Origin of the sequence: Actinoplanes sp. NBRC 103695, from assembly GCF_030269485.1 — a bacterium.
GTDB lineage: Bacteria > Actinomycetota > Actinomycetes > Mycobacteriales > Micromonosporaceae > Actinoplanes.
In genome coordinates, this window is sequence record NZ_BSTL01000003.1 from 287,226 (window position 1) to 344,896 (window position 57,671).

Here is a 57,671-nt window from a genome sequence, read left to right on the forward strand (position 1 = left end):
CCGCGGGACAGCACGACCACCACCGAGGCCATCGGCGCCGTGGTCATGCAGGCGGTCACCCCGGCGTCCAGGCCGAACGGCACGACGAACGCCGTCCTGAGCAACTTCAACGACAAGTGCATCGACGTACCCGGCTCCAACTACAGCGACGGCCAACGGCTCACCACTTGGACCTGCAACAACGGTGGGAACCAGACATGGGAGTTCGCCGGAGGCACGCTTCGGACAGGCAACAACAAGTGCATGGACGTGGCCGGCGGCTCCACGCAGGACGGGGCGGTCATCCAGATCGCGACGTGTTCGGGAAACCAGGCGCAGCAGTTCACACTCACCGCGACGGGCGCCCTGGTCAACCCGGCAGCGAACAAGTGCGTGGACATCAAGAGCTGGAACGGCGCCGACGGTGCGGAACTCCAGCTGTGGGGCTGCAACGGCGGCACCAACCAGAAGTGGCATCGTGGCTGAAGCCGTCCACCCGGCGGTCAGCTCCTCCCGTTCCGCTCCGCGTGCTTTCCGCTGCGGTAGACCCAGAGCGCAACCTCCACCCGGGTGCGGACCTCCAGCTTCGCGCGGATGTTCATCAGGTGGCTGTCCACGGTGCGGGTGCTGATGGAGAGGTCTTTCGCGATCTGAGCGTTCGTCAGGCCGTCGGCGACCCGCAGCGCCACCGCGAGCTCCCGGCGGGTCAGGACGCCGGTGAGGTCCTCGTCGATCGGAGTGCCCCCGCTGACCGCCAGATCGGTGAGCTGCGCAACCGTCATCGATGAGCCCTTGGCCGACGCCGCCACGGCCGCCGCGGGGTCGATGGCGTGTTGCGCCGCGCTCTTCGCCGCTTCGAGCTGCCGAGTCCAGAAATCCTGCACCGGGCGGCCTCTGGTGGTCGTTCCGGCCAGCAGGGTGAGGGCGAGCATGTGCTGCTTGCGCCGTACCGCGAGGATGGCCGCGCATTCGATGGCGCTCAGGACGGTATCGCGGTCAGGCACCGACATGGTGAGGACGGCGGTGACGTACTCGGCGGCGGCCGCGTCGTCCCGTTGCAGAGTGGCCGTCACGGCGGCGGTGTGCAGCAGGCTCATCCCGGAGTGGTTGGCGAAGCGGGCGGTGATCGGCAAGCTCCGATCGGACCGCGACTCGTAGATCCGGATGGACTCCGTGATCGCCTCGCGCGCCGCGACCAGGTCGCCGCTGGTGACGAACAGCCATGCCTGCTTGTTGAGGACCCAGCCGGCCAGGCCCGTCCGATCCACTCGCATCAGCAGCTCGACCAGTTCGTTTCCGACCTGGATACCGCCGGGGAGGTCGCCGGTGGAGGCGCGCGTGAACATCACGCTGGTGAGGGCGATCGCCAGTGTGTCCACGTCGTCCAGCCCACGGGCCAGCTCGAGAGCCTCGTTCGAGTGGCGGACCGCGGCATCGAGATCGCCTTGGCGGGTGTCGTTCTTCGCGAGCCAGGTCAGGGCGTTCGAGCGGTGGAGCGGCGATGTCGAAGGATCGTTCAGCACGTCGGCGAGGAGTCTTCCGACCTCGTCCAGATCGGCGGCATTGGCGAGAAAGCGCGAGAGCAGAATGGCCAACGTCGGGTGCGAAGGATGACTGATGGCGGCGGCGACGTCCACCCCGTAGCGGAGGTTGTCCAGCTCGAGGACGATCCGGTGCTCGGTCGCTGTCAGCTCGTCGCCCCCCGGATGCTTGAGGAGCTGCTGCTCGAAGCCGGCCAGCCAGTCCAGCAGCAGGATCTGCGTGGGTACGAGTTCGCCGGCGTCGGCCAGCACCTCCTGGCCGAACGCCCGCAGCGATTCGAGCATCCGGAACCGGCCCGGCTGCTGCGCGTCGACGACGATCAGTGACTTGCGAGCCAAGTCGGTCAGCAGCGCCGACAACTGCTTGCGCGGCAGACTCAGGCCGGCTGTCGTGGCGTCCGCGGTCTGCTCGTCGAACCCACCGGGCAGGACCGAGAGCCGGGCGAACACCCCTTGTTCCGTCTGGTCCAGCAGGTCGTAGCTCCATTGAATCGCGTCGCGAAGGCCTCGCCGGCGGCCGTTCGTCCCGCGCTGGGCGTTGACGAGCAGATCGAGCCGCTCCGCCAGCTTCGGCAGCAACGACTCCGGAGTCAGCACGTCCATCTGGCCCGCGGCGAGTTCGATGGCGAGCGGCAAGCCGTCGAGCCGGTCGCAGATCTCTGTGATGAGGTCCGCCCAGGCGCCGGCCTCGAAGCCCGGTCGTGACTCCGACGCCCGCGTGCCGAACAGACGTGCCGCGTCCGCCCGCAGCGGTTCGAGCACCGTGACGGTCTCGCCCTGGGCGCGTAGCGCCTCGCGGCTCGTGGTCAGAACATGCGTTTCCGGGGCTGTGGCACGCAGCTTCGAGACAACGTCGACCACGCCGTCGATCACGTGTTCGCAGTTGTCGAGCACGAGCAGCGCGGCTCCGGACTCGCCGGGCTCGCCCGCCGTACCGACGGCCGACGCCACCTGCCACGGCTTGGTCACGGGTGCCAGCGAGACCCATCTGACCCCACCGGGATAGGACGGTTCGACGCGCCGGGCCAGTTCCCCGGCAAGCCTGGTCTTCCCGACGCCCACCGGGCCGATGACGCTGAGCAGCCGCGTCCGGCCCAGCAGGTCGGACAGTTCGGCGAGTTCACGCTCGCGGCCGACGAAGGTGTCGAACCAGGGCGGCACCCGGCCCGCCGTCGAAGGCGCCTCGGGCAGGTCCGGCGGGGATTCGCGGGCGGTCAGGATGGCGGCGCCGCTGCGGTACTGGCGGTGCAGCGTCGAGGCCGGGATGTCGAGCAGCTCGGCGAGCTGCCGCCAGCTGAGCCCCCGCTCGAGCCCGAGCTCCACGGCCGAGCGGAGTCCCCAGGCGGCCACGCGCTGAGCCTCGGCGAGCGCCGACGCGATGGCCGCGGTCCCCGACGCGTTGTTCGCGGACTCGGCCACGGCGGCGAGCTGTCGCAGGTAGGCCTCGACGTCACTGCCCGGCCCGCCCTCTTCGCGGTGTACCAATGCGCCTCCGTGAACTCATGACAGGCCGCCGTCATCACCCCAGGTCCGTGCCCTGCGCCGGAGCCATCATGACCAACAATTCCAACGTTACAGCTCGTGACAACCTGGGGCCGTTTGTACCACCTTCAACTCCTGCCGCACCTTGGGCTTGGGATGCGCATGTCAGCGGTGCCGCGCCGGCCGCGGATGCCGGCGACGAGCGCGACGCCGACTGCGGCGAGGCCGATCTGCAGATAGGACGGTTGCGTTACTGCAGGTCAGAGGCAGTTGCAGCGTTGTCGCGGGGATGGCCGCCCGCCTATCGTCAAGGTATGACCGACCATGACCACGAGCACGGATGGTTGCACGGGCTGCGGCATGCCGTGACGCCGCACTCGCATGACTCCGCCGACAAGGTGGACTCCGCGCTCGAGTCGTCTCGTGATGGCTTGCGGGCGTTGTGGATCTCTCTGGTGGTGCTGGGGGTCACCGCGGTGCTGCAGGCGGTGATCGTGGTGTTCTCGGGGTCGGTCGCGTTGCTGGGGGACACGCTGCACAACGTGGCGGACGCGTTGACGGCGGTGCCGTTGGGGATCGCGTTCCTGCTGGGGCGGCGCGCTGCGACCCGTGCGTACACCTATGGGTTTGGTCGTGCTGAGGACCTGGCCGGCGTCGTGATCGTCCTGGTGATCGTCGGCTCGGCCGTGCTGGCCGGGTGGACGGCGGTGGAGCGGCTGCTCGACCCGGAGCCGATGACCCACATCCCGTGGGTGCTGGCCGCCGGGGGCGCGTGGCTGGGCTGGTCGTGGGCGGACCCGGTCGTCGGCCTGGCCATCACCGTCGCGATCCTGGTCATCCTCAAGGACGCCGCGCGCGAGGTCTATCATCGGCTGATGGACCGCGTCGATCCGGAGATCGTCGACCGGATCGAGCGGGAGTTGCGCGGCCTGGAAGAGGTCCGCGATGTGTCGGGGCTGAAGCTGCGCTGGATCGGGCACCGCATGCACGCCGAGGCGTCCATCGTGGTCGACTCGGGCCTGAGCCTGCTGTCGGCGCACCGGATCGCCGCCGATGCCGAACATCAGCTGACCCACCGGGTGCCGCGGCTGAGCGGGGTGACCGTGCATGTCGACCCGGACATTCACGCCGGACACGAGCACCATGTGGGGCTGTCGCACGAGCACCGGCAGCACGTCGCCGGCCGCTGATGCCGCCGTTCGGTGGAGCGGCGGGCCCGTGACGCCACCTTGATCGGTTCCGCGCCCGACCTGTGCGTGGTCCGCGAGGCCGGCAACGGAGAGGAGGTGCTCGGTCTCGTCCGCGCGACGCCGGTGGACGTCGTGCTGATGGACATCCGGATGCCCGGGATGGACGGCCTCGAGACCACCCGCCGGATCACCGCGGACCCCGGCCTCGCGGCCGTGCGCGTGCTGGTGCTGACCACGTTCGAGATCGACGAGTACGTCTTCGCCGCGCTCCGTGGCGGCGCCAGCGGCTTCCTCGGCAAGAGCGCCGACCCCGCCGACCTGCTCGACGCCGTCCGGATCGTGCACCGCGGCGAAGCCCTGCTCACCCCGGCCGCGACGCGCAGCCTGATCCCTCGTTGCCATTCCTCAGGCCGGGCCGCGACCGGCCGATCAAGCTACTGATGGGGTAACAGGTGTGTTGAAGACCAGGAGGGTCCGACGTGCGGTGGACCGTGGGACGGCGCTTGGCGGTCGTCGGTGCTTTGGCGATCACCGGGTCGGCGGTCGTGGGAAGCATCGGCTTCGCCCAGGCGCAGAGCTCCGCCGGTCGATCGGACAACGCGTTCCAGGTCGCCGAGGCCTTCGCCACGACGATCGACTCCCAGCACACGGGCTCCGTCGTCCTGGCCGACGCCGCGATCCTCACCCAGAACCTCAGCCCGGAGCGGCGCGGCCAGGTCATCGACCAGCTGACCGAACACGCGGCCGAGCTCGAGGAGCAAAAGGGCGTTTTGCAGCAGGCTCAGGTGACCGGCCGGATCCGCGCGGCCATCACGGCGTACCTCCCCGCCATCGATCCCGTCCTGGCTGATGCGGCCAGCCTCGCCCAGACGACCGGCGTTCTCTCGCAGAGCGAGTTCGATGTAGCGCAGCAGCGCTGGGACGCCCTCGACGAGGGCAGCGACGCCGCCAAGACCTTGCTCGGCGAGGCCACCGCCGCCGATGTGGCCGACGCGCGAGCGGGCGACACCCGCACGAAGCAGGTCATCGTCCTGGCCACGGTGCTGGCGGCACTGCTGGTCGGCGCGGCCGTCTGGTACGTCGCCCGGATCGTCTCCGCGCCGATCGCGGCCACCAAGGCTCTGCTCGAGCAGGTCGCCGGCGGCGACTTCCGCAACCGGATGACCGTCCGCTCCTCCGATGACCTCGGCGAGATGGGTGAGGCGCTCAACCAGACCGTCGACCGCGTCGGACAGGCCATCGCCGAGACCTCTCGCAACGCCGACAAGCTCGCCAGTTCCGCGCAGGAGCTGACCGGCGTCAGCCGGCAGGTGTCGGCCGGCGCCGAGCGCACCGCCGGCGAGGCCGCCGCAGCCTCCGAGGGCGCCACCCAGGTCAGCGACGACGTCCAGGCCATCGCCGCCGGAACCGACCAGATGCGTACCTCGATCGCCGAGATCGCCCGCAGCGCCACCACCGCGACCGGCATCGTCGCCGAAGCGGTGACCGCGGCCGACGCCGCCAACCGCACCGTGACCAAGCTGGCCGGCTCGAGCGAGCAGATCGGCACCGTCGCCAAGGTCATCGCCACCATCGCGGAGCAGACCAACCTGCTGGCCCTGAACGCGACCATCGAGGCGGCCCGCGCCGGCGAGCTCGGCAAGGGCTTCGCCGTGGTCGCCGGGGAGGTCAAGGACCTGGCCAGCGAGACCGCCAAGGCGACCGAGGACATCGCCCGGCAGATCGCCGCCCTGCAGGCCGACAGCACCGACGCCGCAGCCGCCATCGAGGGGATCACGACGACCATCAACGAGGTCGCCGGCATCCAGCAGAGCATCGCCGCCGCCGTGGAGGAACAGTCCGCGTCCACTCAGGAGATCGGCACCAGGGTGGCCGGCGCGGCCGGCCGCACCAGCGACATCGCCGCCCGAGTCGGCGCCGTCACCACTACCTCGCAGGAGGCCACCACGGCGGCCTCGCGAACGCAGCAGGCAGCCCAGGACCTCGCCGCCACCGCGGACGACCTGCGTACGGTGATCAGCCAGTTCCAGCTGTCCCACTGAGGCGGCCGGTGGCCCGGGCGGTCTCCTCACGGTCGCGGATGCCCGCCCATTCGATGAGCGCGTTTCGGTTGCCGGCGGGGATCAGCCTGCTGGCCGCGACGTCGGCATAGGCGTCCCAGCCGGTCTGCAGGTCGTCGACGAGCTGGCGATCCGCCGGCGGCCCGCTGTCCCGGTAGGCGGCCATCGCGGTCGTGAAAGAGCGCGAAGGCACGCAGGAGAAGTGGGGCCGGCTGAGAACTAGCTGAGCGGCGCGCCCGGGCAAAAGCCAGATATGCCTAGCGTGACGGAATGATGGATACCGGCCGGCACGGGGGCGAGGGCCGGCGGAGTTGACCGCCGCCTGGACGAAGATGGCGGCTGTCGTACTGGTCCTCGGCCCGCTTTGCTGGTTTGTGGGTTTGCTGTTGCGGACGCTCGCCGTTTCTTCCGCGGGATTCACCCCCGCCGAAGTCGCGCAATTCGGCGCAGAGCCTTTCGCTGTGCGGGAGCAGTTGGCCGCCTATGTCGCGAACCCGGCGCTGACCGTCGCGGGCTACGCGACGTTTCTTGCCGGGGCAGTCCTCCTGATCCCAGCGACGGCGGGACTGACCTGGCTGGTCGCTCGGCGATCACCTGTGCTTGCGGCTTCCGGCGGGGCGTTGGCGATCCTCGGCCTCGTGGCCCGGGTCTATTTCGCCGGCGTCGATCACACGGCGTTCCAGCTCGTGGACTCACGGGGTCTTGATGCGGCGGCAACGATGGTGCTCGACACTACGTAGCTATTTCCTACGGACCCTGGCGGATTCCGGTGGTGGCGGCCTTCGGGCAGTACATCGGAGCACTACTCCTGGCTGTTGGGCTGTACCGGGCGAGGATGTTCGGCATCGTCCGCACCTTGGTGCTGCTGTGGCCGGCGACGATGTGGACGGGTGTCCTCAAATCCGCCGGCTGGTGGGATGTCGTCGCGAGTGGGGTGTTGCTTGTTGTGCTGGCCATCCTCGCCGTTCAGTGGTATCGCACCGGGGAGCCACGACCGGGCCGGGATCGTCGTCTACGGATCTGGTGAGGGCACCGTCGCATTCTCATCGGCCAGATCAGCGCGCGAGAGCTTCGTCGCACCTGGTCGCCAGGTTCGTCGTCGTGACCACGAGAAAGTGGTGGCCGCCCCGTCAAGGGCTCCCGGGTGCCGGGAGCGGTGTGTGCTGTTGAGGCCGCGTCCGTCCACCGCCGGGCCGGGCGTCCCGCCGCCCAGTTCCGCGAGCATGGGTCGAAGGTCCTACCGCATTCCGATCGCCAAGGTCCGGTCGATGAGAACGATGACGTTCCTGGCCTGGCCGACCAGGTAGAAGTGGTCGCCGGGGAAGGTTTTCAGGTCGAACGAGCCCTCGGTGTGCTCCGCCCACGCCCGGGCCTCGTCGCCCGACACCCGCGGGTCGCTGTCGCCGACGATGGCGGTGATCGGGCAGTCGAGTCTGCGGCCGGGGTCGTGGCGGTAGCGTTCGATGGCGGTGTAGTCGCTGCGGACCGCGGGCAGGATCAGCTCCAGCATCTCGGGGTCGGCCAGCAGCGCCGGGTTGGGGCCACCGAGGCGCTTGAGCTCGGCGACGACCTGGGCGTCCGTACCCTCGTGGATTCGTTCGGCCCGGTACCGGGACGGTGCGCGCCGGCCGGAAGCGAACAACCGCACCGGCGCCGGTCGGCCGGCCTGCTGCATGCGGAGGGCGATCTCGTACGCGAGGATTGCTCCCATGCTGTGCCCGAAGAGTGCCAGCGGCTTGTCGTCGAGCTCGGCGAGCACGGCGAAGATCTGGTCGGCGTACTCCGGGATGTTGTCGATGCCAGGTTCGCGGAGCCGTTCCTGCCGGGCCGGATACTGCACGGCCAGCACTTCCACCCGCGGTGCGAGCGCCCGGGACACCGGGAAGAAGAAGCTCGCCGATCCGCCGGCGTGCGGCAGGCACACCAACCGGACCGCGCTCTGCGGCGACGGGGTGGCGATGGTCACCCACTTGTCGAAAGCGGCCGTACGCGGGGGAGCAGTCATCCCTTGACCTTCCATTTCTCGGACAGCTTGGCCAGCAGGTCGGAGATGGCCCGGTGTTCCGCCTCGGTCATGGCGACGGCCTCTTCGTCCAGCTCGTCGACCTCCTCGAGGAGGTCGAGGACCCCGGCCGCGTCCACGTCCGAGGCGAGCAGCACGTCCAGCTCGGTGGCGAGCGCGGCCGGCGTGACGTGGTCGAACAGCAGAGTCGGCGGCAGGGTGAGCCCGGTGATCTGCGCGAGGCGGTTGCGCAGGCGTACGCCGCTGAGCGAGTCGAAGCCCAGATCGAGGAAGGACGAGTCGTCCAGGACGGCATCGGGGTCGGTGATGCCCAGGACCGCGGCCACCTCCAGGTGGACCAGTTCCAGCGTCGTACGCGGCTCGTCCGTCAGGGGAGGCTCTTCGTCGGCGACCGTCGCCACCGCGGGCTCCGGCGCCGCCGAGACGAGCCAGTAGGACTGGTGCTGGAACGGATAGACCGGCAGATCCACCGGCCGGCCGCCGGCCAGAACCGTGGCCCAGTCGACGGCCGTCCCGCCCGCGTGCAGCTCGGCGAGGGCGGTCAGCACACCGACGTCCTCCGCCGACCGGGGACGCAGCAGGGCGTGGAACGAGGCGTCACCGTCGAGGCATTCCATCCCGGCCGACGCCAGCGTCCCCGACGGGCCGACCTCCACGAAGGTGCCCACTCCCTGCCCGGCCAGCTCCTGGACGGCGTCCTGGAAGCGCACGGGCTGCCGGACCTGGTCCAGCCAGTACTCCGGCGTGCCCATCTCGGCCGGATCGATCAGGCGTCCGGTCACCGTCGACACCACCGGCAGGAGAGGGGTGCGGAAGGACAGGGATTCCAGCGCCGTACGGAAATCGTCCAGCACTCCCTCCACGTGGCGGGAGTGGAAGGCCCGCCGGACCTTCAGCCGCCGGGCTTCGCGCCCCGACGCCGTCCACGCCGAGGCGAAGTCCGTCACCGCGTCCGGCGCACCCGACACGACGACCGCCGCCGGACCGTTGACCGCGGCCAGGTCGAGCGCTGCGCCCGTACCGTCGAGGAAGTCTCGTACCTCCTGTTCACCGGCCCGGAGAGCGAGCATGGCCCCGGGGGGCGCCGACCGCAGCGCCGCTCCGCGGGCCACGATCAGGGTGGTGACGTCCGTCAGCGAGAGCATTCCGGCGGTGTACGCGGCCGCGGCCTCACCGATCGAGTGCCCGGTGACGACGTCCGGGCGTACACCCCATTCCGCCAGCAGCTCGACCAGCGCGACCTCGACGGCGAAGATGCCCGCCTGTGCGTACAGCGGATCATCCACGAGATCGGCCGTCGCCGCGCCGCCTCCGCTTCCGTCGAAGTAGACGTCCGCCAGCGGATGGTCCAGGTGCTTGCCGAACTCGGCGCTCACCGCGTCCCAGGCACGCGCGAAGGCCGGGAAACTCTCGTACAACCCCTGGCCCATGGTCAGCCGCTGCGTGCCCTGCCCGTCGAACAGGAAGGCGACGCGCCGGGTTTTCGCGGTCCCGGTCATCAGGCCGGGCCAGCCGGCACCGTCGGCCAGCTTCCCCAGCGTACGAAGGAAATCCTCGCGGCCGGCGCCCACCACGACCGCGCGGTGGGCGAAGTCGGAGCGCGTGGTCGCCAGTGAGTAGGCGACGTCGAGCGGATGCCACGTCGAGTCCCCGGCGAGGGCCGTGGCCAGCTGACCGGCCCGCTGCCGCAACGCCTTCGGGCTCTGCGCCGACAGTACCCACGGCAGCGGCCCGCTCGCCTTCGTCGTGACCGGTGCGTCCGGCGCCTCGTACTGCTCCAGCACGACGTGCGCGTTGGTCCCGCTCAGCCCGAACGACGACACGCCGGCCCGGCGCGGACGCACGCCGCCCGGCCACGGCTGGTTCTCGGTCAGCAGCGCGACCTCGCCGGCCGCCCAGTCCACGTGCGGCGACGGCTCGTCCACGTGCAGCGTCCGGGGGAGTACGCCGTGCCGCATCGCCTCGACCATCTTGATGACGCCGAGTACGCCCGAGGCCGCCATGGTGTGCCCGATGTTCGACTTCAGAGAGCCGAGCCAGACCGGTGTCGAGCGGTCCTTCCCGTACGTGGCCAGGATCGCCTCGGCTTCGATCGGGTCGCCGAGCGTCGTACCCGTCCCGTGCGCCTCCACCGCGTCCACGTCCGCCGTTCGGAGGCCGGCGTTGGCCAACGCCTGCCGGATCACCCTCTGTTGCGCCGTGCCGTTGGGGGCGGTCAGCCCGTTCGACGCACCGTCGGAGTTCACCGCGGTGCCGCGTACGGCCGCAAGGACCTGGTGCCCCAGCCGGCGAGCCTCGGAGAGCCGTTCCAGCACCAGCACACCCACCCCCTCGGACCAACTCGTGCCGTCCGCCGAGGCGGCGAACGACTTGCACCGGCCGTCGGACGCCAGGCCACGCTGCCGGGAGAACTCCACGAACACGTCCGGGGTGGGCATCACCGACACCCCGCTCACCAGCGCCAGCGAACACTCGCCCTGCCGCAGCGCCTGCGCCGCCAGGTGCAGCGCGACCAGGGACGACGAGCACGCGGTGTCCACGGTCAGCCCCGGCCCCTCCAGCCCGAGCGCATAGGACAGGCGCCCGGACAGCAGGCTGATCGAGCCCCCGGTGATCAGGTTGTCCCGATGCGCCTCCGCGGCCCCCAGCCCGTAGCCCTGAGCCGCCCCACCCACGTAGACGCCCACATCGCGGCCGCGTAGCGATCTCGGGTCGATCCGCGCCCGCTCGACAGCCTCCCACGCCGTCTCCAGCAGCAGCCGTTGCTGCGGATCCATGCCCAGCGCCTCCCGCGGGCTGATGCCGAAGAAGGAGGCGTCGAACGCGGCCGCGCCGTCCAGAAAACCACCTTGCACGCTGTACGACTTGCCGGGCGCGTCCGGGTCCGGCGAGTACAGGTTCGCGACGTCCCAGCCACGGTCGCCGGGGAACGCGGAGATCGCATCGGTTCCCGACTCCACCAGGCGCCACAGGCCCTCGGGCGACGTGACGCCACCCGGTACCCGGCAGGCCATCGACACGATGGCGATCGGCTCGTTCACCGGCGCCCTGTCCGCCACCGGTTCGGCGGGGCGCGGTGACGCGGCCGGCAGACCGAGCTTCCCCAGCAGATGCGCGGCCAGGGCATCCGCGGTCGGATGGTCGAACACGATCGTCGCCGGCAGCCGCAGCTCGGTCGCCTTGGCCAGGCTGTTGCGCAGTTCGACCGAGGTCAGGGAGTCCATGCCGAGGTCTTTGAAGGGTTTGTCGGCCGCGATGGCGTCGGCCGAGCCGTGACCGAGCACGGAGGCCACGTTCCCGAGCACGAAGGCGAGCATGAGCCGGTGCTGCTCGGCGGTCGTACGGCCGATGAGGCGCGCCTTGAGGGTGTGGACGCCCCTGTCGGCCGCCCTGGCCGGGTTCTGCGGGCGTCTGGCCGTGGCGAGTCCGCGCAGCAGGGCGGGGACTTCCGTGTCGAAGCCGGGTCTGGTCGGTGCGGCGATCAGGAGCGGGTGGCCGTGGTGTGTGGCGGTGTCGTAGAGGCGCATCCCGTGTTCGGCGGTGATCATCTGTTGGCCGCTGCGTCGGATGCGTTCGTGGTCGGCGTCGGTCAGCTTGGCGGTCAGGCCGCTGGCCTCCTCCCACAACCCCCAGGCGAGGGAGAGGGCGGGTAGGCCTTGGGTGTGGCGTTGTTCGGCGAGGGTGTCGAGGAAGGCGTTGGCGGCGGCGTAGTTGCTTTGGCCGGCGGCGCCGAGGACGCCGGCGGCGGAGGAGTAGAGGATGAATGCGGCGAGGTCATTGTTCTTGGTGAGTTGGTGCAGGTGCCAGGCGGCGTCGGCTTTGGGTTTGAGGACGGTGTCGAGGCGTTCGGGTGTTTGTGTTTCGATGACGCCGTCGTCGAGTGTTCCGGCGGTGTGGATGACCGCGGTGAGGGGGTGCTGTGGTGACACTTGGGTCAGTGCTTGTTGCAGCGCCGTGTGGTCGGATACGTCGCATGTGATGGTGTCGACGTGAGCGCCGAGTTGGGCAAGGTCGTCGAGCAAACCTTTTTCTGGGGTACGCCGTGACAACAGCAGCAGACGCGTTACGCCGCGCTCGGTCACCAGGTGGCGGGCGAGGATGCCGGCCAGGACTCCCGAGGCGCCGGTGATCAGTACGGTGCCGTGCGGGTCGAGTTGTTGGGGGATGGTGAGGACGTTCTTGCCGGTGTGGCGGGCGCGGCTCATCCAGCTGAACGCTTCGCGGGCTTGGCGGATGTCCCACGCTTTGACGGGTAGCGGCTGCAGCACACCGCGTTCGAACAGGTCGAGCAGCTCGGTGATGATGTCCCGCAGCCGGTCGGGTCCGGCGTCCATGAGGTCGAAGGCGCGGTAGAAGGCGTCCAGGCCGGTGCGGATGTCGGTCTTGCCCATCTCGATGAACCGGCCGCCCGGTGCCAGCACGTCGAGGGAAGCGTCGATGAACTCGCCGCTGAGCGAGTTCAGGACAACGTCGATGCCGTTGAAGGTGCTGCGGAAGGCGGTGGTGCGTGTGTCGGCGATCCGCGTTTCGTCTATTCCTGCCGCTCGCAGGAGGTGTTGTTTGCCGGTGCTGGCGGTGGCGTAGATGTCGGCGCCGAGGTGCTGGGCGATCTGGGTGGCGGCCATGCCGACGCCGCCGGTGGCGGCGTGGATCAGTACCGATTCACCCTGGCTGAGGCCGGCGAGGTCGACCAGTCCGTAGTAGGCGGTGGCGAAGGCAACCGGGATGGACGCCGCTGTGGTGTACGACCAGTGCTCCGGGATGGCGGCCAGCAGCCGGCGCTGGGTGACGGCGGTCGGGCCGAAACCGCCCTCGACCAAGCCGAAGACGCGGTCACCGGGGGACAGGTCGTCCACCCCGGGGCCGGTTTCCAGGACGATGCCGGCGGCTTCACCACCAGCCAGCCGGTTGTCGTCGACCATCCCGAGGGCCACGACGACGTCGCGGAAGTTGAGGCCGGCGGCGCGGACGGCGATGCGGACTTCGCCGGTTTGCAGGGACCGCTGTGCGACCTCGATGAGGGCGAGGTCTTGCAGCGTGCCGCTTCGGGGTAGTTGCAGCTGCCAGGTCTCGGCGTCGGGGATGGCCAGCGGGCCGGGGTGTGCGCGGGTGAGGCGTGGTGCTTCCCACCGGCCGTCGGTGACCCGTAGTCGCGGCTCGTCCAGTCCGATGGCTGCATTGAGCTGCGCCGGGTCCAGGGGGTCGTCGCTTTCCACCAGGACGAACCGGCCCGGATGCTCGGACTGCGCCGACCGGACCAGACCCGATACCGCCGCCGAGGCCGGCCCGGTCCCGGTGTGCACGACCACAGTGCTGTCCGAGGCGAGCCCGTCTTGAATGGTCTGCAGGGTTCGGCTGGTCAGGGCACGAGCTTCGGTCAGCGGGTCGTCACCGTAGGGGTGCGCGGTGAGCACCACCACGTCGGACGCCGGCGCGCTCTCCGGGGTCGGGATCTCGTTCCAGGTCAGGGCGAACAGATCGTTGGACTCCGTGGCGACCGGTCGGGTGGTCAGTGACTCGATGGTGGCGACAGGCCGGCCCGTGTCGTCGGCCAGCCGGATGGTGAAGCCGTTTTGCTCGGGGGTAACCGCGGCGCGCAGCATGGTCGGGCCGGTGGCCTGGATCCGCACCTGATTCCAGGAGAACGGCAGCCGCAATTCCCGCTGTGTCTCCGGGGTGTGGAGCATGCAGGCGTGCAGGGCGGCGTCGAGCAGGGCGGGGTGCACGGCGTAGTGGGCGGCGTCCTGGGCCTGGGCTTCGGCGAGGCTGATGTCGGCGTAGATGGTGTCGCCGTGACGCCATGCGGTTCGCAGGCCTTGGAAGGCGGGTCCGTAGTGGTAGCCGTCGGTGGTCAGCCGGGGGTAGAAGTCGGTGACGTCGATCGGCTGGGCCTCGGCCGGCGGCCAGACGACGGAATCGGGTGGGACCGCTGTGGGCGGGGAGGTGCTGATGGTGGCGGTGGCGTGCCGGGTCCAGTCGCTGCTGTCGTCCGCCTTCGAGTGGACGGTGACTGTGTCGCCGCTGACCGAAACGGAGAGCTGCACGCTTGCGGTGGCCGGCAGTACGAGTGGTGTCTCGATGATGAGTTCGTCGATGACATCGCGGCCGACCTCGGCGGCGGTGCGAGTGACGAGTTCGACGAAGGCGGTGCCGGGCAGCAGGATGTCGCCGCGGACTTGGTGGTCGGCCAGCCACGGGTGGGTGGACAGCGACACCCGTCCGGTGAGCGCGACGCCGTCGGTGCCGGGGAGCTCGACGAGGGTGTGGAGCAGGGGATGCTGCAGTCCGCCGGGGGAGATGGTCGCCGCGCTGATCCAGTAGCGGTGGTGTTGGAAGGCGTAGGTCGGAAGGTCGAGGGTCCGCCGGCCGGTGTCGCCGATGACGGTTGGCCAGTCGACGTTCACACCCAGGACGTGGGCTTCGGCGAGTGCGGTGTGCATCCGGGTGATGCTTCCCTCGTCGCGGCGCAGGGTGGCGACGGTGACCGTGTCGTCCATCGCCGGCAGCAGCACCGGGCTGGCACTGACCTCAACGAACACCGTCTCACCCAGCGCCTGCAAAGCCTCCACAGCGCGATGGAAACCGACCGGCTGACGCAGGTTGCGGTACCAGTAGTCCCGGTCGAGTGGCGCGTCGATCCAGGTCCCGTCGACGGTGGAGAACCACGGGACGGTGGGCGTCTGGGAGCCGACATCAGCGGTGATGTCGAGCAGCTCGGCCCGGATCCGCTCGACGTGCGGGGTGTGAGAGGCGTAATCCACCGTGATCCGCCGGACCCGGTCGCCCATCATCTGTTCCACCGCGTCCGGACTACCGGCGACGACAGTGGAGGCGGGACCGTTGTGCGCGGCGATCCACGCGCCGTCGGTCAGGGTGATCTGGTCGGCGGGCAGGGCGATGGAAGCCATGGCCCCCTTACCGGAGAGGCCGCGGCTGATCACCTGGCTGCGCAGTGCCACGACTCGAGCCGCATCTTGCAGCGAGATCGCACCGGCGACACATGCGGCGGCGATTTCGCCTTGTGAGTGGCCGACGACCGCGTCGGGGTGGACGCCGGCGGCCTGCCACACCGCGGCCAGCGACACCATCACCGCCCAGCAGACTGGTTGCACCACATCGACCCGATCCACCACCGCCGGGTCATCGAGCGCAGCGAATAGATCCCAGTCGACGAACTCGCTCAACGCCGCCGCACACTCGGCCATGCGTTCGGCGAACACCACCGACGACTCCCGCAGCGCCGCGCCCATACCGAGCCACTGCCAGCCCTGACCGGGGAACACGAACACCACCCGCGGATCCGCAATTGCGGTGCCGGTAACCGTGTCGTCGCCCAACAGGACAGCGCGGTGCTCGAACAGCGACCGTGTCACCGCCAGCGTGGCGGCCGCTGCCGGCACATCGATCCCTGGGGTGGTCAGGTAGGCGCGTAGCCGGTCCTCATAGTCGGCCAGCGCCGCCGGTGTCTTGGCGGAGATGGCCAGCGGTGTGGGTTCGTGTGCCGGCTCCTGAGGGGTGGCTGGGGGCTGGGTGGGTGGGCTTTCGAGGATGACGTGGGCGTTGGTGCCGCTGACGCCGAAGGAGGAGACACCGGCTCGCCGGGGCCGGCCGGTCTCTGGCCATGACTGGTTCTCGGTGACCAATTGCACGGCGCCGGCGGTCCAGTCGACGTGCCGTGACGGCTCATCCACATGCAGCGTTCGCGGCACCACCCCGTGCTGCAGCGCCATCACCATTTTGATGACACCGGAAACCCCGGCGGCGGCTTGAGTGTGGCCGACGTTCGACTTCAGCGATCCGAGCAACAGGGGCTGGTCTCGGTTCTGGCCGTAGGTGGCGATGACCGCTTGAGCCTCGATGGGGTCGCCCAGGGTGGTGCCGGTGCCGTGGGCCTCGACCACGTCCACGTCTGCCGGGGTCAGGTGGGCGTTGTGGAGTGCAGTTTGGATGACGCGTTGCTGGGACGGGCCGTTGGGTGCGGTCAGGCCGTTGGACGCGCCGTCTTGGTTGACCGCCGAACTACGTACGACCGCCAGGACCCGGTGGCCTTTCGCTTGGGCGTCGGACAGCCGCTCGACGAGGAGTACGCCGACGCCTTCGGACCAGCCCGTACCGTCGGCCGCGTCGGCGAAGGCCTTGCACCGGCCGTCGGCGGCCAGACCGCGCTGGCGGGAGAACTCGACGAAGATGTCAGGGGTGGCCATCACGGTGACGCCGCCGACCAGGGCCATCGAGCATTCGCCCTGGCGCAGGGAGTAGCCGGCCTGGTGCAGGGCGACCAGGGACGAGGAGCATGCGGTGTCGACGGTGATCGCGGGGCCTTCGAGGCCGAAGAAGTAGGCCACCCGGCCGGACAGCACACTCGTGGCGCCGGAGGTGGCACCGAAGCCGGCCAGATCGGCGCCGATGCCGTACCCGCCGGAGTAGGCGCCCATGAACACGCCGGTGTCGCTGCCGCGGGCGTCGGCCGGGTCGATGCCCGCTCGTTCGAAGGCTTCCCACGATGCTTCGAGGACCAGCCGCTGCTGCGGGTCCATGGCGAGGGCTTCGCGGGGGCTGATGCCGAAGAACGCGGCGTCGAAGTCGGCTGCGGTGTGCAGGAACCCGCCGTGCTGGGAGTGCGATGTGTCGGTGACGTCCGGCCAGCCCCGGTCGGTCGGGAAAGGCGCGATCGCATCGGTGCCTGATTCGACCAGCCGCCACAGGTCTTCCGGTGAGGAAACCCCTCCGGGCAGCCGGCAGGCCATGCCGACGATGGCGAGGGGTTCGTTGTGGGCCACGGTCGTCGTGGGTCGGCGGGCCGGGGCTGACGCTGTGCCGGTGAGTAGCTCGCCCAGTCGGGCGGCGAGGGTGGCGGGGGTGGGGTAGTCGAAGACCAGGGTGGCGGGTAGCCGTAGGCCGGTGGTTTTGGCGAGGCTGTTGCGCAGTTCGACTGCGGTCAGTGAGTCGATGCCGAGGTCTTTGAATGAGCCGGTGGCGGGGATGGCGTCGGGGTAGCCCAGTACCACGGCGGCGCTGTCGCGGACGGCTTTGAGTAGGGCTTGTTCGCGTTCGGCGGGTGTCAGTCCGGGGTCGACAGCGGGTGCGCGGCGGGCGGTGGGGCGGTGTATCGATCGCAGCAACGCGGGGACTTCGGCGTCGATCACCGGGTTCATGGGTGCGGCGACCAGGAGCGGTTCGGTACGGCCGGATGCGAGGTCGAACAGGCGCATGCCGTGTTCGGCGGTGATGGCCTTGAGTCCGCTGCGGCGCAGCCGCTCGCGCCACGTGTCGGTGAGCTGGGCGGTCAGGCCGTTGGTGTCTTCCCACGTGCCCCAGGCCAGTGACAGTCCGGGCAGGCCTTCCGTACGACGGTGTTGGGCCAGGGCGTCGAGGAAGGCGTTGGCGGCCGCGTAGTTGCTTTGGCCTGGGGAGCCGAGCACTGCGGCGGCGGAGGAGTACATGATGAATGCGGCGAGGTTGCTGTCTTGGGTGAGTTCGTGCAGGTGCCAGGCGGCGTCGGCTTTGGGTCGCAGGACGGTGTCGAGGCGTTGCGGGGTTTGTGATTCGATGACCCCGTCGTCGACGACTCCGGCGGTGTGGATCACCGCGGTGAGTGGGTGTTGCGGTGGCACCTGTGCGAGGGCTTGCGCGAGGGCGGTCCGGTCGGAGACGTCGCAGGAGATGGTGTCGACGTGGGCGTCCAGTTCCTCGATACCGGTGGGGGTGGTGCGAGAGAGCAGCAGGAGTCGGCGCACGCCGCGTTCGGTGATCAGGTGGTGGGCGAGGATGCCGGCGAGTCCGCCGGAGGCGCCGGTGATCAGCACGGTGCCGTCGGGATCCCAGGCGGCTGTCTGGGAAGGTCCGGCGGTGACCCGGGTGAGCCGGGGTGCTTCCCACCGGCCGTTGAGGTGCCGCAGTCGTGGTTCGTCCAGGCCGGCCGCCGCGGTCAGGCGTTGCGGGTTGAGCGAGTCGTCGCTTTCCACCAGGACGAATCGGCCGGGGTGTTCTGACTGGGCGGAGCGGACCAGGCCTGATACTGCTGCGGAGGCCAGTCCGGTTCCGGTGTGCACGATCAGGGTGTGGTCGGTGGTCAGCGCGTTGTGGATGGCTTGCAGCGTCTGGGTGGTCAGGTGGCGGGTCTGGGCCAGCGGGTCATCGTCACCGTCAGGGAGGGCGGTGAAGACCACCGCGTCGGCTGCCGGCACACCTTCGGGGGCCGGCACCTCGGTCCAGGTCACGGCGAACAGGTCGTCGTCGGCGGTCGCAGTAGGTGCGAATGGAGGGATGGCGCCCGGCGTGACGGTCGAGGCGGACAGGACGGTCTGGCCGGTGCCGTCGGTGGCGCCGATGGTCAGGGTGCCGTCGCCGTTCGAGGTGAGCCTGACCCGTAGCTCGGTGGCGTTGCTCGCTTGTAGGCTCAGGTTTCGCCAGAGGGAGAAGGCATCGTCGCCGGCGAGGCTGAGGGCGGCGGTCAGCAGCGCCGGGTGCAAGGCGTATCGGGCGGTGTCCTCGCTGTCGTCCAGGGCGACATCGGCGAAGAGGTCGATGCCGCGACGCCACGCCGACCGCACCGCTGGTCCGGCTGTCTCTACCGGTGTCGCTGCGGCAGGAGGCCAGTCGTCTTCGCGGTGTCCGGCGGCGGGCGTGGCGTCGGTCAGGTGGGCGGTGGCCAGCCGGGTCCAGGGTTGGTTGTCGGCGTAGCGGGCGTGAATGGTGAGCCGGCCGTCGCTGATCCAGGTCTGCATCCGCAGGACGCGGTCGTCGAGGAGCGCGGGCAGCAGCTCTACGGTGAGTTCCTCGACCTGGGTGTGTCCGGTCTCGTCGGCGGCGGCCAGGGCCATCTCGGCGAAGGCGGCCGGGGGCAGGGTGGTCTGGTCCTGCAGCCACGGCTCGTTGCGGCGCGACACTGTGGAGTTGAACAGCACCCCATTCATCTCGGCCAGCTCTATCGGCGTTCCCAGCAGTGGATGGCCCCCGCCGGAGGGCCCGGCGGCGCTGTCGATCCAGTACCGCTGACGCTGGAACGCATACGTCGGCAGGTCCAGCACCCGCCGTCCGGACGTGACCGGCCAGTCGACGTCCACCCCGCGCACGTGCAGTTCGGCCAAAGCGGTGAGCGCGCCGCGTGGTTCGTCGTCACGGTCGAGCGTCGCGATGCCGTCGATCAGCCGGGCAAGGCTGCGATCGGGCCCGAGCTCAACAAAAACTGCGCCGTTATGGATGGCGACCTGGTCGCCGAACCGCACTGTCTCGCGGACCTGCCGCACCCAATATTCAGGACCGTCCCCAACAACCATCGGAATCTGCGGTGTCTGGTAGGTGAGCTGCTCGGCGATCGCCTGGAACTCGTCGAGCATGGGTTCCATCCGCGCCGAGTGGAACGCGTGGCTGGTCGCCAGGCGCTTCGATCGGCCGCCCAACGCGGCTGCCGCTTGCAACACGGCGTCTTCGTCGCCGGAGAGCACCACCGAGGACGGGCCGTTGACCGCGGCGATCTCCACTCCATCGGTCAGCACCGCCCGGGCCTGCTGCTCGGACACCGGGACAGCGACCATGGCTCCACCCGATGGCAGCGCCTGCATCAACCGGGCCCGCGCTGACACCAACGTGCAGGCATCCTCCAACGACCAAATCCCAGACACATAGCCAGCCGCGAGCTCGCCGATGCTGTGCCCGATCAACGCGTCCGGCCGTACCCCCCAAGATTTGAGAAGACCGAACAACGCAACCTGCAGCGCGAACAAGGCGGGCTGCGCATGACCAGTGTCATTCACATCCAGATCTGGGATGTCGAGCAGGTCCCACACCTGCCGGCGGATCTTCGCGAAGACCGGGAACGCAGCCGCCAACTCGTCGCCCATACCCTTGCGCTGGGAGCCTTGGCCGGAGAACACGAACACCACGCGAGGGCTCGGCTGCGCCGTACCCGTGACGGTGTCCTCACCCAGCAGAACCGCGCGGTGATCGAACAACGACCTCGTTTCGGCCAACGTCGACGCGACGGCTGCCAGGTTGGTCTCTGGTTCAGCGGTCAGGTAGGCGCGCAGCCGGTCCTCGAGCTGGGTCAGGGCGGCCGGCGTCTTGGCCGAGATGGCCAGCGGCGCCAGCGGCAAGGGCTCCTCGGGCTGTGCCGGTTGCCCGGGTACGCCTTCGAGGATGATGTGGGCGTTGGTGCCGCTCACCCCGAACGACGAGACCCCGGCCCGGCGCGGCCGTCCCGTGTCCGGCCAGGGCTGGTTCTCGGTGGCCAGTCGCACGGCGCCGGCGGTCCAGTCGACGTGCTGGGTCGGCTCGTCCACGTGCAGGGTGCGCGGCACCACGCCGTGCCGCAGGGCCATGACCATCTTGATGACACCGGAGACGCCGGCGGCGGCCTGGGTGTGGCCGACGTTGGACTTGATCGAGCCGAGCAGCAGCGGTCGCTCCCGGTCCCGGCCGTAGGTGGCGATCACGGCCTGGGCCTCGATCGGGTCGCCGAGCCGGGTACCGGTGCCGTGGGCCTCGACCACGTCGATCTCGTGCGGCGCCAGCTCGGCGTTGGCCAGGGCGGCCTGGATCACCCGCTGCTGCGACGGGCCGTTGGGTGCGGTCAGGCCGTTGGAGGCGCCGTCCTGGTTGACCGCGGATCCTCGTACGACGGCAAGCACCTGGTGGCCTCTGGCGCGGGCGTCGGAGAGGCGCTCGACAACCAGGATGCCGACGCCTTCGGACCAGCTCGTACCGTCGGCGGTGTCCGCGAACGCCTTGCACCGGCCGTCGGCGGCCAGTCCGCGTTGCCGCGAGAACTCCACGAAGCCGAACGGGGTGGCCATCACGGTCACGCCGCCGACCAGCGCCAGGGAGCACTCGCGCCGCCGCAGCGCGTGACCGGCCTGGTGCAGGGCGACCAGGGACGACGAGCACGCGGTGTCGACGGTGACCGCGGGACCTTCCAGGCCGAAGAAGTACGAGACCCGGCCGGACACCACGCTGACCGCGCCGGCGGTGACGCCGAGTCCGGGGATGTCGGCGCCGATGCCGTAGCCGCCGGAGTAGGCGCCCATGAACACGCCGGTGTCGCTGCCGCGCACCGATCCGGGCTCGATGCCGGCGCGTTCGAAGGCTTCCCAGCACGCTTCCAGCACCAGCCGCTGCTGCGGATCCATGGCGAGGGCCTCACGCGGGCTGATTCCGAAGAACGCGGCGTCGAAATCGGCCACCGCGTCGAGGAATCCGCCTTCCACCGAGTACGACTTGCCCGGCGCGTCGGGGTCCGGGTCGAACAGTCCCTCGACGTCCCAGCCGCGGTCGTCGGGGAACCGGGAGATCGCGTCCGTGCCCGACTCGACCAGCCGCCACAGATCCTCCGGAGAGGTGACCCCGCCGGGCAGCCGGCACGCCATGCCCACGATGGCCAGCGGCTCGGTCCCGGCCGCCGTGACCGCCTGCAGCTTTGCGCGGGTCGTGTGCAGCTCGGCCGTCGTCCAGCGTAGATATTCGACTACTTTGTCCTGGTCGGGCATGGCCCTAGCTCCTCGCGTGGCGGATTGCTGCGGATGCCTCGGATACGCGTATCGAGGGGGTGCTGGAGACCACGCGCAGAGCGGACTCCACCGCGGCGAGCAGACCCCGGATCGTGGCCGGATCGAACAGGGATCCGTCGAAGGCGACGGTGCCGTGCAGGGCGCTGTCGTCGTCGAAGAGCCAGATCGCGATCTCGCCCTCCGGGAGCGCGAGGTTGGCGTCGACCGTCCAGAAACGTTCGCTGGCGACGCCGGGGAGGACGAGGTCGGCGGCCAGCGAGCTGATCAGCTGGAACTGCACCAGCGGCGGCGGAAGGCCGGGCGTGGTGGCCTGCATCGCGGCGTACGGGAGGTCCTGGTGGGCGTGGGCGCCCAGCATCGCCGCCTGGACGCGTCGCAGGACGTCGCGGATCGTCGGATCGTCGGAGAGGCCGACCCGTAGCGCGGCGATCTTCGCGAAGAAGCCGATCAGGTTGTCGGTCTCGGGCCGGCCGCGGTTGGCGAACGGCGTGGTCACCAGGATGTCGTCCCGGCCGGAGAGGCCCGCCGCGGCAATCATGAACGCGCCCAGCATGGTCTCGTACAACGTGACGCCTTCGGCCCGCGCGATCCGGCGTGCCGCCGAGGTCATCTCGGCTGAGATCGTCCAGGCGAGCGAGCCGCCGGTCGCCGCCGCGGCCTTCCGGGGCCGGTCGGTGGGCAGTTCCAGGGCGGCCGCGCCGGCGAGGTGCTCACGCCAGTGTTTCTCGTGGTCCGCGCGCACGGATCCGGACAGCAGATCGTGTTCCCACTGGGCGAAGTCCGTGTATGTCGTGGGCACGTCCGGCAGCGCGGCCGGGGGACCACCGGCGAGTTCGGTGTAGAGGGCCGAGAATTCGCGGACGAGGACGTCGAAGGACCAGCCGTCGCCGGCGACGTGGTGCAGAACCAGCAGGAGGATGTGGTCGTCCTCGGCCAGCCGCACCAGCACGGCCCGGAGCAGAACGCCGTCGACCAGATCGAAGGGGCGCTCGAGGTGGTCGCGGACGAGGCCGGCGGCGGTGGTCTCACGCGTGGCCGCGTCGCTGCCGGTGAGGTCGATACGGTGCGCCGTCACCGGTGCGGGTTCCCGGACGACCTGCTGGAGTCCCTGGCCGTCGTCTCGGAAGCCGGTTCGCAGTGGTTCGTGCCGCGCGACGATGCGGGTCAGCGCCGCATCGACGGCGGCGTGGTCGACGGGGCCGCGCAGCCGGAATCCGTACGGGCAGACGGGAAAGACCCGCTGATCGAGCAGCGAATCGCGGCTGGTGAGCATCTGCTGCTGGGCCAGCGAGATCGGGGCCGGCGTGGTGCGCGAACGCGGCACGATCGGGGGCACGTCACCGGCCGGCAGGGAACCGAGCGCCTCGGCGATCCGGGCCGGCGTCCGCGCGTCGAACAGGGTACGCAACGGCAGTTCGCGGCCGAGGACGCCGCGGATGCGCGACACGACGCGGGAGGCGAGCAGGGAATGGCCGCCGAGAGCGAAGAAGTCGTCGTGTACGCCCACGTCCCGCACGCCGAGCACGTCCGCGTAGATCCCGCAGACGGTGGCCTCCGTCTCGTCGCGCGGGGCGACCGGGGTGGACGAGGCCGTCGACCACGTCTCCGGGGCGGGTAGCGCCCGCCGATCGGTCTTTCCGCTGGTCGTCAGCGGCAGCTCGGCCAGGACCAGGAACGCGGACGGCACCATGTAGGAGGGCAGCAACGCCTCGACGTGCTCGCGCAGCTCGACGGCGAGCGTCCCGGGGTTTCCCGCGCTCACCACGTAGGCGACCAGCCGCTTCTCACCCCGGTCGTCGTCCCGGACGGCGACCGCGGCCTGGGTGACGGCGGCGTGGCCGGCCAGCACCGCCTCGATCTCGCCGAGCTCGATGCGGATGCCGCGGATCTTGACCTGGTTGTCGATCCGGCCGAGGAAGTCGAGGTTCCCGTCGGGCAGCCGCCGGGCGAGGTCGCCGGAGAGATACATCCGCCGTTCGGCGCCGGTTCCCTCGGTGATGAACCGCTGCTCGGTCAGTTCCGGCCGGGCCAGGTAGCCGCGGGCGAGGCCGATTCCGGAGATGCAGATCTGCCCGGGTACGCCGTCGGGAACCGGACGCAGCGCGTCGTCGAGCAGGTGGATGCGCGTGTTGTCGATCGGCTTCCCGATCGGGGCGGTGGCCGGCCAGCTCGCGACGTCCTCGGGCAGCGTGTAGCCGGTCACCAGCTGGGTCTCCGCCGGGCCGTAGTGGTTGTGCACGCGCAGCCGGGGGCGGTGCCGGCACACCTCGCGCAGCCTGCCGTCCAGGACGAGCGGCTCGCCGCCCTGGCAGAGGTGGCGCAGCGTCGACAGGCCACTACCGTACGGGTCGACGTGCTCGAGCACCGCGCGCAGCACCGTGGTCGGCGCGTAGACGCGGGTTATCCGGCTGTCGTCGATCCACCGGGCCAGCCGGGCGGGGTCGAGCCGGACGTCGTCGGGGGGAATGACCAGCGTGCCGCCGAGCAGCGCGGAGAAGATCTCCTGAACGGAGTAGTCGAAGGTCGCGGTGATGAACTGGGCGGTGCGGCTGTTCTCCTCGCGGCCCATCGTGTGTTCCTGCCACAGCAGCAGATTGACGACGCAGATGCCCGGCATGAGGACGGCCTTGGGGCGGCCCGTGGACCCGGAGGTGTAGATCGCGTACGCCAGGCTGTCCCGGTCCAGCACCACGTCGGGCGCGCTGTCGGGCTGGTCGTCGAGGCCGGGATCGTCCGGGTGGACGACGTCGCGGACCTCGGAGAACCGGGATCGGTAGCCGCGCTGGGTGACGACCGCACCGATGCCGGCGTCGTCGAGGACGAAACGGGTGCGTTCGAGGGGGTGTTCGGGATCGAGGGGTACGTAGGCCGCGCCCGCCTTGAGGATGGCGAGGATGCCCACGATCAGGTCGGCGCCACGGTCGACGCACAGACCGACGAGGGCCCCGGGCCGTACGCCTCGGGCGCACAACAGGTGCGCGAGCCGGTTGGCCCGCCGACCGAGCTCGGCATAGGTCAGCGACTCCCGATCGTCGACGACGGCGATCGCCTCCGGCGTCCGGGCCGCCGCCGATTCCAGCAATTCCGGCAACGAATGAACCGGCAGAACACGATCCGTTTCATTCGATTCCACCCGGGTCAGTCCGGTGCCGGAACCGGGCAGGAGAGAAATCGTGGAAATCGGATCGTCCGGATGGTCGACCGCGCCCCGGAGAACCGCCGTCACCTGATTCAGCAAATGTTTCATGCTGCTTTCGTCGAACAGTTCCCGGCGGTACCAGACATGACCGGTCAGAATGTCGGCGGCGGCGTCCTCGAAGACATGGAACTCCAGGTCCATCCGGGTGAAGAACTGATTCGTGTCGAACGGTTCCGCCGTGACGCCCGGAAGCGTGACCGGGTTCGGCAACTGCGGCAGCAACTGGAAGAGCACCTGCACGACCGGGTTGATCGACAGGTCCCGCCGCGGTGCGATCCGCTCGACGAGCAGGTCGAACGGCAGATCGGCGTGCGCCAGCGACGCCGTGGTGTTCGCCCGGGTGCGCAGGAGCAGCTCACGGAAGCTGGGATCGCCCGACAGGTCGCCGCGCAGCACCACGGTGTTGACGAACATGCCGACCAGCCCCTCCACCTCCGCGCGGTTGCGGTTGGCGATCGGGGTGCCGACCAGGACGTCGTCGCTGCGCGTGTGGCGCGACAGCACCACCTGGAAGGCCGCCAGCAGCGTCATGAACAGCGTGGCGCCCGTCGACCGGCTCAGGGCCCTGGCCGCGGCCACCAGCTCCGTCGGCGGGGTCCAGGGCGCCATGCCGGCATCCGAACCGCCGGTGGCCGGTCGCGGCCGGTCGGTCGGCAGCGCGAGCACCGTCGGGGCGTCCCGGAGGTTCTCCTGCCAGTAGGACAGCCGCTTCTCCAGTTCGGCGCCGGACAGTTCGCGCCGCTCCCACTGGGCGAAGTCGGCGTACTGCACGGCGAGTTCGGGCAGATCGGCCGGCGTGCCGTGCAGCAGGGCGGCGTACCGGGCCGACAACTCGATCTGCAGGATGGCCAGGGACCAGCCGTCGCCGGCCACATGATGCACCGTGAGAGCCAGCACGTGATCGTCGTCCGCGAGCCGGACCAGCAGTGCTCTCAGCACCGGACCGGCGTGCAGGTCGAAGGGTTCCGCCGTCTCGCGCCGGACCAGCTCCGCGGCGTGGTTCTCGTCCCTGGCGTCGCACCGGCGCAGGCGCACCGTCCCGGTGGGCCGGATCCGCTGGCGCGGCTCGCCGTCCTCCGCGTCGAAGACGGTCCGCAGCGCCTCGTGCCGGCCGGCGACCAGGCCGAGCGCCCGTTCCAGGACCGTGCTGTCGAGGGCGCCCCGGAGCCGGTGTACCAGCGGCAGGTTGTAGGCGTTGCTGTCGGGCGCGAGCTGCTGCATGAGCCACAGACGTTGCTGCGCGAAGGACGCCGGTAGCGGTCCGGTCCGATCCGCGGGCGGGATGCTGTTCCGCGCGGGCCGGCGGCGCTGCCGCTCCGCCCGCGAAACCGCGAATCTCGATTTATCTGGCCTGGGGTGGGGACTATTAGAAGCCATTCACCTCTCCGGATTTCTGCATCCCGAATGTCAGCAGACACCGGGGTCGCATCCGACGCAACCCCCTAGGTTCCCGGCCTGCTCAGCCGGGCCTAGGGGGGTGATCAACCTAGGGGGTCGCACGGTATGGCGAACGCCGAAGCGCGCCTGCTATCGTCCGAATCGGATCGTGGATAGCGCATTTCGCCGAAAGGTGTTTCCATGTCACGCGCGGAATTGTTAAAGCCCCTTCATGATTTGCTTCGCGCGAATGCGGAACGTTACGGCGACAAGATCGCGTACGTCGATGCGCGGCGTCAGGTGACGCATGCCGAGCTGCGGACGCGGACCGGACGGCTCGCCGGGCACCTGGCGGATATCGGCGCCGCCCGGGGCGATCGGGTCGCCATTCTGCTGGGCAACCGCGTCGAGACGATCGAGAGCTATCTGGCGATCGCCCGGGCCGCCGCGATCGCCGTACCGCTCAACCCGGAGGCGGCCGAGGCCGAGATCGCGCATTTCCTCTCCGACAGCGGCGCCGTGGTCGTCATCACCGACGCCGCCCATCTGGACAACGTGCGCCGGGTCGCCCCCGCGGTGGCCGTCGTCCTGGTCGGCGCCGAGCCACCGTCCCCCGACATCCGGTCCTTCGCCGACCTGGCCGCCGCCGAACCGGGCACCCCGGCCCGCGACGACCTGGGGCTCGACGAGGCCGCCTGGATGCTCTACACCTCCGGCACCACCGGCACCCCGAAAGGTGTCGTGTCCACCCAGGGCAGCGGGCTGTGGTCGGCGGCCCGGTGCGACGTGCCCGCGTGGGAGCTGACCGAGAACGACGTGCTGCTCTGGCCCGCGCCGCTGTTCCACAGCCTCGCCCTGCACCTGTGTCTCCTGGCCGCCACCGCCGTCGGGGCGACCGCGCGGATCCTGAGCACGTTCGTCGCCGAGGAGGTGCTCGACGAACTCGAGAAACATCCGTGCACCGTGCTGGTCGGCGTACCCACCATGTTCCGTTACCTGCTCGGAGCCGCCGGCGGATCCGGACGCCGCACCCCCGCCCTGCGCATGGGCCTGGTGGCCGGTTCCGTCGCGCAGGCCTCGCTCATCGAGGGCTTCGCAGAGGTCTTCGGGGTGCCGCTGCTCGACACCTACGGCTGCACCGAGACCACCGGCTCGCTCACCGTGAACGCGCTCAGCGGGCCGCGGGTTCCCGGCTCGTGCGGCGTCGCCGTCCCCGGTCTCACGCTGCGCTTCGTCGACCCGGTCACCGGCGCCGACGTGGCCGACGGCGACGAGGGCGAGCTGTGGGCGCGAGGACCCAGCCTGATGATCGGCTACCACGGGCAGCCGGAAGCCACCCGCGAGGTGCTCACGGACGGCTGGTACCGCACCGGCGACCTGGCCCGGCGCAGCGCAACCGGGCACGTCACCATCACCGGGCGGATCAAGGAACTGATCATCCGCGGTGGCGAGAACATCCACCCGCACGAGATCGAGAGCGTGGCGCTCGAGGTGCCCGGGGTGAAGGACGCGGCGGCCGCCGGCCGGATCCACCCCGTACTGGGTGAGGTCCCGGTCCTGTACATCGTGCCGGACGGCGACCTGGACACCGACGAGGTGTTCGCGGCATGCCGTGAGCGGCTGTCGTACTTCAAGGTCCCGGAGGAGCTCTACCGGGTCGACGCTGTGCCGCGCACCGCGTCCGGCAAGGTGCGGCGGACCCTCCTCACCGAGGCGCCGGCCGAGTTGCTGGCCGCGGCCAGCGGCACCGACGCCCTGCACCGGCTGGAGTGGACACCCCTCGACGCGCCGCGACCGGCCACCTTGGACGGTCAGGTGGTCGTCCGGGCCGCCTCCCTGCCGGCCGGCGGAACCGATCTGGCCGGCGCGGTCCACGACCTCGCACAGTCGTGGCTGACCAACAGGCGGCGTACCCGATCGGCGCTCGTCCTGGTGACCCGCATGGCCGTCGGCATCGGGCCGGCCGACCTCCCGGATCCGGCGCACGCGGCGGCCTGGGACGCGATCCGCCGGATGCAGGCCGAGCACCCCGGCGCCTTCGTCCTCATCGATCTCGACGGTACAGACCCGGGCGACGCCCCGCTGTCGGCTCTCGCCGAGCTCGGCGAGCCGTTGGTCGCGCTCCGCGACGGCAAGCCGCTCGTCCCCCGGCTGGCCCGGCCTGCCGCTCCCGGAGACGGCGCGCTCACCCTTCCCGGGGACGGCCCGTGGACGCTCGAACAGTCCCGTAGCGGCACCTTGCGAGACCTCGCCCTGGTGAGCTCCGACGTCGCCACCCGTGCTCTGGACCCCCATGAGGTACGGGTGGACGTCCGCGCCGCGGGCCTGAACTTCCGCGACGTCCTGATCGCGCTGGGAACGTACCCCGGCGGTGGCGTGATGGGCGGAGAAGCCGCCGGCGTGGTGCTCGAGGTCGGCTCCGGTGTGCCGGACCTGGCCCCCGGCGACCGGGTGTTCGGACTCGTCGCGGGCGCGTTCGGGCCGGTCGCCATCACCGATCACCGGCTGCTGGGCCCGATGCCCGGCGACTGGTCGTTCGCCACCGCGGCGTCCGTGCCGATCGTTTTCGCCACCGCGTACTACGGCCTGGTGGACCTCGCCGGACTCGGCCGGGGCGAATCGGTGCTGATCCACGCCGCCGCGGGCGGGGTGGGCATGGCGGCCACCCAGATCGCGCGGCACCTCGGCGCCGAGATCTACGCCACCGCGAGCATCGGCAAGCAGCATGTCCTGCGGCAGGCCGGTCTGCCCGACACCAGGATTGCCGACTCGCGCACCACCGCCTTCCGCGACGCCTTCACCGGAGAAGGCGGCATCGACGTCGTCCTCAACTCGCTCAGCGGCGACTTCGTCGATGCCTCGCTCGACGTGCTGGCCGACGGCGGCCGGTTTCTGGAGATGGGCAAGACCGACATCCGCAGCGACCTCGACGTCTCCTACCGCGCGTTCGATCTGCTGGACGCCGGCCCCGACCGGTTGCGGGAGATCCTGGCCGAACTGCTCGCGCTGTTCCGACGGGGCGACCTGCGGCCGCTGCCGCTGCTCGCCTGGGACATCCGGCAGGCACGCGAGGCGTTCAGCTGGATGAGCCGGGCCCGCCACATCGGCAAGATGGTCCTCACCGTTCCCCAGCGGATCGACCCCGGCGGGACCGTGCTGATCACGGGCGGTTCCGCCGCGGAGAAGCGGGTCGTGACCCGGCACCTGGCCGGCGACCTCGGCGTACGCCGGCTCCTGCTGTTGTCGCCCGGCACTCCCGACGAGACCTTGACCAGCGACCTGGCCGAGCAAGGCGCCGGGGCCGACACGGCGGTCTGCGACCTGACGGACCCGGCCGCGCTGGCGCGGGTGCTGGCCGAGGTGCCGCCGGAACGCCCGCTGACCGCGGTGCTCCACCTCGGCGGCCCGGCCGTCGCCGCCGAGAGCCGGCAGCTGCACCTGCTCACCGGACACCTCGACCTCGCCGCGTTCGTCGTCTTCGGCCAGAACGCACCCGCCTCCGCCGAGGCCCTCGCCCGGGGCCGCCGCGCCCAAGGCCTCCCCGCCACCACCATCGCCTGGGGACTGCCCGAAGCCGATCCGGTGACCGTCACCGGACACCTGCTGATCAGCGCGATGGCCGCCGCCGGCTCAGCGCACACCGTCACGCGGGTGAACACTGTCGGTCTGCGCGCCCTGGCGGCGGCCGGCGCGCTTCCGCCCATCCTCCGGAACCTGACCGGCGCGCCCGCCGAGGAACAACCGGACCGGGCCGGCCGGTCCGCGGCGATGCTCGACACGATCCGCGACGGCGTCACGGACGTGCTGGGACTGTCCAGCGCCGACCGCTTCGTCCCCGGCCGGACCTTCCGCGAGATGGGCGTCGATTCGCTCACCGCGGTGGAGTTGCGCAACAGCCTGGCCAAGGCGACCGGACTGCGACTGCCCGCCACCATGGTGTTCGACTATCCGACACCCGCCGCCCTGGCTGCCCGGCTGGATGAACTGCGCACCGGTCAGCTGCCGGCGCCGGCCCGCGGTCCGGCATCGGTGGTGGGTCAGGACGAGCCGCTGGCGATCGTGGGCATGGCGTGCCGGTTGCCGGGTGGGGTTTCCTCGCCGGAGGATCTGTGGCGGCTGGTCGAGTCGGGTACCGACGCGATCGCGCCGTTTCCCACCGATCGGGGCTGGGACGTCGAGGGTCTGTTCGATCCGGATCCGGATGCGGCTGGTAAGTCGTATTGCGTGCGGGGCGGTTTCCTCGACGGGGTGGCCGATTTCGACGCGTCGTTCTTCGGGATCAGCCCGCGCGAGGCCCTCGCGATGGATCCGCAGCAACGACTGATCCTGGAAGCGTCGTGGGAGGTGTTCGAACGGGCCGGCATCGAGCCGGGGTCCGTGCGCGGCAGCGACACCGGCGTGTTCATGGGTGCCTTCTCCGGCGGGTACGGCGCCGACGTGGAGGGGTTCGGCGCGACCGCGGGGGCCGGGAGCGTGCTGTCCGGCCGGGTGTCCTACTTCTTCGGCCTCGAAGGCCCCGCGATCACCGTCGACACCGCATGTTCGTCGTCCCTGGTCGCCCTGCACCAGGCCGGTTACTCCCTGCGCCAGGGCGAATGTTCGCTGGCTCTGGTGGGCGGGGTCACCGTGATGGCGAAACCACAGAGCTTCGTGGAGTTCTCGCGCCAGCGCGGTCTGGCCGCCGACGGCCGGTGCAAGGCCTTCGGCGACAACGCGGACGGTACGGGTTGGTCCGAAGGCCTCGGTGTGCTGCTCGTGGAGCGGCTCTCCGACGCCGAGCGCAACGGGCATCGGGTGCTGGCGGTCGTGCGTAGTTCGGCGGTCAACCAGGACGGGGCGTCCAACGGTCTGTCGGCGCCGAACGGTCCGTCCCAGCAGCGGGTGATCCGCCAGGCACTGGCCAACGCGCGATTGACGGCCGCCGACGTGGACGTGGTCGAGGCCCACGGCACCGGCACCACCCTGGGCGACCCGATCGAAGCCCAGGCGGTCATCGCCACCTACGGCCAGAACCGAGACCAGCCCCTGTTGCTCGGATCGCTGAAGTCGAACGTCGGCCACACCCAAGCCGCCGCCGGTGTCTCCGGTGTCATCAAAATGGTCATGGCGCTACAGCACGGGGTAGTGCCGCGAACCCTGCACGTCGATGAACCCTCACGGCACGTCGACTGGACGGCCGGCGCCGTACAACTGGTCACCGAGAACCAACCCTGGCCGGACACCGGCCGGGCCCGGCGAGCCGGTGTCTCCTCCTTCGGGGTCAGTGGCACCAACGCTCACGTCATCCTCGAAAGCTCGTCCACCCAGCCCCCAGCCACCCTCCCGGAGCCGGCACACGAACCCGCACCGCTGGTCATCTCCGCCAAAACACCAGCGGCGCTGGCCGACTATGAGGACCGGCTGCGCGCCTACCTGACCGCCCCCGGGATCGATGTGCCGGCGGTGGCCTTGACGTTGGCGGTGACACGGTCGCTGTTCGAGCACCGCGCCGTGCTGTTGGGCGATGACACGGTTACCGGCACCGCAATTGCGGATCCGCGGGTGGTGTTCGTGTTCCCCGGTCAGGGCTGGCAGTGGCTTGGTATGGGCGCGGCGTTGCGGGAGTCGTCGGTGGTGTTCGCCGAACGGATGACCGAGTGTGCGGCGGCGTTGAGCGAGTTCGTTGACTGGGACTTGTTTACTGTGCTGGACGATCCGGCGGTAGTGGATCGGGTTGATGTGGTGCAGCCGGCGTGCTGGGCGGTGATGGTGTCGCTGGCCGCGGTGTGGCAGGCCGCCGGTGTGCGCCCTGATGCGGTGGTTGGTCACTCTCAGGGTGAGATCGCCGCCGCGTGTGTGGCCGGTGCCGTCTCGCTGCGGGACGCGGCTCGGGTTGTGGCGTTGCGGAGTCGTTTGATCGGCCAGCGGTTGGCGGGTCAGGGGGCGATGGCGTCGGTGACGTTGCCCGCCGACCAGATCGTCCTCGCTGACGGGGTTTGGGTCGCCGCGGTCAACGGTCCTGCGTCGACGGTGATCGCGGGTAGTGCGGACGCGGTGGATCAGATGGTGGGGGACCGGGTCCGGAAGATTGCGGTGGATTACGCCTCGCACAGCCCGCAGGTGGAACAGATCCAGGCCGAGCTGCTCGACATCACCGCCGATATCGGCTCGCAGGCCCCGACTGTGCCATGGTTTTCCACCGTCGACGGAGTGTGGGTCGACGGGCCGCTCGATCGGGACTACTGGTATCGCAATCTGCGTCAGCCGGTCGGTTTCCACCCCGCCGTGGAAACCTTGCAGACACTCGGTGAGACCGTGTTCGTCGAGGTCAGCGCCAGCCCAGTACTGCTACCGGCGATGGACGATGCGGTCACGGTCGCCACCTTGCGTCGTGATGACGGGACCATCACCCGGGTGCACACCGCGCTGGCCGAAGCCCATGTGCTGGGCGTGAACGTCGACTGGCCGCACGTCATCGGCGACACCGGCCGGCGGACTTTCGATCTCCCGACGTATGCGTTTCAGCGTCAGCGGTACTGGGGCGATGCGACTCGGCCGGTGGGCGACGTGTCGGGCGCCGGTCTCGCCGCTGTCCAGCATCCGCTGCTGGGTGCGGTGGTCGCGGTGCCTGACACCGAGGGTGTGCTGCTGACCGGGCGGCTGTCGCCGGCCACCCAGCCGTGGCTGGCCGATCACGGGGTCCGCGGCAGTGTTCTGTTCCCCGGCACCGGATTCGTCGAGCTGGTCACCCGGGCCGCCGCCGAGGTAGGCCGTGACCTGGTCGACGAGTTGGTGATCCACACACCGCTGGCGCTGCCGGCCGCCGGTGACGTGCAACTGTCGGTGTCGGTCACCAGTGACGCGGTCACCGTCTTCTCCAGGGCGGACCACGCCGACAGCTGGACCCGGCACGTCACCGCCACGATCAGCGCCTCCCGGCCCGGTGCGGCCGGGGAGAGCCTGGGGATCTGGCCCCCGGTGCAGGCACAGCCGGTGGACGTGGCCGGCTTCTACGACCGGATGGCCGGGATCGGGTACGAGTACGGGCCCGCGTTCCAAGGTCTGCAAGCCGCGTGGCGTCACGGGGACACTGTGTACGCCGAGGTCGCCCTCGATGAGCGGGACGCACCCGAAGCGGCCCGATTCGGGGTGCATCCCGCGCTGCTGGACGCCGCCCTGCACACATGCATGCTGCACGCGGCCGACGGCGAGCCGCAGGAGGTGCGGCTCCCGTTCTCCTGGAACAGTGTCCAGGTCCACGCCACCGGGGCGTCGGCGCTGCGCGTTGCGGTGACCCCCGCGAGCGACGGCTGGAGCGTGCGAGTCGCCGACGACACCGGCCGGCCCGTCGCCACCATCGGGTCGCTGGTCACCCGACCGGCCGCCACCGAGTCCGACGATCTGCTCACCGTGACCTGGTCCGAGATCCCCGTCCCGGACGGCGCACCCACCGGCGACGTGGTGGTCTTCACCGCACACCCCGGCAACGACGATCCACCGACCGAAGCTCGTGCCCTGACCACCCGAACCCTGCACGCGATCCAAGCCGAGCTGGCCACCGACACCACGGTGATCGTGCACACCGGGACCGGGCCGGCCTCGGCGGCGGTGTCGGGGCTGGTCCGGTCGGCGCAGTCGGAACACCCGGGCCGGTTCGTTCTGGTGGAAAGCGACGAACCCCTCGACCCGGAGCGGCTGGCCGCGGCGGCCGGGCTGGACGAACCTCGGATACGGGTCGGCGGCGGCCGGTGGGAGGCGCCGAGGCTGACCCGGGCCACTGAGCCGTTGGCTGTTCCGGAGAGCGGCGGATGGCTGTTGCAGCATCCCGGCGCCGGCACCCTGCAGGATCTGGCCCTGGTGCCCACCGATGTCGCGGATCGGTCCCTGCGGCCGGGTGAAGTCCGTATCGCCGTCAGGGCAGCCGGCCTGAACTTCCGGGATGTCGTGGTGGCGCTCGGGATGGTTGACGACACCCGGCTTGCTGGTGGTGAGGCTGCCGGCGTTGTACTGGAGGTCGGGTCTGGTGTGCCGGGGTTGGTTCCGGGTGATCGGGTGTTCGGGTTGGTGGAGGGTGGTTTCGGGCCGGTCGCGGTTGCTGATCATCGGACTTTGGCCGTGATTCCGCAGGGTTGGTCGTTCGCGGCTGCGGCGTCGGTGCCGGTGGTGTTCGCTACCGCTTTTTACGGGTTGGTGGATCTTGCTGGCTTGAGCCAGGGTGAATCGGTGCTGATCCACGCCGCGACCGGTGGTGTGGGTATGGCCGCCATGCAGATCGCCCGGCATCTGGGTGCCGACATCTACGCCACCGCGAGCATCGGTAAGCAGCATATTTTGCGGCAGGCTGGTCTGCCGGATGCCAGGATCGCCGACTCGCGGACCACCGCCTTCCGCAGCTCCTTCAACGGTATCGATGTTGTTCTGAACTCCCTCAGCGGTGAGTTCATCGACGCATCCCTCGACGTGCTGGCACCGGGCGGCCGGTTCATCGAGATGGGCAAGACCGACATCCGCACCGGCCTGGACGTCTTCTACCGCGCCTTCGATCTTATGGACGCCGGGCCTGATCGGCTGCGGGAGATCATGGCCGAGCTGCTGGTCTTGTTCGAGCGTGGTGTGTTGCGGCCGTTGCCGGTGAAGGCGTGGGATATCCGTCAGGCCCGGGAAGCGTTCAGCTGGATGAGCCGGGCCCGCCACATCGGCAAGAATGTTCTCACCATTCCGCAGCGGCTGAACCCGGACGGCACGGTGTTGATCACCGGCGGCTCGGGAGTGTTGGCCGGTATTCTCGCCCGCCACCTGGTGGCCGAGCAGGGTGTGCGGCGTCTGCTGATGCTCTCCCGTAGCACCCCGGACGAATCACTGATCAACGAGCTCATCGACCTGGGCGCCCAGGTCGACACCGCCCTCTGCGACGTGTCCGACCGTGCGGGGCTGGAGCAGGCGTTGGCGGAGGTGCCGGCGCAGCATCCCCTGACCGCGGTCATCCACACCGCCGGAACACTCGACGACGGCGTCATCGAAGCACAAACACCCGAACGCCTCGACACCGTCCTCAAACCCAAAGCCGACGCCGCCTGGCACCTGCACCAACTCACCCAACACAACGACCTCGCCGCATTCATCCTCTACTCCTCCGCCGCCGGCACCCTCGGCGCCGCCGGCCAAAGCAACTACGCCGCCGCCAACGCCTTCCTCGACACCCTCGCCCAACAACGCCAAGCCGAGGGACTGCCTGCCCTCTCCCTGGCCTGGGGCCTCTGGCAAGACACCAGCGGCCTCACCGCCAAGCTCACCGACACCGACCACGACCGGATCCGCCGCAGCGGCCAACAGACGATCACCGCCGAACACGGGATGCGCCTCTACGACACCGCCACACACCACGGCCACCCGCTCCTGATCGCGGCCCCGATCAAGCCCGCACTCGGCACCGAGATCCCCGCCCTGCTGCGCGGACTCGCCACGGCGAAGCGCCCACGGACCCGGACCGCGGCAGCGAGGAGAGGGGCCTCCGCACTCCACGCGCGCCTCGACGGCCTCACCACTGCCGAAAAGCACAGTCTTCTGCTCGACATCGTTCTGGCGAACGCCGCCACCGTTCTGGGCCACCACACGGTGGACACCATCGCGGCCGACAAGCCATTCAAGGACCTCGGCGTAGATTCATTGACCGCTGTAGAACTGCGCAACGGCCTCGCGAAAGCCACCGGGCTGCGATTGCCGGCGACGTTGGTGTTCGACTATCCGACCCCGGACATGCTGGCCGCACGCCTGGCCGAATTGCTCACCGGAACTGGTTCCGCCCCGGTGCGCAAGGCCGTGCCGGTGGTGAGTCAGGATGAACCGCTGGCGATCGTCGGCATGGCGTGCCGGCTGCCCGGGGGTGTGTCTTCTCCGGAGGATCTGTGGCAGCTGGTCGAGTCGGGCACGGACGCGATCTCGGATTTCCCGACCGACCGTGGCTGGGCAGACGTGTCCGGAGCGCCGTACTCCCCGCAAGGCGGTTTCCTCGATGCCGCCGCCGATTTCGACGCCGCGTTCTTCGGGATCAGCCCCCGCGAGGCATTGGCGATGGATCCGCAGCAGCGGCTGGTGCTGGAAGCGTCCTGGGAAGCTCTCGAACGGGCAGGCATCGAGCCCGGAACCGTGCGTGGCAGTGACACGGGCGTGTTCATGGGCGCTTATCCCGGCGGGTACGGCATCGGCGCCGACCAGGCCGGATTCGGAACCACCGCGGGAGCCGGCAGCGTGCTGTCCGGCCGGGTCTCGTACCTCTTCGGGCTGGAGGGTCCGGCGGTCACCGTTGACACCGCGTGCTCGTCGTCGCTGGTCGCTCTGCATCAGGCCGGTCACGCGTTGCGGCAGGGGGAGTGCTCCCTGGCGCTGGTGGGCGGTGTCACGGTGATGGGGACACCTGACATCTTCGCTGAGTTCTCCCGCCAGGGCGGGCTGGCGTCCGATGGCCGGTGCAAGGCCTTCGGAGACAACGCTGACGGTACGGGATGGGGAGAGGGCGTCGGCATCCTCCTGGTCGAGCGCCTGTCCGACGCTCAACGCCGCGGTCACCGGGTGCTCGCCGTGGTGCGCGGTTCGGCGGTCAACCAGGATGGGGCGTCCAACGGCTTGACTGCCCCGAACGGTCCGTCGCAGCAGCGGGTGATCCAGGCCGCCCTGGCTCACGCCGGCCTGGCGCCGCACGAGGTCGATGTGGTCGAGGCCCACGGCACCGGCACCACCCTGGGCGACCCGATCGAGGCGCAGGCGGTGATCGCCACCTACGGGCAGGGTCGCGACGAGCCGCTGCTGCTCGGGTCGGTCAAGTCGAACGTCGGCCACACCCAAGCGGCCGTCGGTGTGGCCGGCGTGATCAAGATGGTCATGGCCCTGCGGCACGGCGTGGTGCCGCGCACCCTGCACGTGGACGAGCCGTCCCGGCACGTCGACTGGACGGCCGGCGCAGTGCGACTGGCCACGGAGAACCAGCTCTGGCCGGCAATCGATCGCCCGCGCCGCGGGGGTGTGTCGTCGTTCGGGATCAGCGGCACCAACGCCCACGTCATCCTCGAGGGCGTCGCCGAAGAACCGGCGCACCCCGAGGACCCTTCGCCGCTGACGCCGCTGGTGATCTCGGCCAAGACCCCGGCCGGGCTGGCCCAGCTCGAGGACCGTCTACGGGGCTACCTGAGCACCAAGCCGGAGACGAGTCTGGCGGCGGTGGCGTCGACGCTGGCCGAAACGAGGTCCTTGTTCGAGCACCGCGCTGTCCTGCTCGGCGACGACACCATCAAGGGAACGACTCAGCCAAACCCCCGCGTGGTGTTCGTGTTCTCCGGCCAAGGCTCCCAGCGCGCCGGCATGGGCGACGAGCTGGCGGTTGCGTTCCCGGTCTTCGCCAAGATCCGTCAGCAGGTGTGGGATCTGCTCGATGTCCCGGATCTCGATGTGAATGAGACAGGTTTTGCGCAGCCGGCTCTGTTTGCGTTGCAGGTTGCGTTGTTCGGCCTTTTCGAGTCGTGGGGGGTACGGCCGGATGCGTTGATCGGGCACAGCATCGGTGAGCTCGCGGCTGGTTACGTGGCGGGTATCTGGTCGTTGGAGGATGCCTGCACGCTGGTGTCGGCCCGTGCGAGGTTGATGCAAGCGCTGCCATCGGGCGGAGCCATGGTCGCTGTCCCCGTCTCCGAGCAGCAAGCCCAGGCGGTGCTGACTGATGGGGTGGAGATCGCCGCCGTCAACGGCCCATCCTCGGTAGTGCTCTCCGGCGACGAAGAGGCGGTGTTGCAGGCTGCGGCCGCGTTGGGCGGCCGATCGAAGCGCCTGGCCACCAGTCACGCCTTTCACTCGGCGCGGATGGAACCCATGCTCGACGAGTTCCAGGCGATCGCCGGACAACTCACCTACCGGACGCCCCGGATTCCGTTGGCAGTCGGGGACGGTCCTGACTACTGGGTGCGGCAGGTCCGCGAGACAGTGCGGTTCGGTGACCACGTCGCCGCCCATGACGGCGCAGTTTTTGTTGAGCTCGGGCCCGATCGCAGCCTTGCCCGGCTGATCGACGGCATCGCGACCCTCGACCGGGAGGACGAGCCGCGGGCGGCGCTCGCCGCTCTGGCCGAGCTGCATGTGCGCGGCGTGGACGTCGACTGGCCAGTGACGTCCGGGCGGCGGGTGCTCGATCTGCCGACGTACGCCTTCCAGCGTCAGCGGTACTGGACGACCGGCGCCTTCCGGCCGGGTGACATGTCCGGGTTGGGGCTGGCGGCGGCGCGGCATCCCATGCTCGGTGCGGCTGTCCCGCTGCCCGGCTCGGACGGTGACGGTGTGGTGCTGACCGGGCGGGTGTCGCTGGCCACGCATGCCTGGTTGGCAGATCACGCCGTACGGGGGAGTGTGCTGCTCCCTGGAACAGGATTTGTGGAACTGGTACTCCGGGCCGCCGCCGAGGTCGGCTGCGATGTCGTCGACGAGCTGGTGATCGAAAGCCCGCTTATCCTCCCGGAGGCCGGGAGTGTCCAGTTGTCGGTCTCCGTTGACGGCGCCGCGGTGACCGTGTTCTCCCGGACGGAAGACGCTGACGCCTGGACCCGGCATGTCACGGCCGCCATCAGCTCCTCCGGGCATTCCGTCACGCTGCCGGAGTTCGCGGTATGGCCGCCGGCCGAGCGCGTCGATGTGTCTGATCTCTACGACCGTCTGGCCGCCGTCGGCTACGAGTACGGTCCTGCGTTCCAGGGTTTGCAGGCGGCCTGGCGGGACGGGGACACCGTCTATGCCGAGGTGGCGCTTGCCGATGAGCAGGTGCGGGACGCGACGCAGTTCGCAGTTCATCCGGCCCTGCTGGACGCCGCCCTGCACGCCTGCATACTCGGCACCTCCGACACCGAGCCACCGGCCGTGCGGCTGCCGTTCTCCTGGAACGGTATCCAGGTTGCCGTCACCGGCGCGACCATGTTGCGCGTGGCGGTGACACCGGTGCGGGACGGCTGGAACGTTCGGGTCGCCGATGAGAACGGCCTTCCCGTGGCGACCATCGGCTCGCTGATCACCCGGCCGGTCAGCACCGAAGACCTCTTCACCGTGTCCTGGACCGAGATCGCTGTCCCTGAAGAGTCGCCGATCCCCGACGCGGCGGTGATCACCTGCCACCCTGACGGTGACGATGACCCGTTGGCGCAGACCCGCCGTCTGACCACTCTGACTTTGCAAGCCATCCACAACGCGCTGACCGCCGACCACACCCTGATCGTGCACACCGGAACCGGACTGGCCTCTGCTGCGGTATCAGGCCTGGTCCGCTCCGCGCAATCCGAGCACCCCGGCCGATTCGTCCTGGTGGAGAGCGACGGCTCGCTCGACTCGGAGCAACTGGCCGCGGCGGCGGGCCTGAATGAACCACGACTGCGGTACGTCGATGGCCGGTGGGAAGCGCCACGACTGCTCCGGGTCACCGGCGGGTCTTCTCAGACAGTCTGGGATCCCGAGGGCACAGTGTTGATCACCGGCGCCTCCGGTGGCCTCGCCGGCATCCTCGCCCGGCACCTGGTGGCGGAGCGTGGTGTGCGTCGTCTCCTGCTGCTGTCGCGCACCACACCAGCCGGTATCGAGGAGTTGACCGCGCTGGACGCCCACGTCGACGCCATCTCGTGCGATGTCTCGGACCGGGCCGCCCTGGCGCGGGCCCTCGCGCAGGTGTCACCGCAACACCCGCTGACCGCGGTGATCCACACCGCCGGGGTGGTGGACGACGGGGTCATCGAATCACAGACCCCGCAACGCCTCGACACTGTCCTGCGACCCAAGGCTGACGGCGCCTGGCATCTGCATGAGCTCACCCGCGACGACAACCTCGCCGCGTTCGTCGTGTACTCGTCCGCCGCCGGTGTGCTCGGGGCTCCGGGGCAGGGCAACTACGCGGCGGCCAACGCCTTCGTGGATGCCCTGGCCGAGCAGCGCCGCGCCGACGGCCTGCCCGGGCTGTCCCTGGCCTGGGGCATGTGGGAGGACAGCAGCGGTATGACCGCCCAGCTGACCGACGCGGCCCGGGATCGGATGCGCCGCAGCGGGCTGCGGGCCATCACCGCTGAGGAAGGCATGCGGCTGTTCGACATGGCTTCCAGTCGCCACGAGCCGCTCCTGCTGGCCGCGCCGACCGAGGTTCCGGCGTTGCTGCGACCGGTGCGCCGCCCCGTTGCCCGCCGCGCACCGGCTGTCGACGCCGGCCTGACGCCGGCCGAGCGGGAACAAGCCCTGCTCACGCTGGTCCGCGACACCGCCGCCGCGGTACTGGGCTACGGCGACGGCAACGCCGTACCCGTCACTGCCGCCTTCAAAGACCTCGGCGTCGACTCGCTGACCGCGGTGGAACTGCGCAACAGCCTGGCCGAACCCATCGGCCTGCGGCTGCCGGCGACGCTGGTGTTCGACTACCCGACCCCCGCCACGCTCGCCGCCCGGCTGGGTGAGCTGATCACCGGCAGCGCACCCGCCCCGGCCCGCCGGCCTACGGCGACCGTGGCCCAGGACGAGCCCCTGGCGATCGTGGGCATGGCCTGCCGGCTGCCCGGCGGCGTCGAATCCCCCGACGACCTGTGGCGGCTGGTCGAGTCCGGCACCGACGCCATCACCGGCTTCCCCACCGACCGGGGCTGGCCGGACGTCACCGGCACATCACACTCCCAGCACGGCGGCTTCCTGCACACCGCAGCCGACTTCGACGCCGCGTTCTTCGGCATCAGCCCCCGCGAAGCCCTCGCCATGGACCCACAGCAACGACTGATCCTCGAAGCATCATGGGAAGCCTTCGAACGAGCAGGCATCGACCCGGCCGACGCCCGCGGAACCGACACCGGCGTGTTCATGGGCGCCTTCTCCGCCGGCTACGACGCCGACCGCGACGATTCGCCGGCGACCGCCGGTGCGGTGAGCGTGCTCTCGGGCCGGATCTCCTACTTCTTCGGCCTCGAAGGCCCCGCGATGACAGTCGACACCGCATGCTCGTCGTCGCTGGTCGCGCTGCATCAGGCCGGCTACTCGCTGCGCCAGGGCGAGTGCTCGATGGCCCTGGTCGGCGGTGTCACGGTGATGGCCACACCGCGGACGTTCGTGGAGTTCTCCCGCCAGGGCGGCCTGGCGTCCGACGGCCGGTGCAAGGCCTTCGGCGACACCGCGGACGGTACGGGCTGGTCCGAAGGCGTCGGCGTCCTGGTTGTCGAGCGCCTCTCCGACGCCCGGGCCAAGGGCCACCGGGTGCTTGCCGTCGTACGCAGCTCGGCGGTCAACCAGGACGGCGCCTCCAACGGCCTGACCGCACCCAACGGTCCTTCCCAGCAGCGGGTGATCCAAGCCGCCCTGGCCAACGCCGGCCTGGCGCCGCATGAGGTCGATGCGGTCGAGGCTCACGGCACCGGCACCACCCTGGGCGACCCGATCGAGGCGCAGGCGGTGATCGCCGCGTACGGCCAGGACCGGGAGCGACCGCTGCTGCTCGGCTCGATCAAGTCCAATGTCGGCCACACCCAAGCCGCCGCCGGCGTGTCCGGCGTGATCAAGATGGTCATGGCCCTGCGGCACGGCGTGGTGCCGCGCACCCTGCACGTGGACGAGCCGTCCCGGCACGTCGACTGGACCGCGGGCGCCGTGCGACTGGTGACGGAGAACCAGTCATGGCCGGAGACGGGCCGTCCTCGCCGGGCCGCTGTCTCCTCCTTCGGGATCAGCGGCACCAACGCTCACGTCATCCTCGAGGGCGTACCCGAAGAGCCGGTGCACCCTGGGCAGCCCTCGGAACGGGTGCCGTTGGTGATCTCGGCCAAGTCCTCGTCCGCGCTGTCGCAGATCGAGGACCGGCTGCGCGCCTATCTGGCGGCCAGGCCGGAGGCGAGTCTCGGGGCGGTCGCATCAACCCTGGCGACGAGGTCGTTGTTCGAGCACCGCGCTGTACTGCTGGACGGCGATGTGGTCAGAGGCGTTGCCGAGCCGAACCCGCGGGTGGTGTTCGTGTTCTCCGGTCAGGGTTCGCAGCGTGCCGGTATGGGCGATGAGCTGGCGGCTGCGTTCCCGGTCTTCGCGAAGATCCGTCAGCAGGTGTGGGATCTGCTCGATGTCCCGGATCTGGATGTGAATGAGACGGGTTTTGCGCAGCCGGCTTTGTTTGCGTTGCAGGTTGCGTTGTTCGGTCTTCTCGAGTCGTGGGGGGTACGGCCGGATGCGTTGATCGGGCACAGCATTGGTGAGCTCGCGGCTGGTTACGTGGCGGGTATCTGGTCGTTGGAGGATGCCTGCACGTTGGTGTCGGCACGGGCGAGGTTGATGCAGGCGTTGCCGCTTGGTGGGGTGATGGTCGCTGTCCCGGTGTCTGAGCAGCAAGCCCAGGCGGTGCTGACTGATGGGGTGGAGATCGCCGCGGTCAACGGCCCGTCTTCGGTGGTGCTGTCCGGTGATGAGGCGGCGGTGTTGCGGGCGGCTGCCGCGTTGGGTGGCCGATCGAAGCGCCTGGCTACCAGTCACGCCTTTCATTCGGCGCGGATGGAACCGATGTTGGACGAGTTCCGGGCGGTCGCTGAGCAGCTCACTTATCGGGCGCCTCGGATTTCGATGGCCGTCGGGGATGGCCCTGAGTATTGGGTACGGCAGGTTCGTGAGACGGTGCGGTTCGGTGAGCAGGTGGCGGCCCACGATGGTGCGACGTTTGTTGAGTTGGGACCGGACGGCAGCCTTGCCCGGCTCATTGACGGCGTCGCGATGCTGGACCGTGAGGACGAACCACGGGCCGCGCTCGCCGCTCTGGCAGAACTGCACGTGCGCGGGGTGGACGTCGACTGGCCCCACGACGGGCAACTGCTGCAGGACCTGCCGACCTACGCGTTCCAGCGGGAGCGGTACTGGGCGACCGCTGCGGACCGGCCGGGCGATGTGTCGGGGTTGGGGCTGACGGTGGTGCGGCATCCGTTGCTGGGCGTGGCGACCGCGTTGCCGGGCTCGGGCGGTGATGGTGTGGTGTTGACCGGGCGGGTGTCGCTGGCCACGCATGGCTGGTTGGCGGATCATGCGGTGCGGGGCAGTGTGTTGTTGCCTGGTACCGGGTTTGTGGAGCTGGTGCTGCGGGCGGCTGCCGAGGTCGGTTGTGATGTTGTGGATGAGCTGGTGATCGAGAGCCCGCTGGTGCTCCCGGAGGCTGGGAGTGTCCAGTTGTCGGTGTCGGTCAGCGGTGACACCGTCACCGTCTTCTCCCGGGCGTCCGACGCCTGGACCCGGCACGTAACGGCCACGATCAGTACCTCCGAGCGCACCGTCACCGCGCCGGACTTCACCGTGTGGCCACCGGCCGGAAGTGTGGACGTGGCGGGCCTCTATGACCGGCTCGCGGCCGTCGGCTACGAGTACGGGCCCGCCTTCCAGGGCTTGCAGGCGGCCTGGCGGGACGGGGACACCGTCTACGCCGAGGTGGGTCTCGCCGACGAGCAGGTGCGGGACGCGACACAGTTCGCGATTCATCCCGCCCTGCTCGACGCCGCCCTGCACGCCTGCCTGCTCCACACCGGCGACAGCCCGCCGGAGGTCCGGCTCCCGTTCTCCTGGAACGGGATCCACGTCCACCACGCCGGCTCGACCACCCTGCGCGTCGCCGTGAAACCGGTGGAGGACGGCTGGAGCATTCAGGCCGCTGACGACACGGGACGGCTCGTCGCCACCGTCGACTCACTGATCACCCGACCGGTCACCACCGACACCGATGACCTGTATGTCGTCACGTGGACCGAGGTTCCCGTCCCGGACGACTCGGCCACCGCCGACGTTGCGGTCCTCACGGCCCACCCCGACAACATCGACCCGCTGACCGAAACTCGAGTGCTGACCACCCGAACCCTCCAAGCTATCCAAGCCGAGCTCGCCACCGACAACACCCTGATCGTGCACACCGGGACCGGACCCGCCTCCGCCGCGGTGTCAGGCCTGGTCCGCTCCGCCCAATCAGAACACCCAGGCCGGTTCATCCTGGTGGAAAGCGACGACCCCCTGGACCCGGCACAGCTGAACGTGGCCGCGGGCCTGGACGAGCCGCGACTACGGGTCACCGACGGCCGCTGGGAAGCACCACGCCTCACCCGCGCACACCCCGGCCCGCTGACCATCCCCGACACCGAGACCTGGCAGCTGCAACTACCCCGGAGCGGCACGCTGCAAGACCTCGCCCTCATCGAGGTCCCGCAGCGGCCCCTGCAAACGGGCGAAGTCCGCATCGCCGTTCGCGCCGCCGGCCTCAACTTCCGCGACGTCCTCATCACCCTGGGCAAGTATCCGGGCGGGGGAGCGATCGGCAGCGAAGCCGCCGGTGTGGTCCTCGAGACCGGCCCCGGGGTAGACGACCTCGTCCCCGGCGACCGTGTCTTCGGCCTCGTCGAAGACGGGTTCGCCCCGACCGCCGTCACCCAGCGCCGTCTGCTGGGCGCGATGCCCGGCCACTGGTCGTTCACCACGGCGGCCTCCGTCCCCATCGTGTTCGCCACCGCCTACTACGGGCTGGTCGACCTCGCCGGCCTCAGCGAGGGTGAATCGGTGCTGATCCACGCCGCGACCGGTGGTGTGGGTATGGCCGCCATGCAGATCGCCCGGCATTTGGGTGCGGATATCTACGCGACCGCGAGTATCGGTAAGCAGCATCTTCTGCGTGCGGCTGGGGTGGACGAGACGCGGATTGCCGACTCGCGCACCACCGCCTTCCGAGACACCTTCAGTGGTATCGATGTTGTTCTGAACTCGCTCAGTGGTGAGTTTGTGGATGCTTCGCTTGACGTGCTGGCACCGGGTGGCCGGTTCATCGAGATGGGTAAGACGGACGTCCGTAGTGGTCTGGATGTCTTCTATCGTGCGTTCGATCTTATGGATGCCGGGCCTGATCGGTTGCGGGAGATCATGGCCGAGCTGCTCGACCTGTTCGGGCGTGGTGTGTTGCAGCCGCTACCCGTGAAGGCGTGGGACATCCGCCAAGCCCGCGAAGCGTTCAGCTGGATGAGCCGGGCCCGCCACATCGGCAAGAATGTTCTCACCATCCCACAGCAACTCGACCCGGACGGCACGGTGTTGATTACCGGCGGCTCAGGAGTCCTGGCCGGCATCCTCGCCCGCCACCTGGTGGCCGACCAGGGCGTAAGGCATCTGCTGCTGCTGTCACGGCGTACCCCAGACAAGGGATTGATCGAAAACCTTGCCGGGCTGGGCGCCCACGTCGACACCATCACCTGCGACGTGTCCGACCGCGCGGCGCTGGAGCAGGCACTGACCCAGGTGCCACCAGAACACCCCCTCACCGCGATCATCCACACCGCCGGAACACTCGACGACGGCGTCATCGACACACAAACACCCGAACGCCTCGACACCGTCCTCAAACCCAAAGCCGACGCCGCCTGGCACCTCCACCAACTCACCCAACACAACGACCTCGCCGCATTCATCCTCTACTCCTCCGCCGCCGGCGTCCTCGGCGCCGCCGGCCAAAGCAACTACGCCGCCGCCAACGCCTTCCTCGACACCCTCGCCCAACAACGCCAAGCCGAGGGACTGCCTGCCCTCTCCCTCGCCTGGGGACTGTGGGAGGACACCAGCGGCCTCACCGCCAAGCTGACCGACACCGACCACGAACGCATCCGCCGCAGCGGCCAGCAGACGATCACCGCCGAACACGGGATGCGTCTCTACGACGACGCCTCGCGTCTTGGCGAAGCAGTGGTGGTCGCCGCCCCGATGAACCCGGCACCGGCGGGCGAGGTTCCGGCGTTGATGCGCTCGCTGCATCGCCCGGTCGCGCGACGAACCGCCGCCGACCCGATGCGGGGCCTGGCCGCTCTGCCGCTCGCAGAGCGCGAACAGGCGCTGCTGGCGGTGGTGAGCGACAACGCCGCGGTGGTGCTGGGGTACGCCGAGGGGCGCGACGTGACGCAGACCGCCGCGTTCAAGGACCTGGGCGTGGACTCGTTGACCGCGGTGGAGCTGCGGAACACCCTCGCGAAGGCGACCGGGCTGAGACTGCCGGCCACGATCGTGTTCGACTATCCGACCCCGGGCACGCTCGCCACCCGGCTGGGCGAGCTGCTCGCACCGGCGGAACCGGAACCCGTGCCCGAGGAGCAGGAGCTGCGGCGGGTGCTCGCGGGCGTGCCGATGGCCCGGTTCCGCGAGGCGGGCGTGCTGGACACGCTGCTGCGACTGGCCGGCGTGACCGATCCGGCCGAGCCAGGACCCGACGACGACGCCGCCGTCGATGCGATGGACACCGACGCTCTCATCAAGCACGTGCTGGAAGGGGAACGATGAGCGACGACCAGATCGTCGACGCGTTGCGGATGTCGATCAAGGAGAACACCCGGCTCCGCAAGGCCAACGCCACCCTGCAGGCCGCCCTGGACGAGCCGCTGGCGATCGTGGGCATGGCGTGCCGGCTGCCCGGAGGCGTTTCCTCTCCGGAGGATCTGTGGCGGCTGGTCGAGTCGGGCACGGATGCGACCTCCGGCTTCCCGGCCGACCGTGGCTGGGCTGATTCTTCGATGCGGGGCGGGTTTCTCGATGCCGCCGCCGATTTCGACGCCGCGTTCTTCGGGATCAGCCCGCGTGAGGCCCTCGCCATGGATCCGCAGCAGCGGCTGGTGCTGGAAGCGTCCTGGGAAGCCTTCGAACGGGCCGGCATCGAGCCAGGATCGGTGCGTGGCAGCGACACCGGGGTGTTCATGGGCGCGTTCTCCGGAGGGTACGGTGTCGGCGCCGACCTGGGAGGTTTCGGCGTCACCGCGGGCGCGGTCAGCGTGCTCTCGGGCCGGGTCTCCTACCTCTTCGGCCTGGAAGGTCCCGCGGTCACCGTCGACACCGCATGCTCGTCGTCGCTGGTCGCCCTGCATCAGGCCGGGCATGCGTTGCGGCAGGGGGAGTGCTCCCTGGCGCTGGTGGGCGGTGTCACGGTGATGTCCACGCCGGACATCTTCGTGGAGTTCTCCCGCCAGGGCGGGCTGGCGTCCGACGGCCGGTGCAAGGCGTTCGCGGACACCGCCGACGGTACGAGCTGGTCCGAAGGCGTCGGTGTGCTCGTGGTCGAGCGCCTCTCCGACGCCCGCGCAAAAGGCCACCAGGTGCTCGCGCTCGTACGAGGGTCGGCGGTCAACCAGGACGGGGCCTCCAACGGCTTGACCGCACCCAACGGGCCGTCGCAGCAGCGGGTGATCCAGGCCGCCCTGGCCAGCGCCGGTCTGACCACCGCCGAGGTGGACGTCGTGGAGGCGCACGGCACCGGTACCCGGCTCGGCGACCCGATCGAGGCCCAGGCCGTGATCGCCACCTATGGCCGCGACCGTGAACGGCCGGTGTTGCTGGGATCGCTGAAATCGAACGTGGGCCACACCCAGGCGGCCTCCGGCGTGTCGGGCGTGATCAAGATGGTCATGGCTTTGCGGCACGGCGTCGTGCCGCGCACCCTGCATGTGGAAGAGCCTTCCCGGCACGTCGACTGGACCGCGGGCGCCGTGCACCTGGTGACGGAGAACCAGCTCTGGCCGGACACGGGACGGCCGCGCCGCGCGGCTGTGTCGTCATTCGGGGTGAGCGGTACCAATGCCCACGTCATCGTGGAGGGCGTACCCGAAGAGCCGGCGCACCCCGAGGATTCTTCGGAGCTGGCGCCGCTGGTGATCTCGGCCAAGACGCCGGCCGCGCTGTCGCAGATCGAGGACCGGCTGCGCGCCTATCTGGCGGCCAGGCCGGAGGCGAGTCTGGCGGCGGTGGCGTCGACGCTGGCCGAAACGAGATCGTTGTTCGAGCACCGCGCGGTCCTGCTGGGCGGCGACGTGGTCAGAGGCGTTGCCGAGCCCAACCCGCGAGTGGTGTTCGTGTTCTCCGGCCAAGGCTCTCAGCGTGCCGGTATGGGCGATGAGCTGGCGGCTGCGTTCCCGGTTTTCGCGAAGATCCGTCAGCAGGTGTCGGATCTACTCGATGTTCCGGATCTGCCAGTGGACGACACTGGTCATGCGCAGCCGGCTTTGTTTGCGTTGCAGGTTGCGTTGTTCGGTCTTCTTGAATCTTGGGGGGTACGGCCGGATGCGTTGATCGGGCACAGCATTGGTGAGCTCGCGGCTGGTTATGTGTCTGGGATCTGGTCGTTGGAGGATGCCTGCACGTTGGTGTCGGCCCGTGCGAGGTTGATGCAGGCGCTGCCATCGGGTGGGGTGATGGTCGCTGTCCCGGTGTCTGAGCAGCAGGCCAGGTCGGTGCTGACTGATGGGGTGGAGATCGCCGCGGTCAACGGGCCGTCTTCGGTGGTGCTCTCGGGTGATGAGGCGGCGGTGTTGCGGGCGGCGGCCGCGTTGGGTGGCCGATCGAAGCGCCTGGCCACCAGTCACGCCTTTCACTCGGCGCGGATGGAACCCATGCTCGACGAGTTCCGGGCGGTCGCTGAGCAGCTCACCTATCAGACGCCCCGGATTCCGTTGGCCGTCGGGGACGGTCCTGAGTATTGGGTGCGGCAGGTTCGTGAGACGGTGCGGTTCGGTGACCAGGTCGCCGCCCATGACGGTGCGGTTTTTGTTGAGCTAGGCCCCGAAGGGACCTTGGCGGGGTTGATCGACGGTGTCGCGATGTTGGACCGTGAGGATGAGGCGCGGGCCGCGCTCACCGCCTTGGCGGAACTGCATGTGCGGGGTGTGAAGGTTGACTGGCCGTTAGCGTCCGGGCGGCGGGCACTGGACCTGCCGACCTACGCGTTCCAGCGGGAGCGGTATTGGGCGGAGGCGGCCCGGTCGCCCGGGGACGTGTCCGGGTTGGGGCTGACGGTGGTGCGGCATCCGTTGCTGGGCGTGGCGACCGCGTTGCCGGGCTCGGGCGGTGATGGTGTGGTGTTGACCGGGCGGGTGTCGCTGGCCACGCATGGCTGGTTGGCGGATCATGCGGTGCGGGGCAGTGTGTTGTTGCCTGGTACCGGGTTTGTGGAGCTGGTGCTGCGGGCGGCTGCCGAGGTCGGTTGTGATGTTGTGGATGAGCTGGTGATCGAGAGCCCGCTGGTGCTCCCGGAGGCCGGGAGTGTCCAGTTGTCGGTCTCCGTTGACGGCGCCGCGGTGACCGTCTTCTCCCGGACGGAAGACGCCTGGACCCGGCATGCCACGGCCACGATCAGTACCTCCCAGCGCCCGGCCACGCCGTCGGAATTCCCTGTGTGGCCACCGGCTGAGCGCGTCGATGTCTCCGATCTCTACGACCGCCTGGCCGCCATCGGGTACGAGTACGGGCCCGCGTTCCAGGGTTTGCGGGCGGCGTGGCGCGAGGGGGACACCGTCTACGCCGAGGTGGTCCTCGACGAGCGGCAGGCGCCGGACGCGGAACGGTTCGTGCTGCATCCCGCGCTACTGGACGCTGCCTTGCACGCCTGCATGCTGCATGTTCCGGAGGCGCGGCAGGAGCTGCGGCTGCCGTTCTCGTGGAACGGCGTCCACGTTCACACCGCCGGCCCGACCATGCTGCGCGTGGCGGTGACACCGGTGCAGGACGGCTGGAACGTCCGGGTCGCCGATGAGAACGGCCTTCCCGTGGCGACCATCGGCTCGCTGATCACCCGGCCGGTCAGCACCGAAGACCTCTTCACCGTGTCCTGGACCGAGATCGCTGTCCCTGAAGAGTCGCCGATCCCCGACGCGGCGGTGATCACCTGCCACCCTGACGGTGACGATGACCCGTTGGCGCAGACCCGCCGTCTGACCACTCTGACTTTGCAAGCCATCCACAACGCGCTGACCGCCGACCACACCCTGATCGTGCACACCGGAACCGGACTGTCCTCCGCCGCCGTATCAGGTCTGGTCCGTTCCGCGCAGTCGGAGCATCCCGGCCGATTTGTCCTGGTGGAAAGCGATGAGCATGTAGACCCGGAGCAGTTGGCTGCGACCGTCGGCTTGGACGAACCACGGCTGCGGTACCTCAACGGCCGGTGGGAAGTACCGCGGCTGATCCGGGTCACCGCCGGGCCTTCACAGACAGCCGCCTGGGATCCCGATGGCACGGTGGTGATCACCGGCGCTTCCGGCGGACTCGCCGGCATCCTCGCCCGGCACCTGGTGGCGGAGCGTGGGGTGCGTCGTCTCCTGCTGCTGTCGCGCACCGCCCCGGCCGGTATCGAGGAGCTGGACGCCCACGTCGACGCCATCTGCTGCGACGTCTCGGACCGGGCCGCCCTGGTGCAGGCCCTCGCGCAGGTGTCACCGCGACACCCGCTGACCGCGGTGATCCACACCGCTGGGGTGGTGGACGACGGGGTCATCGAATCACAGACCCCGCAACGCCTCGACACCGTTCTGCGACCCAAGGCTGACGGCGCCTGGCACCTGCATGAGCTCACCGCGGGCAGCAACCTCGCCGCATTCATCATGTACTCCTCCGCCGCCGCAGTACTCGGCTCCCCAGGCCAAGGCAACTACGCGGCGGCCAACGCCTTCCTCGACGCCCTCGCCGAACACCGCCACGCCGACGGCCTGCCCGCACTGTCCCTGGCCTGGGGCACGTGGGAAGACACCAAGGGGCTGACCGCCCAGCTCACCGACACGTGGCGAGAACGGCTGCGGCGCAGCGGCCTGAAGGCCATCACCGCCGAACACGGCATGCACCTGTTCGACACCGCTTCCGGCCACGACCAGCCACTCCTGGTCGCCGCGCCGATGAACCCGACGCCCGACGCCGAAGTTCCCGCGTTGCTGCGATCGATACACCGCCCCGTCGCCCGCCGCGCCCCGGCTGTCGACCCCGGCCTGACACCCGCCGAACGCGAACAAGCCCTGCTCAAGACCGTCCGCGACAGCGCGGCCCTGGTACTGGGCTACCCCGACGCCATCCCCGCCACAGGCTCATTCAAAGACCTCGGCATCGACTCACTGACCGCAGTCGAACTACGCAACAACCTCGCCAAAACCACCGGCCTACGGCTACCCGCAACCCTGGTCTTCGACTACCCGACCCCCGCCACCCTCGCCACCCGGCTGAGCGAACTACTCACCGGCAGCACACCCACCCCAGCACGCCGACCCGCGACGACCGTGACCCACGACGAACCCTTGGCCATCGTCGGCATGGCCTGCCGACTGCCCGGCGGCGTCTCCACCCCGGAAGACCTGTGGCGGCTGGTCGAGTCCGGCACCGACGCGATCGCGCCGTTTCCCACCGATCGGGGCTGGGACGTCGAGGGTCTGTTCGATCCGGATCCGGATGCGGCCGGTAAGTCGTACTGCGTGCGGGGCGGTTTCCTCGATGCGGTGGCCGATTTCGACGCGTCGTTCTTCGGGATCAGCCCGCGCGAGGCCCTCGCGATGGATCCGCAGCAGCGGCTGATCCTCGAAGCATCATGGGAAGCCTTCGAACGAGCCGGCATCAACCCGGCCGACGCCCGCGGAACCGACACCGGCGTGTTCATGGGCGCGTTCACCAGTGGCTACGGCGCCGACCTCGAGGGCTTCGGCGGGACCGCGGGCGCGATGAGTGTCCTGTCCGGCCGGGTGTCGTACTTCTTCGGTCTGGAAGGCCCCGCGGTGACAGTCGATACGGCGTGTTCGTCGTCGCTGTTCGCGTTGCACCAGGCCGGTTATGCCCTGCGCCAGGGCGAATGCTCGATGGCCCTGGTCGGCGGGGTCACCGTGATGGCCACACCGCGGACCTTCGTGGAGTTCTCGCGCCAGCGCGGTCTGGCCGCTGACGGCCGGTGCAAGGCCTTCGGCGACACCGCGGACGGTACGGGTTGGTCCGAAGGCGTTGGCGTGCTCCTCGTCGAGCGGCTGTCGGACGCCCAAGCGAAAGGCCACCGGGTCCTGGCTGTCGTGCGCGGCTCGGCGGTCAACCAGGACGGGGCGTCCAACGGCCTGACCGCCCCCAACGGGCCCTCCCAGCAACGCGTCATCCAGGCCGCACTCCACAACGCCCACCTGACCCCAGCCGACGTGGACGTGGTCGAGGCCCACGGCACGGGTACGACCCTGGGCGACCCGATCGAGGCTCAGGCGGTGATCGCCACCTACGGCCAGGACCGAGACCAACCCCTGTTGCTCGGGTCGCTGAAGTCGAACGTCGGCCACACCCAGGCGGCTGCCGGGGTCTCCGGTGTCATCAAGATGGTGATGGCCTTGCAGCACGGGGTGGTGCCGCGAACGCTGCATGTGGATGAGCCGTCACGGCACGTCGACTGGACGGCCGGCGCCGTTCAGCTGATCACCGAGAATCAGGGGTGGCCGGACACTGGCCGCCCGCGCCGGGCGGGCGTGTCCGCGTTCGGGGTCAGTGGCACCAACGCCCACGTCATCCTCGAAGGCCCACCCACTCAGCCCCCAGCCACCGCCCCGCAGGAGCCGGCGCCGTTGGTCATCTCCGCGAAGACACCGGCGGCGTTGGCCGACTACGAGGGCCGCCTGCGTGCTTACCTGGCCGCCACACCGGGCACCGACGCGCGGGCGCTGGTGGTGACACGGTCGTTGTTCGAGCACCGCGCCGTGCTGCTGGGCGACGACACGGTTACCGGCACCGCAATTGCGGATCTGCGGGTGGTGTTTGTGTTCCCGGGTCAGGGCTGGCAGTGGCTTGGTATGGGCGCCGCATTGCGGGGGTCGTCGGTGGTGTTCGCCGAACGGATGGCCGAGTGTGCGGCGGCGTTGAGTGAGTTCGTCGACTGGGACCTGTTTACTGTGCTGAACGATCCGGCGGTGGTGGATCGGGTTGATGTGGTGCAGCCAGCCTGCTGGGCGGTGATGGTGTCGCTGGCTGCGGTGTGGCAGGCCGCTGGTGTGCGCCCGGATGCGGTGGTTGGTCACTCTCAGGGTGAGATCGCCGCCGCGTGTGTGGCGGGTGCGATCTCGCTGCGGGATGCGGCGCGGGTTGTGGCGCTGCGCAGTCGTTTGATCGGTGAGCGGTTGGCGGGTCAGGGTGCGATGGCGTCGGTGACGTTGCCCGCTGATCAGATCGTCCTCGCTGACGGGGTTTGGATCGCCGCGCACAACGGTCCTGCGTCGACGGTGATCGCCGGTAGTGCGGACGCGGTGGAACAGATGCTGGGAGACCGGGTCCGGAAGATCGCGGTGGATTACGCCTCCCACACCCCACACGTCGAACAGATCCAGACCGAACTGCTCGACATCACCGCCGGCATCGGCTCGCAGGCGCCTGTCATCCCGTGGTTCTCCACCGTCGACGGGTCCTGGATCGACGCCCCGCTGGATGCCGACTACTGGTATCGCAACCTGCGTCAACCGGTCGGCTTCCACCCCGCCGTGGAAACCTTGCAGACACTCGGTGAAACCGTGTTCGTCGAGGTCAGCGCCAGCCCGGCGTTGCTACCGGCGATGGATGATGCGGTCACGGTTGCCACGTTGCGTCGTGATGACGGGGCCATCAGCCGGATGTATACCGCGCTCGCTGAGGCCCACGTCCACGGCGTGAACGTCGACTGGGCGGCGGTTCTGGGCATTGCTACCCGGCACGTGGGTGATCTTCCGACGTACGCGTTCCAACGTCAGCGCTATTGGGCCGACGCGGCCCGCGCGGGCGAGCCCATGCTGAGCTCGATCATCGAACTGCCCGGCACCGACGGTGTGCTGCTCACCGGCCGGCTATCACTGTCCACCCATCCCTGGCTGGCCGACCACCAGATCCGCGGCAATATCCTGCTGCCCGGCACCGCCTTCGTCGAACTCGTGACCCGTGCCGCCGCTGAGGTCGGCTGCGAGATGATCGACGAACTGGTGACCGAGACACCGCTCGTGCTGCCGCCCACCGGAAGCGTGCAGCTCTCGGTGTCGGTCACCGGCGACACGGTCACCGTGTACTCGAAGGGGGACGACACCAGCGACTGGACCCGGCATGTCACCGCCACCATCAGCACCTCCCCGCCCACAGCGGTCCCACCCGATTCCGTCGTCTGGCCGCCGGCCGAGGCCGAGCCGATCGACGTCACCGACTTCTACCCCCGGCTGACCACCGACGGCTACCACTACGGACCCGCCTTCCAAGGCCTGCAAGCCGCATGGCGCCACCACGACACCATCTACGCCGACATCAGCCTCGCCGAAGCGCAGGTCTCGGAAGCGTCCCGGTACGCCGTACACCCCGCCCTGCTCGACGCCGCCCTGCACGCCTGCATGCTGCACGCGACTGACACCCCACCGGAAGTACGGCTGCCGTTCTCCTGGAACCGGATCCACGTCCACGCCGCCGGCTCGACCAGCCTGCGCGTCGCCGTGACACCCGAGGAAGACGGCTGGAACGTCCGAGCCGTCGACCACACCGGCCGCCCGGTCGTCACCATCGACACGCTTGTCACCCGACCGGTCACCGCCGAGCCCGACGACCTGCTCACCCTCACCTGGACCGAAATCGGGGACCCCGGACGACCGAGCCTCACCGTCGGCCGCTTCGAGGACGACCGTTCCCCGGCCCCTGAGGTGGTGGTCTTCTCGGCCCACCCCGACAGCGACGACCCGCTTGCGCAGGCCCGCGCCCTGACCGCCAGGACCCTGGAGGCGATCCGGACGTGGCTGACCGCCGAGCGCTTCGCCGACAGCACCCTGATCGTGCACACCGGAACCGGCCTCGCCGCCGCCACGGTCTCCGGCCTGGTGCGATCCGCCCAATCGGAGCACCCGGGCCGCATCGTCCTGGTCGAAGGCGATGAGCCCGTGGAGCTGGAACAACTGGCCGGGACCGCCGGGCTGGACGAGCCGCGGCTCCGCGTCACCGGCGGCCGATGGGAGGTGCCACGGCTGGTCCGCGCCACGTCCGGACCTGGAGCGGCCTGGGATCCGGACGGCACGGTGCTGATCACGGCCGACTCCGCGGGACTGGCCACCGTCCTCATCCGGCACCTGGTGGCCGAGAACCAGGCCCGCCACGTGTTGCTGATCTCGCCCGGCGCTCCGGACGAGACGTTCGGCGCCCACGTCGAGACGGTCACCTGCGACCTCTCCGATCGCGCCGCGCTGGAGCGGGCACTCGAGAAGGTGTCTCCCGAGCATCCGCTCACCGCCGTGATCCATACCGCCGGCGTGCTGGACGACGGCGTCGTCGAGTCGCAGACCGCGCAGCGGCTGGACGCCGTCCTGCGGCCCAAGGCCGACGCCGCCTGGCACCTGCACGAGCTCACCCGGGACAGCGCGCTCGCCGCGTTCGTCCTGTACTCCTCGGCCGCGGCCCTGCTGGGCGCTCCCGGACAGAGCACCTATGCGGCGGCCAACGCGTTCCTGGACGCCCTGGCGGAGCAGCGCCGCGCCGACGGCCTCCCCGGGCTGGCGCTGGCCTGGGGCATGTGGGAGGACACCGGCGGGCCGGTCGCCGAGCTCACCGGCGCCGATCGGGACCGGATCCGGCGCAGTGGTCTGCGGCCCATCACCGCCGAGCATGGAATGCGCCTGTTCGACCTCGCGTCCGGCCGGGGCGAGCCGGTTCTGGTGGCGGCGCCGATGGATCCCGCGCGCGACGCTGAGGTTCCGGCGTTGCTGCGCCTGGTCCATCGCCCGATCGCGCGGCGGGCCCCGTCCCGCGGCGACGCGCCGGTCCGGGGACTGGCATCGCTGGGGCCGGCCGAGCGGGAACAGGCCTTGCGGAAGCTGGTGTCCGACACCGCGGCCGGGGTTCTCGGATATGCGGATCCCGGTGCTGTTCCGATGACTGCCGCGTTCCGCGAACTGGGTGTGGATTCGCTGACCGCGGTGGAATTGCGGAACGGTCTGGCGAAGGCCACCGGGATGCGGTTGCCCGCCACCATGGTGTTCGATTATCCGACCCCGCAGGCACTGGCCGTCCGGCTCGGCGAAATGCTGACTCCGGAGGTTCAGCAAGCGACGACTCTGAGTGCCGAACTCAACCGGCTGGAGGGGTGGATCGCGGAGATGTTCTCGTCGGCCGGCCCCGACGAGCAGCAGGTTTCCCTGCTGGAGGATCGGCTCGCCGCGATCTTGAACGGAAGACGTCGCCGGTCGCGTGCCGACGATGCCACGACCGGCTCGCTCGCCGGCGCGAGCGCCGGCGAGATCCTCGAATTCATCGACCGGGAATTCGGTGATCCGACAATGTGAATGCGTCCGGCCGAAGAATGCGGATTCATGACGGACACGTGCCGTAGCTGATCCTGCTATGTCGGACGTCATGAACTTTGCCGTACTTACAACGTTGTTGTCAGCGATGGGAAGCGTTTGAGGTCCGACGCGAAGGTGGTGCCTGTCTGTGGAGTTCAACGACCTGGTCGCCCGCGATGACGAGCTCAGAAGGTTGGATCAGGCCCTCGGCCGCGCTGCCGGTGGACGGGGTGTCGTCGTCACCGTCACCGGACCGGTCTCCTGCGGCAAGACCGAACTGCTCGACGCGGCCGCTGCCAAGGAATACGTCATCGTGCTGCGCGCGGTCTGTTCGGCGGAGGAACGGACCCTGCCGTACGCCGTGATCGGGCAGCTCCTCGACCACCCGGCGCTCTCCTCCCGGGCGCCGGGGCTGGCCTGCGTGACCGCGGCGGGCCGGACGCTGTCGGCCGACGCCGAGAACCGCCTGCGCGGCGACCTCACCCGTACCCTGCTGGCCCTCGCCGCCGAACGGCCGGTGCTGATCTGCATCGACGACGTGCACCAGGCCGACACCGCCTCGCTGAACTGCCTGCTGCACCTGGCCCGGCGGGTCGCCTCGGCCCGGATCGCCATGATCCTCACCGAGTTACGCCGGCTCACCCCGGCCCATCCCCGGTTCGAGGCGGAACTGCTCAGCCTGCGGCACCACCGCGAGATCGCGCTGCGTCCGCTGGGCCCGGCGGACGCCGCCGAGCTGGCCCGTGCCGGCCTCGGCCCCGGTGTCACGGCGGGCGAGCTGGCCGAGGTGTACGAGGCGACCAGCGGGAACCCCAACCTGGTCCGCGGCCTGGTCAACGACGTGCGGGAGGCCTGGGCCGCCGGCGGCACGGGCATCCAGGCGGGGCGCGCGTACCGGCTGGCGTACCTCAGCTCCCTGTATCGCTGCGGTCCGGTCGCGTTACAGATCGCGCAGGCGGCGGCGGTGCTCGGCACCAGTGCCACCGTCACGCGGGCGCGCCGGGTCAGCGGGCTCGACGCCGAGACGGTGGACGAGGCGACCGAGGTCCTCACCGAGGGAGGCCTGCTGCGCGACCATCGGTTCCCACACCCGGCGGCCCGCTCGGTCGTCCTGGACGACATGTCCGCACAGGAACGCCGCCGCCTGCACCGGTCCGCCCTGGACGTGCTGGACGGCGTACCCGTCGACGTGCTCGCACACCACCAGGCCGGCGCCGGTCTGGTGCGCGGTCCGAAGGCCGCCGAGATCTTCGCGCGAGCGAGTC

At 69.9% G+C, this 57,671-nt stretch carries 14 protein-coding genes (2 of these 14 cut by a window edge); 9 read left to right on the forward strand and 5 right to left on the reverse strand.

Going from position 1 to position 57,671, the window contains the following annotated elements; all coding sequences use genetic code 11:
• Positions 1-465: the 3' portion of a glycoside hydrolase family 76 protein gene (locus QSK31_RS06125; protein WP_285681823.1), read on the forward strand. Its footprint begins 1,044 nt before the window's first position; only the last 465 of its 1,509 coding nucleotides appear in the window; its start codon lies beyond the left edge, outside the window; its stop codon occupies positions 463-465.
• 17 nt (positions 466-482) lie between these two features.
• Here the strand turns inward: QSK31_RS06125 and QSK31_RS06130 are convergent, their stop codons facing one another.
• Positions 483-3,005, reverse strand: coding sequence for a LuxR C-terminal-related transcriptional regulator (locus tag QSK31_RS06130; RefSeq protein ID WP_285681825.1), 2,523 nt, complete (start codon positions 3,003-3,005; stop codon positions 483-485).
• A gap of 68 nt (positions 3,006-3,073) precedes the next feature.
• On the opposite strand from QSK31_RS06130, the gene QSK31_RS06135 reads away from it, so the two are divergent.
• The 3 genes from QSK31_RS06135 to QSK31_RS06145 are packed head-to-tail and all read left to right on the forward strand — an operon-like array spanning position 3,074 to position 6,234.
• Positions 3,074-4,192 carry a cation diffusion facilitator family transporter gene (locus tag QSK31_RS06135; RefSeq protein WP_285681827.1) on the forward strand — a complete coding sequence of 373 codons (1,119 nt, stop codon included), beginning with the start codon at positions 3,074-3,076 and terminating at the stop codon, positions 4,190-4,192.
• Between the two features lie 12 nt (positions 4,193-4,204).
• Positions 4,205-4,633 carry a response regulator gene (locus QSK31_RS06140; RefSeq protein ID WP_352244375.1) on the forward strand — a complete coding sequence of 143 codons (429 nt, stop codon included), beginning with the start codon at positions 4,205-4,207 and terminating at the stop codon, positions 4,631-4,633.
• A 50-nt stretch (positions 4,634-4,683) separates the two neighbouring features.
• Positions 4,684-6,234 (forward strand): methyl-accepting chemotaxis protein, encoded by a 1,551-nt coding sequence (locus QSK31_RS06145; protein ID WP_285681829.1) that lies wholly within the window; start codon positions 4,684-4,686, stop codon positions 6,232-6,234.
• Here QSK31_RS06145 and QSK31_RS06150 read toward each other — a convergent pair.
• Positions 6,209-6,445 (reverse strand): hypothetical protein, encoded by a 237-nt coding sequence (locus tag QSK31_RS06150; protein WP_285681831.1) that lies wholly within the window; start codon positions 6,443-6,445, stop codon positions 6,209-6,211. The genes QSK31_RS06145 and QSK31_RS06150 overlap by 26 nt on opposite strands.
• 118 nt (positions 6,446-6,563) lie before the next feature.
• Here QSK31_RS06150 and QSK31_RS06155 point away from each other — a divergent pair, with 118 nt between their 5' ends.
• Entirely contained in the window at positions 6,564-6,992 is a 429-nt protein-coding gene (locus tag QSK31_RS06155; RefSeq protein WP_285681833.1) for a hypothetical protein, read from the forward strand.
• A gap of 95 nt (positions 6,993-7,087) precedes the next feature.
• Entirely contained in the window at positions 7,088-7,279 is a 192-nt protein-coding gene (locus QSK31_RS06160; protein WP_285681835.1) for a hypothetical protein, read from the forward strand.
• A gap of 210 nt (positions 7,280-7,489) precedes the next feature.
• On the opposite strand, the gene QSK31_RS06165 is transcribed toward QSK31_RS06160, so the two are convergent.
• Genes QSK31_RS06165 through QSK31_RS06175 form a run of 3 tightly spaced genes read right to left on the reverse strand, consistent with a single transcriptional unit; the run spans position 7,490 to position 26,356 of the window.
• Positions 7,490-8,257 (reverse strand): thioesterase II family protein, encoded by a 768-nt coding sequence (locus tag QSK31_RS06165; RefSeq protein WP_285681837.1) that lies wholly within the window; start codon positions 8,255-8,257, stop codon positions 7,490-7,492.
• Positions 8,254-21,759, reverse strand: coding sequence for a type I polyketide synthase (locus tag QSK31_RS06170; RefSeq protein ID WP_285681839.1), 13,506 nt, complete (start codon positions 21,757-21,759; stop codon positions 8,254-8,256). The genes QSK31_RS06165 and QSK31_RS06170 overlap by 4 nt, the downstream gene beginning before the upstream one ends.
• 4 nt (positions 21,760-21,763) lie before the next feature.
• Positions 21,764-26,356 carry a non-ribosomal peptide synthetase gene (locus tag QSK31_RS06175; protein WP_285681841.1) on the reverse strand — a complete coding sequence of 1,531 codons (4,593 nt, stop codon included), beginning with the start codon at positions 26,354-26,356 and terminating at the stop codon, positions 21,764-21,766.
• Positions 26,357-26,557: 201 nt separating this feature from the next.
• Between QSK31_RS06175 and QSK31_RS06180 the strand changes: the two genes are divergently transcribed.
• The 3 genes from QSK31_RS06180 to QSK31_RS06190 all read left to right on the forward strand — a co-directional run.
• A complete protein-coding gene (locus QSK31_RS06180) occupies positions 26,558-46,648 on the forward strand; it encodes a type I polyketide synthase (RefSeq protein ID WP_285681843.1) in 20,091 nt (6,696 codons plus the stop codon).
• The gene (locus QSK31_RS06185; RefSeq protein WP_502872910.1) at positions 46,645-56,406 is read left to right on the forward strand and encodes an SDR family NAD(P)-dependent oxidoreductase; all 9,762 of its coding nucleotides are present in this window, start codon (positions 46,645-46,647) and stop codon (positions 56,404-56,406) included. The genes QSK31_RS06180 and QSK31_RS06185 overlap by 4 nt, the downstream gene beginning before the upstream one ends.
• Positions 56,407-56,554: 148 nt before the next feature.
• On the forward strand, positions 56,555-57,671 hold the 5' portion of the coding sequence (locus tag QSK31_RS06190) for an AAA family ATPase (protein ID WP_285681844.1). The gene runs 1,595 nt beyond the window's last position; 1,117 of the gene's 2,712 nt are visible here — the first part of the coding sequence; the start codon lies at positions 56,555-56,557; its stop codon lies beyond the right edge, outside the window.

Coding starts and splice junctions, on each gene's coding strand:
- QSK31_RS06185 (WP_502872910.1), top strand. CDS start 46,645: ATGAGCGACGACCAGATCGTCGACGCGTTGCGGATGTCGATCAAGGAG.
- QSK31_RS06165 (WP_285681837.1), bottom strand. CDS start 8,257: ATGACTGCTCCCCCGCGTACGGCCGCTTTCGACAAGTGGGTGACCATC.
- QSK31_RS06180 (WP_285681843.1), top strand. CDS start 26,558: ATGTCACGCGCGGAATTGTTAAAGCCCCTTCATGATTTGCTTCGCGCG.
- QSK31_RS06160 (WP_285681835.1), top strand. CDS start 7,088: ATGTTCGGCATCGTCCGCACCTTGGTGCTGCTGTGGCCGGCGACGATG.
- QSK31_RS06135 (WP_285681827.1), top strand. CDS start 3,074: ATGACCAACAATTCCAACGTTACAGCTCGTGACAACCTGGGGCCGTTT.
- QSK31_RS06170 (WP_285681839.1), bottom strand. CDS start 21,759: ATGCCCGACCAGGACAAAGTAGTCGAATATCTACGCTGGACGACGGCC.
- QSK31_RS06175 (WP_285681841.1), bottom strand. CDS start 26,356: ATGGCTTCTAATAGTCCCCACCCCAGGCCAGATAAATCGAGATTCGCG.